At 59.4% G+C, this 42,649-nt stretch carries 37 protein-coding genes and 9 pseudogenes; 15 read left to right on the forward strand and 31 right to left on the reverse strand.

Annotation, left to right across the window (positions count from 1 at the left end; translation table 11 throughout):
• The 4 genes and pseudogenes from I8N66_RS11945 to I8N66_RS11960 form a co-directional block, all read left to right on the forward strand.
• On the forward strand, positions 1-689 hold a 689-nt coding region (locus tag I8N66_RS11945; protein WP_291153929.1), incomplete at its 5' end, for an ATP-binding protein.
• 44 nt (positions 690-733) lie between these two features.
• Positions 734-1,999: an MgtC/SapB family protein gene (locus I8N66_RS11950; RefSeq protein ID WP_060581924.1), complete on the forward strand. Its 1,266-nt coding sequence runs from the start codon at positions 734-736 to the stop codon at positions 1,997-1,999.
• A gap of 321 nt (positions 2,000-2,320) precedes the next feature.
• Positions 2,321-2,746 (forward strand): annotated as a pseudogene (locus I8N66_RS11955) (PduL/EutD family phosphate acyltransferase); the annotation flags it as partial.
• Positions 2,747-2,783: 37 nt separating this feature from the next.
• The gene (locus I8N66_RS11960) at positions 2,784-2,960 is read left to right on the forward strand and encodes a PduL/EutD family phosphate acyltransferase (RefSeq protein ID WP_246812644.1); all 177 of its coding nucleotides are present in this window, start codon (positions 2,784-2,786) and stop codon (positions 2,958-2,960) included.
• A gap of 109 nt (positions 2,961-3,069) precedes the next feature.
• Here I8N66_RS11960 and I8N66_RS11965 read toward each other — a convergent pair whose 3' ends face one another.
• From I8N66_RS11965 to I8N66_RS12005, 9 genes and pseudogenes are all read right to left on the reverse strand, one after another.
• Positions 3,070-3,309 carry a DUF465 domain-containing protein gene (locus I8N66_RS11965; protein WP_023513018.1) on the reverse strand — a complete coding sequence of 80 codons (240 nt, stop codon included), beginning with the start codon at positions 3,307-3,309 and terminating at the stop codon, positions 3,070-3,072.
• A gap of 35 nt (positions 3,310-3,344) precedes the next feature.
• The gene (locus tag I8N66_RS11970) at positions 3,345-3,746 is read right to left on the reverse strand and encodes a hypothetical protein (RefSeq protein ID WP_060581922.1); all 402 of its coding nucleotides are present in this window, start codon (positions 3,744-3,746) and stop codon (positions 3,345-3,347) included.
• Between the two features lie 86 nt (positions 3,747-3,832).
• Positions 3,833-4,036, reverse strand: a pseudogene (locus tag I8N66_RS11975) (MBL fold metallo-hydrolase); the annotation flags it as partial.
• 67 nt (positions 4,037-4,103) lie between these two features.
• A pseudogene (locus I8N66_RS11980) lies at positions 4,104-6,021 on the reverse strand (cation-translocating P-type ATPase).
• A 62-nt stretch (positions 6,022-6,083) separates the two neighbouring features.
• Positions 6,084-6,780 (reverse strand): annotated as a pseudogene (locus tag I8N66_RS11985) (VIT family protein).
• Between the two features lie 301 nt (positions 6,781-7,081).
• On the reverse strand, positions 7,082-7,399 hold the full coding sequence (locus I8N66_RS11990) for a PepSY domain-containing protein (RefSeq protein ID WP_060581920.1): 318 nt from the start codon (positions 7,397-7,399) through the stop codon (positions 7,082-7,084).
• A gap of 141 nt (positions 7,400-7,540) precedes the next feature.
• Positions 7,541-7,888 (reverse strand): annotated as a pseudogene (locus I8N66_RS37535) (ABC transporter ATP-binding protein); the annotation flags it as partial.
• Positions 7,887-8,168 (reverse strand): annotated as a pseudogene (locus tag I8N66_RS12000) (phosphoketolase); the annotation flags it as partial. The pseudogenes I8N66_RS12000 and I8N66_RS37535, both read right to left, overlap by 2 nt.
• 24 nt (positions 8,169-8,192) lie before the next feature.
• Positions 8,193-8,780, reverse strand: a pseudogene (locus I8N66_RS12005) (transposase); the annotation flags it as partial.
• Between the two features lie 62 nt (positions 8,781-8,842).
• Here I8N66_RS12005 and I8N66_RS12010 point away from each other — a divergent pair.
• Positions 8,843-9,538, forward strand: a pseudogene (locus I8N66_RS12010) (IS6 family transposase).
• 115 nt (positions 9,539-9,653) lie between these two features.
• Positions 9,654-9,884, forward strand: coding sequence for a hypothetical protein (locus tag I8N66_RS12015; protein ID WP_060581917.1), 231 nt, complete (start codon positions 9,654-9,656; stop codon positions 9,882-9,884).
• Positions 9,885-10,172: 288 nt separating this feature from the next.
• Here the strand turns inward: I8N66_RS12015 and I8N66_RS12020 are convergent, their stop codons facing one another.
• The 7 genes from I8N66_RS12020 to I8N66_RS12050 form a co-directional block, all read right to left on the reverse strand.
• Entirely contained in the window at positions 10,173-10,817 is a 645-nt protein-coding gene (locus I8N66_RS12020) for a helix-turn-helix domain-containing protein (RefSeq protein ID WP_060581916.1), read from the reverse strand.
• A 68-nt stretch (positions 10,818-10,885) separates the two neighbouring features.
• Entirely contained in the window at positions 10,886-11,224 is a 339-nt protein-coding gene (locus tag I8N66_RS12025; RefSeq protein WP_029742522.1) for a hypothetical protein, read from the reverse strand.
• Between the two features lie 88 nt (positions 11,225-11,312).
• Positions 11,313-11,924, reverse strand: a complete 612-nt coding sequence (fixJ, locus tag I8N66_RS12030; protein WP_029742523.1) for a response regulator FixJ — start codon at positions 11,922-11,924, stop codon at positions 11,313-11,315.
• A complete protein-coding gene (locus I8N66_RS12035; protein ID WP_060582018.1) occupies positions 11,920-13,404 on the reverse strand; it encodes a PAS domain-containing sensor histidine kinase in 1,485 nt (494 codons plus the stop codon). Before I8N66_RS12035 ends, fixJ begins: the two co-directional genes overlap by 5 nt.
• 250 nt (positions 13,405-13,654) lie before the next feature.
• Positions 13,655-14,422, reverse strand: coding sequence for an SDR family oxidoreductase (locus I8N66_RS12040; protein WP_060581915.1), 768 nt, complete (start codon positions 14,420-14,422; stop codon positions 13,655-13,657).
• Between the two features lie 193 nt (positions 14,423-14,615).
• A complete protein-coding gene (locus I8N66_RS12045) occupies positions 14,616-14,879 on the reverse strand; it encodes a hypothetical protein (protein WP_049810946.1) in 264 nt (87 codons plus the stop codon).
• Positions 14,880-15,426: 547 nt separating this feature from the next.
• A complete protein-coding gene (locus I8N66_RS12050; RefSeq protein WP_291153945.1) occupies positions 15,427-15,906 on the reverse strand; it encodes a MarR family winged helix-turn-helix transcriptional regulator in 480 nt (159 codons plus the stop codon).
• A 46-nt stretch (positions 15,907-15,952) separates the two neighbouring features.
• On the opposite strand from I8N66_RS12050, the gene I8N66_RS12055 reads away from it, so the two are divergent.
• From I8N66_RS12055 to I8N66_RS12080, 6 genes and pseudogenes are all read left to right on the forward strand, one after another.
• The gene (locus I8N66_RS12055) at positions 15,953-17,470 is read left to right on the forward strand and encodes an FAD-dependent oxidoreductase (RefSeq protein WP_291153947.1); all 1,518 of its coding nucleotides are present in this window, start codon (positions 15,953-15,955) and stop codon (positions 17,468-17,470) included.
• A complete protein-coding gene (locus I8N66_RS12060; RefSeq protein ID WP_291153949.1) occupies positions 17,467-18,441 on the forward strand; it encodes a zinc-binding alcohol dehydrogenase family protein in 975 nt (324 codons plus the stop codon). The genes I8N66_RS12055 and I8N66_RS12060 overlap by 4 nt, the downstream gene beginning before the upstream one ends.
• The gene (locus tag I8N66_RS12065; RefSeq protein ID WP_291153951.1) at positions 18,438-19,667 is read left to right on the forward strand and encodes an MFS transporter; all 1,230 of its coding nucleotides are present in this window, start codon (positions 18,438-18,440) and stop codon (positions 19,665-19,667) included. The genes I8N66_RS12060 and I8N66_RS12065 overlap by 4 nt, the downstream gene beginning before the upstream one ends.
• Positions 19,668-19,965: 298 nt before the next feature.
• Positions 19,966-20,265 carry a patatin-like phospholipase family protein gene (locus tag I8N66_RS12070; RefSeq protein ID WP_112597219.1) on the forward strand — a complete coding sequence of 100 codons (300 nt, stop codon included), beginning with the start codon at positions 19,966-19,968 and terminating at the stop codon, positions 20,263-20,265.
• A 185-nt stretch (positions 20,266-20,450) separates the two neighbouring features.
• Positions 20,451-21,164: a hypothetical protein gene (locus tag I8N66_RS12075; RefSeq protein ID WP_291153955.1), complete on the forward strand. Its 714-nt coding sequence runs from the start codon at positions 20,451-20,453 to the stop codon at positions 21,162-21,164.
• 247 nt (positions 21,165-21,411) lie between these two features.
• Positions 21,412-21,599: pseudogene (locus tag I8N66_RS12080) on the forward strand (transposase); the annotation flags it as partial.
• A gap of 212 nt (positions 21,600-21,811) precedes the next feature.
• Here I8N66_RS12080 and I8N66_RS12085 read toward each other — a convergent pair.
• A complete protein-coding gene (locus I8N66_RS12085; protein WP_060582017.1) occupies positions 21,812-22,243 on the reverse strand; it encodes a helix-turn-helix domain-containing protein in 432 nt (143 codons plus the stop codon).
• 147 nt (positions 22,244-22,390) lie between these two features.
• Here I8N66_RS12085 and I8N66_RS12090 point away from each other — a divergent pair, with 147 nt between their 5' ends.
• Entirely contained in the window at positions 22,391-24,187 is a 1,797-nt protein-coding gene (locus tag I8N66_RS12090) for a chloride channel protein (protein ID WP_291153958.1), read from the forward strand.
• Between the two features lie 351 nt (positions 24,188-24,538).
• Here I8N66_RS12090 and I8N66_RS12095 read toward each other — a convergent pair whose 3' ends face one another.
• The 8 genes from I8N66_RS12095 to I8N66_RS12130 all read right to left on the reverse strand — a co-directional run bounded on the left by I8N66_RS12095 (position 24,539) and on the right by I8N66_RS12130 (position 33,871).
• Positions 24,539-24,973, reverse strand: coding sequence for a pseudoazurin (locus I8N66_RS12095; protein ID WP_291153960.1), 435 nt, complete (start codon positions 24,971-24,973; stop codon positions 24,539-24,541).
• Positions 24,974-25,041: 68 nt separating this feature from the next.
• Positions 25,042-26,037 (reverse strand): FAD:protein FMN transferase, encoded by a 996-nt coding sequence (locus I8N66_RS12100; protein WP_291153962.1) that lies wholly within the window; start codon positions 26,035-26,037, stop codon positions 25,042-25,044.
• On the reverse strand, positions 26,030-26,596 hold the full coding sequence (locus I8N66_RS12105; RefSeq protein WP_060586046.1) for a nitrous oxide reductase accessory protein NosL: 567 nt from the start codon (positions 26,594-26,596) through the stop codon (positions 26,030-26,032). Before I8N66_RS12105 ends, I8N66_RS12100 begins: the two co-directional genes overlap by 8 nt.
• A complete protein-coding gene (locus I8N66_RS12110) occupies positions 26,593-27,420 on the reverse strand; it encodes an ABC transporter permease (protein ID WP_060586044.1) in 828 nt (275 codons plus the stop codon). Before I8N66_RS12110 ends, I8N66_RS12105 begins: the two co-directional genes overlap by 4 nt.
• Positions 27,417-28,334, reverse strand: a complete 918-nt coding sequence (locus I8N66_RS12115; protein WP_192494042.1) for an ABC transporter ATP-binding protein — start codon at positions 28,332-28,334, stop codon at positions 27,417-27,419. Before I8N66_RS12115 ends, I8N66_RS12110 begins: the two co-directional genes overlap by 4 nt.
• On the reverse strand, positions 28,331-29,686 hold the full coding sequence (locus tag I8N66_RS12120; RefSeq protein ID WP_162732984.1) for a nitrous oxide reductase family maturation protein NosD: 1,356 nt from the start codon (positions 29,684-29,686) through the stop codon (positions 28,331-28,333). The genes I8N66_RS12115 and I8N66_RS12120 overlap by 4 nt, the downstream gene beginning before the upstream one ends.
• A gap of 11 nt (positions 29,687-29,697) precedes the next feature.
• Positions 29,698-31,611, reverse strand: a complete 1,914-nt coding sequence (gene nosZ / locus I8N66_RS12125; RefSeq protein ID WP_060586041.1) for a TAT-dependent nitrous-oxide reductase — start codon at positions 31,609-31,611, stop codon at positions 29,698-29,700.
• A gap of 40 nt (positions 31,612-31,651) precedes the next feature.
• Positions 31,652-33,871 carry a NosR/NirI family protein gene (locus I8N66_RS12130; protein ID WP_291153987.1) on the reverse strand — a complete coding sequence of 740 codons (2,220 nt, stop codon included), beginning with the start codon at positions 33,869-33,871 and terminating at the stop codon, positions 31,652-31,654.
• 185 nt (positions 33,872-34,056) lie between these two features.
• Between I8N66_RS12130 and I8N66_RS12135 the strand changes: the two genes are divergently transcribed.
• A complete protein-coding gene (locus tag I8N66_RS12135) occupies positions 34,057-34,908 on the forward strand; it encodes a ferritin family protein (RefSeq protein ID WP_113135603.1) in 852 nt (283 codons plus the stop codon).
• 387 nt (positions 34,909-35,295) lie between these two features.
• On the opposite strand, the gene I8N66_RS12140 is transcribed toward I8N66_RS12135, so the two are convergent.
• From I8N66_RS12140 to I8N66_RS12165, 6 genes are all read right to left on the reverse strand, one after another.
• The gene (locus I8N66_RS12140; RefSeq protein ID WP_291153971.1) at positions 35,296-35,655 is read right to left on the reverse strand and encodes a DUF2147 domain-containing protein; all 360 of its coding nucleotides are present in this window, start codon (positions 35,653-35,655) and stop codon (positions 35,296-35,298) included.
• Positions 35,656-35,877: 222 nt separating this feature from the next.
• A complete protein-coding gene (locus tag I8N66_RS12145; RefSeq protein ID WP_291153973.1) occupies positions 35,878-36,453 on the reverse strand; it encodes an OmpA family protein in 576 nt (191 codons plus the stop codon).
• Between the two features lie 4 nt (positions 36,454-36,457).
• Entirely contained in the window at positions 36,458-36,871 is a 414-nt protein-coding gene (locus I8N66_RS12150; RefSeq protein ID WP_291153989.1) for a hypothetical protein, read from the reverse strand.
• Between the two features lie 79 nt (positions 36,872-36,950).
• Positions 36,951-37,742 carry a hypothetical protein gene (locus tag I8N66_RS12155; protein ID WP_291153975.1) on the reverse strand — a complete coding sequence of 264 codons (792 nt, stop codon included), beginning with the start codon at positions 37,740-37,742 and terminating at the stop codon, positions 36,951-36,953.
• 104 nt (positions 37,743-37,846) lie between these two features.
• On the reverse strand, positions 37,847-39,085 hold the full coding sequence (locus I8N66_RS12160) for an alpha/beta hydrolase (protein ID WP_291153991.1): 1,239 nt from the start codon (positions 39,083-39,085) through the stop codon (positions 37,847-37,849).
• 230 nt (positions 39,086-39,315) lie between these two features.
• Positions 39,316-40,884, reverse strand: a complete 1,569-nt coding sequence (locus I8N66_RS12165; protein ID WP_291153978.1) for a DUF1254 domain-containing protein — start codon at positions 40,882-40,884, stop codon at positions 39,316-39,318.
• A 456-nt stretch (positions 40,885-41,340) separates the two neighbouring features.
• Here I8N66_RS12165 and I8N66_RS12170 point away from each other — a divergent pair, with 456 nt between their 5' ends.
• Positions 41,341-42,450 (forward strand): AraC family transcriptional regulator, encoded by a 1,110-nt coding sequence (locus I8N66_RS12170; RefSeq protein ID WP_291153980.1) that lies wholly within the window; start codon positions 41,341-41,343, stop codon positions 42,448-42,450.
• The last annotated feature ends 199 nt before the right edge of the window (positions 42,451-42,649 follow it).

The following is a 42,649-nucleotide window of genomic DNA, read 5'->3' on the forward strand; positions in this document are numbered from 1 at the left end:
TCAACCACCTCCTGGACCGATTGACGCGTACCTTGCAGGCCGAGCGCAGTCTCGCGGCCAAATCGGCCCATGAACTGCGGACACCGGTAGCTGCGGCACTGGCGCAGGCGCAGCGCATGATCGCGCAAGCGCCGGACGACGCCACGCGTGAGCGCGCCGAGGATATGCAGATCGCCTTGCGGCGCCTTTCCCGCCTCACCGAGAAACTCATGCAACTGGCGAGAGCCGAGGGCGGACGCCTTCTCGCCGAGGCGCCGGTCGCGATCGGCGCCATCCTGCGGATGGTTGTGAGCGAATTCGACGGGCAGGCCGAGACGGCAGGGCGCATCGACTTGGCACTGCCAGACGCGCCGGTGTTCGCAAGCATCGACGCCGACGCCTTCGCCATCCTGGCCCGGAACCTGATCGAAAACGCCCTCAAGCATGGCGTGCGGGACGAGCCAGTCGCCGTCACCTTGTCGGCAGACGGCTGTCTGCGCGTCACGAACGCCGGCCCGGTCGTGCCTTCCGCAGTGCTTGCGCGGCTGAGCGAGCCCTTCGAGCGCGGTCAGGCTCTGGTGCGAGGGGCCGGCCTCGGGCTCGCCATCGCCCGGACCATCGCTGCCGGAACAAATGGGCGGATAGAACTCCAATCCCCCGCGAGCGGCAGAATTGACGGGTTTGAGGCAAGGTTCTTCATAGACAAATGATCATCGACATCGACGCCAGATGCTGAAAGGCAACTCGGGAGACTATGGACACTGACGCCCTGCTCAGCCGCCTTGCGATATCGCTTTCGATCGGTCTGCTGATCGGCCTGGAGCATGGATGGCGTACCCGCAACGAGGAAGACCATCAGCGAGCGGCAGGTCTACGAACGTTCGCGCTGACCGGTCTCACCGGCGGCATTACCGGCGCCCTGGCCCGGCAGTTCGACTCAGGCCTCGTGATCGGTCTTGTCTTCCTGGGATTCACCGCGGCATTCACCTCCTATCACTGGCTCGAAGCGCGGGCCGAACGAAATTACAGCGCGACATCCGTCGTCGCCGGCATAGCCACGTTCCTGCTGGGAACGCTTGCCGTCGTCGGCGACCTTGCAGCCGGCATCGCGGGGGCTGTTGCCACGGCTGTGCTGCTTGCCCTGCGCGAGCCGTTGCATCGTTGGGTCGCATCGCTGAGCTGGAATGAGATCCGGTCGGGCCTGACGCTTCTGGCAATGACCTTTCTCATGCTGCCGATCCTGCCGAACAGGCCGGTCGATCCCTGGGGCACCGTGAATCCATATGAGATCTGGTTGCTGACCATCCTGATTGCCGCAGTCTCCTTCGCCGGCTACGTCGCTGTCCGCGTGTTCGGGGACCGGCTTGGGGTCCTGATGACGGCGATTGCGGGCGGGCTCGCCTCTTCGACAGCGACGACCTTGACGCTGGCAAGGCTTGCCCGCCGACACCCCGAGTCCAGCACGCTGCTTTCCTGCGGCGTGCTTCTTTCCGGCTTGACCATGATCATCCGCGTCGCAGTCGTGGCGACGGCCTTGAACCAAAGCTTGCTTCCGCACCTCAAATGGCCGTTCCTCATCGGCGGTGGCGTGCTCGCCATCGGCGCCGGGCTCCTGCTGTTGCAGAGTCGCGGCTCCTCCGAACAGCCGGAACTTACGATCACCAACCCCCTGGAATTGGCGCCCGCCCTGAAAATGGGGACGCTCATCACCATGGTCATGGTGGTGTCGCATCTGCTTCAGCAGTCATTCGGGAATGCGGGCGTCCTGGTGACAGCCGCCGCTTCGGGGATCGCCGATGTGGATGCGATTTCGATCTCCATGGCCCGCCTGGCGTCGCATTCGATCGAGCCCGGTCTTGCGGCGGATGCGATCCTGATCGCCGTGGCCATGAATACACTTGTCAAAGCCGTGATGGCGGCATGGGTCGGAGGCTCAAGGATCGGCGGGCGCGTCGGCGCCCTTAGTGTGCTCGGCCTTGCGACCGGCACGGCAGCGTCTCTGTATATTGGCCGTCTGTGAACTGAGGCCCAGCAACCAACAACTTTGCCAGGGCCTGAACGCACTTCGGCGCATCACCCCGCAGACCACGGAACACTGTTCAACGATCAGGGAAACTGAATGAAAATTCTCGTCTTGAACGCCGGCAGCTCCAGTCTCAAATTCGGTGTATTCGATATCGCCTCGATGCGAAGGCGCATCTGCGACGGCCTTGCGTTCATGGGGGTGCAACTCGACTTCGACCGCAATGACGCGCCGGATCTATCCGACCATGCCGCTCCGCAAACTCAGTCCTACGGCTCGCGTGTTCGTGTCATCGTGACGGAAACGGCAGAGCAATTGATGATCGCTCGCGAGACGGCGCATGCGCTTGCCCGTAAAGCGCCGGCCACTGAAACGATCCCGGTGGCCGTTTCCGGTCGTCACGTCCATTTTCGGCCGCAGCCGTCGAAACTTTGTTCGGCAAGGACTACCTTGAGGCGGACAAAGCCGCTCCGCCAACCGGGGCATTGGGCAGCGCAAGAGCGGGTAACACTGGAAGGTCCGAAAGAAAGACTGGAGCGGGTTGCTATTCTCGGACCGTTGTGGGAGCGTCGGCAAGTGGAGGTCTCACGTACCGACAGCTTCGTGCTCGGCATCGACGTGCCGTTGCGCGAAAGCGGCCAGCTTGACGGTACACCTTCTGTGACATTGATCGGCCCGGCCGGCAAGCTCTTGAGTGACGGGCTGATCGTGGCGGCGCGCCACATCCATGCCACCCCGCAGGACGCGGCCAGGCTTGGCCTCGCGGACCGGGAATTGATCGATGTGCGCGTCGGTGCACGGCGCCCGCGGACTGACCTTTACGCAAGTTCTGGCACTCGTCGGCGAGAAGGCATTCACCGAAATGCACATCGAAACCGACGAGGCAAACGCTGCCGGTATCGCCGCCTTCGGTGAGGGGGAGATTGCGGCCGGGCATGCAGCCACACTCGGGCCTTGATGGTCGGTCTGGTCGGCTGTAGGCGATGGTTTCGGGGAAAGTGGTGTCACTGATCTCCCCGAAACCGGGTAATGCAAGCGGGGCAGCAAAACGCGGCCTCGCTGTCCCGTCACGCGTTGCGGAGCGATGCCACGATCTTGTCTTTTAGCATCAGCCGCTGGCGGCGCAGATCGGCCTCGGCTGCTTCAGAAATGGCGTCGAGACGTGTCTCGGACCGATGAATCTTGTCGTTCACCGCGTCATATTCCGTCAAAACATGCGCAAACTCGGGGCTTTTCGCCTTCAGGGCATGAATGGCGTCCATCTGGTCCGGGAATTCGTCGCCAAGAGTGTGAGGTGTATTCGACAAGGTTCTTTCTCCTTTTCTGCAATTTCGCCCCGGCGTCAGGGCTTTTCGACGCGCGCGACCTGATAGGTGACAAACGCGCCTTCCCGCCCGACCGAGATGTATTCGCCAAGTCGGAAGCATTCCTCGCCCAGGCGGAAACCGATCTCGTCGTCCCGATCACCCGGCTCGTAATCGAAATACCACTGCCCGCCGGGCTTGCGCCGCAACAGCCCGATGCGGGCCGTCTTACCGTCCCGGAAATATCGGACGCGACAGGCGTCGCGAGATTTCTTCCATTCGAGCGGATCAAGGAACCCTTCGTGGTTGAGCGGAACCAGAAGATCATAGCCTACTGCCCGATCTCCCTCCGGATGATCTTTGCCGCGAGTGAGAACCAACCGCACGTGGCGGAAACTTGAGGGTAGCTCTTCTGCCTTGACCACAATCCGATCCTTCATTTTCCCCCTGATACGCCATTGGCAAAGGACCTTTCTTGATCTGGCGCAAGTGAGACGAGGCATGTGTTATCCGATGCCGGCGACTATCCGGAATGGTCGAGATGAGCATGCGTCAGGATGACCGCGTCGATCGCCCCCGGATGAACCGGAAGCTTCTCCCAGTTCAGCTCGCGCAGGTTCTTGGGTCCCTCGAACAGTCCGTCGATAAGGATGCGGTGACCGTCGTGTGTAAGGAGATGTTTCGACCCGGTTACGGTTCCGGCCGCGCCGAGCCATGTCAAAGTCAGCATTTGTGTACCTTTGCGGTTTTTTAGGACAGGGAAGGTCTGGCTGCCGACCTATCAGCACTGGGGCCGATCATGGTGTGGTGGGCGAGGTCGCCCGCGATCCGGACGTGCTGCCTGCTCGATCCTGGAGCTCAGATTGACGAGAACGGTGGAAGTTCCCGTCGCCGGTGCGGATTCCGTCCGACAGGAGGCGTAGACCATTCAGCACGACCAGAACGGTACCGCCTTCGTGTCCGATCACCGCGAGCGGAAGCGGCAGGTCGAAGAACAGGCCGCCGGTCACGAGCAGCAGCATCGCGCCGATCGCGACGACGAGATTCTGTCGGATGATGACGCCGTCCGCCGTGCCAGCCGGTGCGCATCGGCCAGCTTCTTCATGTCTTCCGACAACAGGGCGACGTCGGCGGCCTGCAGTGCGACGTCCGACCCCGCCGCTCCCATCGCGATGCCGACATCGGCACGAGCCAATGCGGCGGCATCGTTGACGCCATCGCCAACGAAAGCGACCTTGCCACCACGCGCGAGGTCGCCGACCTGGAGCACCTTGTCCTGCGGCAGCATCTCGGCATGAATCTCGTCGGGCGCAAGGCCAAGTTCCGCACCGATGCGCAAGGCCACCGGCCTGCGGTCGCCGGTCATCATGACGATGCGGTTGATACCACCGGCGCGAAGCGCGGCCAGCGCCGGGGCTGAGCTGGCTCTTGCTTCGTCCGCAACACTGACCGCCCCCAGAACGGTCGCACCGCGCCCGAGATAGACCACGGTTTGAGCGCTGTCGGCGAGTTCCCGGAACGCGACATGATCCACCGAGGCACCCATCTCTCCGACGAGGTGGGCATTGCCGGCCCATATCGGGCCGAAGGTATCGTAGCCGACGATACCGGCGCTCGGATGGGAGGTCACGTCCACGACCGCTGCCGGCTCAACGCCATGAACCAGAGCCTCACGACGGATGGCGGCAGCGATATGATGCTCGGAATGCGCTTCCAGCCCGGCAAAGAGCGAAAGGAAACGGCGATCCTCACCATCCAGGGCGACAATGCGCGTGACCTCCGCACGTCCATTGGTCAGGGTCCCGGTCTTGTCAAAGGCGAAGGTATCGACAGCGGCGAGCGTTTCAAGCGCACCGCCCCCCTTGAACAGCACGCCGCCTCGCGCCGCGGCGGAGAGCGCCGACAGGATCGCTGCCGGGACCGATATCACGATCGCGCAGGGACTGGCGGCGACCAGCAGGGTCGCGGCCTTGTAGAGGGGCTGCTCCCAGTCGCGGCCAAGCCAATAGAAGACCGCAAGGGCCAGAGCGGAGCCCAGCAGGACACCGACGGTATAACGCTGGCCGAACCACGCGCTGAAGCGCTCGGATGGCGCCTTCGCTTCCTGCGCCTCGGTGACGAGCTGGATCATGCGCGCGATCGTGCTGTCGCCGACCGTCCTGGTGACGGTCACGTCAAGGACCCCGTCAAGATTGACGGTCGCCTCGAAGACCTGGTCGCCGGTTCCTTGGAGACCGGCATCGACTCACCGGTGATATTGGCCTCGTCGATCCCGCCGTGGCCATACAGGATCACACCGTCTGTCGGCACGCGTCCGCCCGGACGCAGCACCACCACATCGCCGACGGCAAGCTCCGCAGCGGGAACCTCCACGACGGTGCCATCCTCCCTTTTGCGGAAAGCCGTCTCCGGCCGGAGCGCCATGAGCGCCTCAACAGCCCGGCGTGCGCGTCCCAAAGCCTGATGTTCGAGCGTGGTCGACACGCTGAAGAGCGTCAGCAGCACCGCGCCTTCGAACGGCGCCCCGACGATCGCCGCCGCCACGGCCGCGACGACCATCAGCAGATCGATGTCGAGGATATGATCGCGCCACAACGCCGTCAGGGCGCTCCAGGTGGCGGGAAGCCCGCCGGCTAAATAGACCATCGCCAGACCGGGCGACCTTAGAATGGAAAGCCCTTCCGCCGCCGGCCAGGTCCCGATGACGGCCAGCATCATCCCGAGGACCGCAATTGCCGACATGACGGTCTGGAAATCGAACGACACGCGTTTCATCGTCACACCGCCCGGCCGATCAGGGAGCCGATCAATGCGGTCGAGGCCATCGCGACGGCGCCCCAGAACACCACCCGGATGGTCGGTTTCGAGATGCTGGCGCCGCCCGCCCGTGCCCCGATTGCGCCGAGGATGGCAAGACCGATGAGGCAAGCAAGGGATACGGTCCATGCAGCCGTTCCGGCCGGCGCAAGCAGGGCGACGATCAACGGCAAAGCGGCGCCCGCCGCAAACGTGACCGCCGAGGTCAGCGCGGCTTGAACCGGTCTTGCCATCACATGGCTCGCCAATCCGAGTTCGTCCCGCCCATGGGCTTCGAAGGCATCCTTCGCCATCATCTGTTCGGCGACCTGCCGGGCCAGATCCGGGGCCACGCCGCGCTGCTCGTAGATCGCGGCTAGCTCGGCCAGTTCGGCCTCCGGCTGCGTCCCCAGTTCGTGACGCTCCCGCGCCATGTCGGCCTCCTCGGTATCGGCCTGCGAGCTGACGGACACATATTCGCCCGCGGCCATCGACATCGCCCCGGCCACCAGACCGGCCACGCCGGCAACAAGGATCTCATGTGAGGCGTTGGTCGCCGTCGCGACACCGACGATCAGGCTCGACGTCGAGATCAACCCGTCATTGGCGGCCCAGTCCAGCCGCCCGAAGCCAGCCTATGCGTTGGATTAGATGATTTTCCTTGTGAAGGGCGCGCATCAATGGTGCTCCGGGCAGTGATGTCTGTGCAGCGGGATGATGCTGCATCGACGCAACCTCATTCCGTGATGGAAAACGCAGCGAGATATTCAGTTTAGAATTATTCTAATTAAAGGATCGTTTCAAGATACATCCGGCCTTTGGAACCTCACTCGCCAACTACGCGGTCTACGGCCATTGAGCGATCACCAGATCCCGGCAGGTCTGCGATCAAGACCAAGATCGCTCGCCCGCCGGGCGGCCCGGTGTCACCCACAGATAGACAGCTTCGAGGCCAAGCCCACTCGCAACGCAACCATCGCTAGTCCAATTCCGTCTCCGGCGACGTACCGATGGTGCTGCCATCGCCGAAGCGCTTGACGCTGCCATCGACGACCTCGAGCGTTGCGGGATCGATCTTCACCTTGAGGACGTTTCCGCTGGTGTCAGTGACACGAAGTTCGTAGCAGCCATCGTCGATCTTCATCTTGTCGATGGTCCATCCGAAGTCGCCCGCAAGCTTCCCGAGCGCTTCGAAGGATTGCCTCTTCTGAGGCGGAACGTCGCACACTTCTCCAGCAAACGCGGACGTTGCCGGAAGCGCCGCGAGCAGTGCAAGCACTGCCAATGTCTTTCTCATGATTTATTCTCCTGGGCTGTGTGTTGTTGATGGAGGAAATCATGCACAGAGGGACTGACGGGCTACTGACGATCGGCAGGAATTGTCGTCAGCTTCCGGTCAGCAAACACCGCCACAGTTGCAGCGGCAAGATAATCGTTCTCACGGGCCTGTGTCGAAGCCGCGCCCTTCGCCTGCTTCTTCGTGGGTGAACCGTCGCGGATGTGGTAGATGCGCCTGAGGGTGGGGATGATCTTTTCGTCGTGCGTGACGACGATGATCGCCGTTCCGAATTTGATAGCCATGTCGTTGTGGATCCGGATCACGGCCGGCAAGCATGGGAAGCAGGGCGACATTGTCGGTCACGTCCAAAAAGGGAATGAGGTAAGGCGCCTGGAAGACAAAGCCGATTTTGTCGCGCCTCAACGCGCGCAGATCGCGGATCTTCCATCAATCGTCATAGATCAGCTCGTCGCCGAGAGTCATGCGTCCACCGCTCGGGTCGACAACCGGGGACGGAGAACTGCCGGAACAGCGCCTTCAGCCCCGCCTCGTCCTCGCCGATCTCGGGATAGACCTGCGAATAGGTACCTTCCAGATAGGTATTGGCCACAATGCCCGGCCCGCCGTGGCCGGGGCCGCCGATATAGAGGACATCGGCATCGCGCATCCGGATGATGCGGTTGAGATGGGCATAGATGAAGTTGAGGCTCGGCGTCGTACCCCAGTGGCCGATAAGGCGCGGCTTCACATGCTCCGCCTTCAAAGGCTCGCGGAGCAACGGATGTCGTTTGGCATTTAACTGGGGTCTGCCTCACTTTGTGTGGAGATCGGCCGATTTGATTGGCATCATTCGCGCTCTTAGAAGTTCTGAACCCGCTCGGCCATACATTGCGCACTTGATCGTCTTCAGTCGGTTAATCTGACCCCCGCCTGACCATTGCTCCAGGAGATGGCGTTACAGACGGCGTCTATATCGCCGCGAGGAACCCGGGCAAAACGGGCCGGGAGAATGAGGCCAGAATGAATGGCATCATCGATCCATTCTTCGAGTTTCGCCGAAGTCCGGCCATGAAATATTCCGCGAAATCGCATGGAGAAGCTGCGCAAAACAGCAAACGTCTGTGATCCGTGTTTGAGGGCATCCACTTTCCGTGCTTGATTGGATGGTAAGCGCGCCGCGCGGCTTGATGCAAAGAGTAGCGGTGACAACCGGTGCAATCAAATGACCGCTTTGCGGATCACGCACAGGCGCATTGTCAAGTGTTCTGGCGGCGAGCCCAATCCGAGCCGGCGCCGCATCACCATTATCCACTTCCGGCCTCTCGACGCTGCGCCAGGTCGCCAGGAGGCGTTCAAGATTGGAAAAGCTGCCGGTGTATCCGCGGCTCTTGATGTCATGAAGCGGTGATGTCACGTTATTTGCGGCTTAACGGTTGATGGCTATCGGTCGGTGATGAATTCATCGATCGTCAGCTACAAGAACCACCGTTTCCCGCCGCAGATCATCGCCCGCGCGGTGTGGCTGTATTTCCGGTTCCCGTTGAGCCTGCGGCTGGTCGAGGAAATGCTGCTGGAGCGTGGCATTATCGTGTCCTATGAAACGATCCGGCGATGGGGCCGCAAGTTCGGGCCGGCCTATGCCAAACAACTGCGCAGAAAGAAGCCGTCACGAAAAGATGTCTGACATCTGGACGAAGTGGTCATCTCCATCGCGGGTCGAAAGCATTGGCTATGGCGAGCGGTCGACCAAGACGGGTACGTTCTCGACGAAATCGTTCAGGCTCGTCGTGATACGAAGGCGGCCAAGCGATTGCTGGTGAGGCTGCTGAAGAAGCAATGCCTCACGCCGGAGCGGATCATCACCGACAAACTGCGCTCGTATGGAGCGGCCAAGGGGAGGCGATGCCGAGCGTCGAACACCGATCGCACGAGGGCCTGAACAATCGGGCGGAAAATTCACACCTGCCGCTGCGAAAACGAGAGCGGGTGATGCAGGGTTTCCGATCCGCGGGCGCCTTGCAGCGATTCATATCAGTGTTTTCGGCGGTCAGAAATCTTTTCGTCCCGCAATCACAGAAGCGTTCTGCCCTGTGCACCCAAATTCACCGGATGCGGGCAATGGCCCAGTGGAAGGCCATAACCGGCATCGCCGCCTGACTCGATGGAAAGTGTTTCATCAGGCTTCAGTCAAACAACGTGACATTACCGGCAGATGCCATCGCAAGTCTTAACTGTTACGTACTTCCCTTCCGCACGTAATAAGCAATGATGTTTGCCGGACGTCGCGCCACGCCATCGCGAGCAGTTGCGGGGCGCGATGGACGAACGCATCTGTGAGCTTTTCGAGGCCTACGCATTGGCATCGACGACACTCGACAAGCTCGAGCGAGAGATGACGAGGCGTGAGCACTTGATAGATGAGTATCGTCAGATCTGCCTGGATTTGCAGGCGGACGTGATGACGATGCTCGCGCTGAGAAAGGGTAAGTCGTATCGTCGCTGATGAGCGGTCGTTTGTGTAAGCGACAACTTCGTCGAGAGAGAAACCGAGGAACCGGACGAGCCCGTAAAGGGCTAACAGACGAATCCCTCATCTTCCAGCCTCGTGAGGTGGCGGGTGTAGCCATCTAAGCCGTCCATCCTGTGCAGAGAATCGTCGGATTGGACGGCGACGGCAACCAGCGCCGCGGCTCTTATGCGGTAGCGAGGTCCAAGGATAATGCGGGCGTCACGACCTTGCTAGGCTTGCTACCCAATCGGGGCCCATCGTCGCGGCGATGCGTCATCTTGTCTATTCGCCCATGCGACGGAGCGCCGTGAGGTTCAAGACTTTTACGCAACGCGTGCTCTCGAGCCGGATGATTCCCATAGCGCGCAGCTTCGAAAAGCTCCGTGAAACCGTTTCGATTGTCATACCGAGATAGTCGCCGATATCTGTTCGGGTCATTGGCAGGTCGATCGTGCCGTTTGCGCCTTGACGTTCGAAAAGGTCAACGAGGAAGACGGCCACTTTTTCAAGCGCGTTCTGTTTTCCGACGACCAGAAGATGTTCCTGCGCCCGCACCATGCTCTCCAGCGCCAGCGCCATCAATTCGGGAGTACCATGGCCTGTTTCTTCGATGGCGACGGTGGTCAAACCCGTGGGCACGATGCTTTCAGCAAAGAAGCTACGCATGGCCCTCGCTTCGAAGCCGAAGGTTTCTCCGGCAACGTGAAACGCCACGACCTGCCGGCGTCCGTCGGCGAGGAGACGGAAAATCCGAACCGCGCCGTACTCGATCCGATAGAGCGCACCCGCCAGTTCGCCTTGGGCATAGATTTCGGTTTCTGCGTCGTAGAATGCGACCGGGCGCGGCCGAGCAAACGACCGACCAACAAGGCTGGCAGCGGCATTAAAGCCGAAGGAGGAGGCGATGGAAGCGGTAGAAGCGTGCATGGGACCGACCCTTTGTTGATGGTCAGATCATGACGAAGCATGGCCGCGTGCGAAATTCGTTCGTTCCACTACGCATTACTACGTAGTGCGGCCAAGGCCGCGATGACATCGGGGCCGGAAAGAGGTTTGTGAAGGACAAGAATGTTCTGAGGCCTCGCCCGGTCGATGTCTTCATCTGCAAGCAACAGGACTCTCTTGCCGGCCGCCAGCGCCAAGCATGCTTCGATGTCCGTCACCGGAAGAGATCCGTCAAGCACGAGGATCTCGGCCGCAGAGCTTCGCTCTTTTGCTGCAAGCCATGACTGGAACTGCTCGACCTGGTATCCATGCGCCTGCATTGCGAAGACCAATGAGCGGAGCAAGGCTTCGTCTTTCGCAATGGTGACGACAGGTGGCGGGCTGGACACTGCAGTTCCGTGGGTTCGAGCGATAATTCCTCAAACTTCGCACAGACTGAAAGTCCAGGCTTTGTCCCAGATCAAGATGATGGCGCGATTAGTCTGCGGTTTCCGCTGCGAGAGACATTCTGACAAGTTCCGGGAGACTGCGGGCCTGCATCTTCGCCATGACGTTCGCCCGGTGAACTTCAACGGTGCGCGGGCTGATGTCGAGCGTAAAGGCGATCGCCTTGTTCGGTTGTCCAGCAACGACCGCGGTTAGAACCTGACGCTCGCGGTCGCTGAGGGTGCTGATGCGCGCCCGAATGTCTTCAGCACTCTCGATTGGCGACGATGCATCGCTCAAACGCTCAGAGGCGCGTCGGATCGCTTCAACAATGGTGTGGTCGTCAAAGGGCTTTTCAATGAAGTCTACGGCTCCCGCTTTCATCGCTTCGACCGCCATCGGCACATCCCCATGGCCAGTTATCATGATCGACGGGATGGTTGTCTTGAGGGCGACCAGTCGGCGAATGAGGTCCAATCCGCTAAGGTCCGGCATGCGCATGTCGGTAATGAGCACGGCTTGCCGCAGATTTGGAGCAACGGAGAGGAACGCAGTGGCGGACTCGTGCACTCGAACACCCAGTCCGTTCATCGTCAACAAAAATGCGAGCGATTTCCTGACCGCCTCTTCGTCATCGACAATATGCACGGTGAAATCGTCAATCGGCATTTTCTTCCTCGTTGTATTGCGGCAAGGTAAAGCTGAAGCGCGCGCCGCCCAAACTCCCGCTGAAGACGGTTAGATCGCCACCATGCGCCTCGACGATGCGCTTGGAGATCGACAACCCAATGCCCATGCCACCAGCCTTGGTCGTTGTGAACGGCTTAAACAAGTTGGCGGCAATTTCCTCAGGTATGCCAGCGCCGGAGTCTTCGACCGCAATCATGACCTCTGTAGTGCCCAAGCGCCGAATGGTGACCAAAAGTTCCTTCTTGGGCGTATTTTTCATCGCCTCTACGGCGTTGCGCATAAGGTTTGTCAGCACCTGCTGTATCTGGATTCGGTCGACCAGGACCTGGTCTGCGCCTGATTCGAAATCGAAGACCGTTCGCACGCCTTTCTCACGCGACCCGACCAAAGCAAGCGCGCCGGCTTCTTCGACCAGTTGCCGCAGGTTGTGGGGAGACTTATCCGTCTCTCCCTTGGTGACGAATTCCCGCAAGTGTTTGATGATTTGTCCCGCACGCAGGCTCTGTTCGCCGGCTTCCTTCAGCGCATCCCGTATCTGGATGTCGCGCGGACTTTCGGCTTGCTGAAGCAGCCGCCCGCAACCGTGGACATAATTGGCTATAGCGGAGAGTGGCTGGTTCAATTCGTGGGCGAGCGTCGAGGCCATTTCGCCCATTTCGTTGAGACGGGCGAGGCGAGCCAACTCCGTCTGAACCTCTTGCAGACGAGCGGCCGATTCTTCGCGCTCAGTCAGGTCGCGTATAAAACCTGTGAAAAACCTTCGACCACCGGATCTCATCTCCCCGACGGCAAGTTTCATGGGAAAGGTCGACCCGTCCTTTCGTTGACCGACGACCACACGGTCGGTTCCGATAATACGTTTTTCACCGGTCGAGAGGTACCGCTCGAGATAGCCGTCGTGTTCCTTGCGATAGGGTTGCGGCATCAGCATCCGCAGATTTTGGCCGATCACCTCATCTTCGCGGTAGCCAAACTGTCTGATGGCCGCAGCGTTGAACGATACGATCGTGCCGTCCTGCTCGCTGACGATGGTGGCGTCGAGAACAGTGTCCAGGATCGACCGGAGATGCGCCTCTCTAGTACGCAAGGCTTCGTCAGCGGTTGTTAACTCATGTTGAGCGCGTCGGAGCATTTCTCCCAAGAAGGAAATTGCGACCCCCACGGTGGTGAACACGACCAATTCCGGTATCTGTACCCCGCCAGGAGTAAGTGACCGAAGATAGGCTGCCGAACCGATGGAAGCGATGACAGCAAGGATCCCGGGACCGATGCCCCCGATTGCGGCTGCAAGGAGGACGGGGGGCACGAAAAGAATGTAGATTGCCCGATCATCTAGAACACCCATTAGGAAATAGCGAAGGACAAAGGCAATCAAGACCGCGGTGGCGGCAAATCCGTACGCTTTGACGGGTGACGAATTTCTGTGGAGCACGCAATCCGAAATGGTGCGCATGAAGCCGGCCCGACCAGTGAGCATTATGTCTTCTTCCGCGATTCCCAGTTGCACTCGAACTGACGTTTATCATCCAGACAATGCTGCTGTCACATGGAAAGCCGAACCTCTGCCTTGCCGAAACGGCGATTGGAATGTTGTTTCAGTCCGGATGATGGACCTGATGACGGTCGGGTTGGGGAACCAGTCTTGCGCTTTCGTGACTCAAGTGCCGGTCGGCCAGGGTGTCAAGGTCGGCGGCGCCACGCCCTTAATAGGCGCGAGTAAAACCGCCATCGTGCAGGATGTTCAAGCCTGTCATGTGATCCGAAAACTGCGAAAGCAATCCCTCGACCACGATCGCAACCTCGGCTGGCTCGCCATATTTGCGGAGTGGAACATTGTCCGTCTCGATGGCGAGCTGCGCCTCAAAGGAAATGCCGTTCTTCTGCGCCTTCGTTTCGAGTTTGTCTCGGTACCACGGCGAAAGTGTACCGCCGAGGGACAGGGTGTTGACGTGAATACCTCGGCTTCCAAGCGCGAAGGCGAGCGTTTTGGCTTCGCCGATCCAAGCGGTTCTGATGACGTTGGCCGTTGCGTAGTGGCCCAGGACTTGCGCTGACGAGATGCCGGAGATGATGACGATCTTGGCTCGCCGGCCCCGGGCGGGGTCCGGGTTCATGCGTGCGATCGCGGCTTTCAGCAACCCCAGCGGGCCGATGAAGCTTACCTGAAACAAGTGTCGCCAGACGTCAGGGGCGGGCATTGGATCGTCATCAGCATGCGGTTGCGGTGGCATGAGTACCACCCCATCCAGATTGACATGCTCGCTTTCCATTCTCGCTGCGAAAGCATCGATGGCGCGATCCTCACCTATGTCGGTCGCCCATGCCCGGTGCGTTCCACCAAGATCCCCAGCTAAGGCATCGAGTTTGGCCTGATTGCGCGCCACCAGCATCAAAGAATGATGCGGGGCCATTCGTCGGCAGATTGCTTCACCGATGCCACCGGTTGCTCCGGTTATCAGATAGGTTCCCATTTATCGCTCCCCGGACCGCGCGGAAGTCCCACCATATTGCGACCGGCGCTATGAAGCCGTAGCCTCTGTCGTGATTAACTCGACCCTCGTCGCGCAGCTTTGCGGCCACAGAAATTATTCCGCGCCGTGGTGTCGGGCAATCATGCAAACGGGTGAACACGCGGTCGCGGATGTTGCGGGTCCAGTCCCGGCGCTAGTGGAGAGTTTTGGGCCAGGTCACATCCACGAACCGTCCAATCGACCGAAGGTAAGTGATAATCTCAGACTTGAGGGATGCGCGGTTGCCGTACCGTTGGGCGATCCGTCTCAATTCCTCTTTGGCTTCTTGCTGCTCGTCGACGTCGCCAAGCACATACATGTCGTTGCCCACGGCGTTGATGTCGCAACCCGCCGCAATCACCTCGGCGACAAAACTCGGGATCTCATGGACATTCATGATACGCTTGCTGTCGGTCATGCAGCCTCGCTTGCTGAACGACAAACGAAGGCGAGGGCATCGGGTTCCGCGCCTCCGCGAGATTGATCTTTCCGAGCAAGGCGAGGTTACGTGTTTGATGTCATTTTAGCGCGCTCTCAATAACAACTGAATTGCCTACCGGAGATAGCCCACTGCGGGTTTCGCAGGTGTTTTCGCCATCCTGACTAGGCCTTCGTCCAGTGGCGGGAGTGTGGATTTCCACACCTTACCTTCTTCCGCACCTTCTTCCGCGTTGGCGAAAAGCTAAACCAATGCAGAAAGCACGAATTTCTAAAGGTTGCCGGATGCCTGCGCACGATGTTCCTTACGCAACCGAAGGAAAGGACTCAGCCGGGAAAACCCAGGCGCCCTTCACGCTCGGCAAGGTACTTTAAATCATCGCATCGCGAGCATCACTGTCGGCATCCTGCTTCTCGCGCTCGCCGTTGTCGCGTTGCGTGTTTGCCTAACCGTTGGACGTTGGGTAGCGTTTCCACCAGTCGTGATGAGTGGTGAAGAATTCCGATAGATTAGCGATCCTTGACCTTCATGCCTTCTTATCGTGTCTGAACGCTTCGGCAAATCGGGACATCAGCCGCACCAGATCTTCAACATCCTTCTCATCCCATGTAGCGAAGATCGATCGGCTCATCCGCTCGCGCGCCGCATCGAGTTTGTCGGTCATATGCTTTCCCTCCTTCGTTATGACCGCTTCGCGAATGCGTCGGTCGGCAACGCTTCCCTTGCGAGCGACGAGACCCAGGCTATCGAGCTTACCGACCTGCCGACTAACCGTCGTGTAATCCAACCCTATGCGCTCAGCCAGCTCAACAACGCCGATCGGCCCGAAACGCTCGATGGCTATCAGGAGGCGAAACAGCGCGCGGTCCAGCGTAATCCCTGCTTCACGCACGAGTTCGTCATCGCGCTGGGGGCGGTTCATCGCGCTGACGATCTCGATCAAGGCACCGTGAAGATCGCGCATCATCGCGGAAGTGCGTGTATTTTGCACATTGTTTGTTGACATCGGTTCCTTCTCCATTTATGTGCATAATACACACATGGAGGCAGAGATGACAAATGATTTCGCTGCAGATGTACTCATCTGCGGAGCGGGTGCGGCCGGCCTAACACTCGCCATTGAACTTGCTCGGCGCGGGGTTTCCTTCCGATTGATCGATCGGCTGGGCGCGCCCTTTCACGGGTCGCGCGGCAAGGGAATACAGCCCAGAACCCAGGAAATATTCGAAGACCTCGGCATTCTCGACAAGGCTGTGGCAGCAGGCGGACTTTATCCACGCCAACGGACCTATCGGGACGATGGAAGCTACAGCGACGCTGACATGGGCGAGATCATTCAGCCAACGCCGGCGGAGCCCTACCATTTGGCGCTTATGGTTCCGCAGTTTGTAACCGAACAGATTTTACGCTCGCGCCTGGCCGAACTTGGTGGCCGGGTTGAGTTCGCTCGGGATTTGAAGGGGTTCGAGCTGGATGAGGACGGTGTTACTGCCCGCGTTGCGCATAATGAGCGCGAAGAAATCATTCGGGCACGCTGGCTGATCGGCGCTGACGGCGGCAAGAGCTTCGTGCGACGATCTCTTGGGATCGGTTTTCCCGGGAGCACGCTTGATGCGCGTGCTGTCGTTGCCGACGTCGAGCTTTCCGGGCTTTCCCGTGAGGTCGCTCACCGCTTCGCCAGAGGCGGCGACATAAGTTTGCAGATTTGGATCGGTCCGCTTGCCGGCACAGATCTGTTCCAGATCCAGGGACCTGTCGCGCAAGACGCGCACGTGGATCTCACTCCCGCAGGGCTGACGAAGTTTGTCTCGGAGCGCACAGGTCAAAGCGACGTCGTCGTGCGCGCTGTCCATTGGGCCTCAGACTACGAAATGAACGCTCGCCTGGCTGACAGTTATCGGAGCGACCGGGCATTGCTGGTCGGCGATGCTGCCCATGTCCATCCGCCGACTGGTGGCCAGGGCCTGAACACCAGTGTGCAGGACGCCTACAATCTGGGCTGGAAACTTTCTGCCGTGTTGCGCGGCGCGCCAGTTCGCTTGCTGGACAGCTACGAGGCAGAGAGGAGACCGGTCGCAGCCACCATGCTCGGCCTGGCAAGCCGCCTGCTTGACGCCCAGAAGCAAGGAGAGATGCAACGCGGCAGGGACGTCCGTCAGCTCGATATCGACTATCCTTTTTCCGAACTGTCGCTGAATTGCACGGCAACGCAGCCTTCTGTTCCTGCCGGCACGCGTGCTCCAGATGCACCCCTGCGCGGAGCCGGAGGACAGATCACCCGCGTCTTCGATCTGCTGAAGGGACCTCATTGGACCTTGCTGGCATACGAATTCCCAAGGCAGACGGTCAAGTCACGTGCGGGACTGCACATTCACCGTATCGGGTCCGATGGCGAGTTTTTCGACGCGTGGGAGCATTTCAAGGACGCCTACTCACTGATGCCGGGAGAGTGCGTCCTGGTCCGTCCGGACGGATACGTTGGCGCCGTCTTCGATGCCGATCGAGACGAGGACATAGAAAGCTATTTGGCTGGAGTGAACCTCACCTCTTTGCAGGAGGAACGCCGATGAAGGCGGCAATCGTCGCGGCGATGGGAAGGGAACCCGTTTTGGGTGAGGTCTCCCCACCTGCCCCTCTCTTTGGAGAGAACTGGATCAAAGTCACCGCAGCCGCGATCAGCCATGTCGCCAAGGCGCGTGTTTCGGGTGCCCACTACAGCGCGAACGAGGTGTTTCCCTTCGTCGTAGGAATCGACGGCGTTGGCAAGCTCGATGACGGGCGTCGTGTGTACTTTGGTCTTCCCCGACCGCCGTTTGGGAGCATGGCTGAGTACGTGGTCGCAGCACCTCGCTTTTGTGTTCCCCTTCCAGACGACCTCGACGATTTCACTGCCGCTGCCGTTGCCAATCCGGGAGCGTCATCTTGGGCGGCGCTGACAGAACGGGCCCGTTTGCAGCCGGGTGAAACGGTATTGATCAACGGAGCGACCGGGACAGCCGGACGCCTCGCAGTGCAGATCGCGAAATGGCTTGGCGCCGGCAAGATTGTGGCAACCGGTAGAAATCCGATTGCGCTTGGCGAACTCAAGCAGAGCGGCGCCGTCACGACCATCCAGCTCGCGGCAGAACCGGAAGCGCTCGAACGCCGATTGGTGGACGAATTTGAACAAGGCATCGATATCGTTATCGACTATCTCTGGGGAAAGAGCGCCGTGTGCCTCTTGACCGCCGCTGCAAAGGCTGGCCGCGACCGGCCGCCGGTGCGTTTTGTTCAGGTGGGGTCCGTCTCTAGTGTTGAGATTCCTTTGCCGGGTGCTTTGTTGAGAGCGTCAGCGATCGAGCTAATGGGCTGCGGAATTGGCAGCGTATCCGTGCAAAGGCTCGTTGAAATCACCGGCGAGGTGCTGCGTGCCACGATCCCAGGCAATCTGGACATCAATTTTAGAAAGGTCCCGTTCGCGGATTTCGACAAGGCATGGCCTAAGGACGACAGTACATCGCGTACTGTTTTCGACCTTACTCAGGGGGCGACGTGGGGATGAGCGACACCATATATTCGAAAACCGCTTCCAAGATGCGCCGGAACTGGCAAACCTTGGCACCACTCTTTCTGATCGTTTGCATCTATGCTGCTGGAATGGCGTCGGTCCTGCCTGTCTTGCCGTTCTACCTGCGGGACTTGGGGGCAAGCCCGTTCATCTTCGGCCTTGTCCTTGCGACGGAAGCTTTCATCCAGTTTGTTGCCGCACCCACCCTCGGTCAGCTGTCAGATAGGTTTGGGAGGAAACGCATTCTTCTTGCGAGCCAACTTATGGCAGCCGCGAGTCTCCTTCTCCTCGCGATTGCGCCAAATGTGTTCGTCGTAATTGTAGCGCGCGCTCTCTTTGGACTGACAGGCGGCAATTTCTCCGCTGCCGCAGGTTACGTCGCTGACCACACGACACCTGAGGATCGGAGGCAGGCCCTTAGTATCCTGACCGGTGGCGTAGGTTTGGGCGGTATTAGCGGGGCCGGCTTGTCAGGGTTTCTCTCTGACACTTCGCTGACAACGCCAATCTTCGCAGCCCTTTTCCTCTCGATCGGCGCTGTTGGGCTGACACTGTTTGCGCTCAAGCGAGATCAAGCAGCATCTCCTCAGACCACAAAATATCAACGCGAGAAAATCTCGTTTCGTGTCTTTTCCTCGCCGGTTGTTCGCATCCTTGTTCTTGTGATGTTATGCCATTTTCTTGCCTACGGCATCTATAGCTCGCAAGTGCCGGTCTTCCTCGCGGAGACGTTCATCTGGAATGGGGAGCCTTTCGGCCCCCAGCACCTCAGCATCATCGTCGCGGCTGATGGAGTGATCAATATCTTGGTCCAGCTCGTTGTATTGGGTTGGCTCAGCCGGGGGCTCTCCGAACGCCACCTGATCCTTTTGATATTCGGCCTGGTCTGCACGGGATTTTTGGTGGCCAGCCTGGCGACCACGGTGCCTCTTCTGGCATTGGCGGTCCTTTGCGTGAGCACAGGCGATGCCATGGCCAAGCCAACATATCTTGCGGCCTTGTCCGTTCATGTGCCGGGAAACCGTCAAGGGGTCGTCATGGGATCCGCCCAATCGCTCGGAGCGTTCACGGACATTGCATCGCCTCTGATCGGCGGTCTGATTCTCGGCCAAAAGCTCTACGGCGTGTGGATCGGTCTGGCGATGGGTGTGGCGGCCATAGGCGCCATGTTGGCGGCTGTAAAACTTCCCGCAACAGATCCGGAAACACCGAAATCGTAGGCTGAGCTCGATCTGCCTCAGAAGATCCTTCCTCCGCGCCGCCGGCAAACGGTGGCTGCCCCTCTCCCACGGAGTGACTGGATGAAGCTGTCAATTCGAGCGAATTATAGAATGCCTTTTCACGCCGCACTCGTGTCGATCCTCTTAACGGTTTTAAGCGGATGCACGACACCGGAACGTCCGATGTATAGTTCGTCCGAGGCGATTTGAGAACATCAGGGCTCACGTTGATGATCCGCGGCCAACGGCTTTAGAACATGACCCCTGGAGGCCGGTCGTCGTGAATGGAAGGCCTACTATGCTTGCCATCTCAGGCGGCGGTTCCGGGGGAGCCTTTGCAGTTGGAATCCTGTCCGCATGGAGCGAACTTGGAACCCGTCCAAATTTCGCAGTAATGACGGGCGTGAGCACCGGAGCCTTGATTGCGCCTCTTGCGTTCCTTGGACCTGAGTATGACGAGCAGCTCAGGCGCCTCTATCTGTCGGACAAAACGAGAGGTATCCTTGATATCGAATGGAAAGGCGTTGGTGTGTTCTCTCCCTGTCGTTTGGCATTTAACCGTAAGAATGCGCCCGTTCCGGCAGGTGATCGCACTTAATTTGAGATTTTTCCGTGCGAGTTTTGGCACTTGACGCCTTGCGGCCCGGCCATACCGTTTGTGATATTTGGCATTTTCTGATGAAGCTTGGCCGCAGGCAGCCATGTTTTCCTCGGCGGCCAATCTCACGTTAAGTGCCAACATCGAAGCCAGAATCTCAAATTAAATGCCCAATCTCAATTTAAGTGCCGCGCTATCTTGTTGAAATTATTGCATGCGGTGTCTCACGATTAAATGCAAAACGACAGCGTCTGAAAGAGTTGTCCGCGGAGATCGACGAGCGGTTTCGTCAGTGTAACCTGGTAACTTATCGCCAGATCGCACTGGAAAAGGGATCCGTCTGGGATCTAATCGCCGAGCGCAACCTTCCTGAAATGATGTCAGCTTGGACCCTCTCTCCGGCAATTGCCAAAACATTCAAAGGTGGCGTGCCACCTGAAGGATGGCAGGGCGTCATCGTTGCGCTCAAACCGCCCGCCGGCAGCATCATCCTAAACCTCGACACCTTGTATCGGTCCGACGATTTTTTAATCGCCTTAGATCGCGAGAGGGGCTTCATCACGGGGTGTGCCGATGGAGCCGGGCGCTACGGCGGAACACAATCCAAGGTTGTATTGGAGATCGATAGTCTCAACAGCAGCGATATATACGCGCTTGGTGGCTACTCCGCTGACCGCGACACACTCATCCGTATCATGTTTCATTCGAACCCGACACCCGAGTTGATCGCGTGGTTTGACCATCACAGTAAGACAGCGGGCGTTGCTCCTGGACCTATGTGGCTTGAAGGCGATCCGTTGGTACGGGTCATGAAGCGAATGCAGCCGCATATCGAACGACTGAAGCCGATTAAGGCCGCCGAGATGGCGGCAGGCGGCATTGTCCCGATCAGGACGTAGGAATTTGCGCATCTTGGTTTTTGACTGCATCAGAAAATTATATAGCTACTACAATGCTGTATCTGCTCCCAATTTTATCCTGTTCGGTGCGCCAGTTTTATACAGGAATAACAAGCACTTGCATTTAACCATCTGCCAACGCTAGTGTTAGCGTCATCTGTTGTTTGCCGGCCGCGGAAGAGTAAAAAAGTCGGCCAACCGGAGAGTACAATGATCGGGGACTTTGGAGACCGCAACTCCAGTCCGTGACCTCTTTACACTCTGGCAGCAACTTTGCCGCGGGTGTCGGGAAAATCCAAACTCGCCGAAGCTCTCTGGTATGCCATATCGCGTCGCGACATATTCGAGCGCTTCCTGACCGACGGCCGTGTCGAGCTCGACTCCAACATTGTCGAGCGAGCTATCAGACCCCAGGCCATCACCTACGCCGCCTGAACGGCCCCGGCTTGTCGCTTACACTGCTCCTCATTTGGCGGGAAGAGATCAATCGGGCACTCCGACAATCCCGCACGTTGCAATATATGTCGTAATGCGACATAAATAAAGCGTCGGTTTACTCCCGCTTCTCCGGGTGACGAAGGCGGAATAGTTCAAAGCAGGAACTGGGCCGGGATGAGCAATTGCGCGCACGCAGTTGATAAAGGCTCTCAGAGTGGGCCTTTAATCTGGAGATCGTTAAGCAGCTCTATCAAGCGCGGGGCCATCTCCCGGATCTCGGTCAGATGAATGGCGCTCAATCGCGTAAGGATGTCTTCCGCCTTCGCAGTAAGCGCAAGCGTCTGGCGGCGCCTGTCATGCGGATCGAGCTCACGCGTGACATAGCCGGCCCCCACGAGCCGCTCGACGAGTTCGGAAGCGGTGTGCCGGGCAACGACCAGGCGCTCGGACAAGTCTCCGACCGTCATGGGAGCTTCGCCGCGATGGCCTTTGATGGCCAGCAGGGCCTGATGTTGCTGACTTGGGAGCCCCTCGTGCTGTGCTGCCGACGTCGAAAAATCCGTAAAACGCCGCAGGGCGTAGCGCAGGTTGGCAAGCGCCTCGTAGTCGGCATCGGTGAGTGCGTCTTGTTTCTTGGTCACAGACTTTGGCACCAGGAGTGTTTCACGGGCTATGTGCATAGCGCTCGCGGGACGAGCTGCCAACACCGACTTGATTTATATCGTATTGCGATATATGTGCGCTGCGGGCGATCGCACCCTCTGTTCAGCCGCCACACAGGTTTCCCGATGTCGTCAAAACCTTCCCGTCCGCACCAGCACGATTTCATGGGCGGCCTTGCTCGCCGCGAAGCTGGTGATTTCACCACCGACCGGCGCGTGCTCCTGTTGATCGGAATGGCGATAATCGTCGCAACCGGTGGCGCGTTCGCGGCCTGGTTCCTCGTCAATCTGATTGCTCTCGTCACCAACATCGTCTGGTTTGGGCGGGTGAGCATCGGGGAAGCGCGGATAGCCGACGTGATCTTCTCGCCCTGGATGGCCTTGATCCCGGTGGTTGGAGGGCTCGTCATTGGCCTGATGGCGCGTTTCGGATCGGAGAAGATCCGCGGGCATGGTATCCCCGAAGCGATAGAAGCCATCGTTATCGGCGGCAGTCGCATGTCAGCGAAGGTTGCCGTGTTGAAACCGCTGTCGTCGGCGCTTTCGATCGGCACGGGAGGCCCGTTCGGGGCCGAGGGGCCGATCATCATGACCGGTGGCGCGATTGGTTCGCTTTTTGCCCAGTTTTTCCATTTGAGTGCGGCAGAGCGAAAGACCTTGTTGGTCGCAGGGGCGGCGGCCGGCATGACGACAATCTTCGGCTCACCTGTCGCAGCCGTCATGCTTGCGGTCGAACTCCTCCTGTTTGAATGGAAGCCCCGCAGCTTCATTCCCGTGGCAGTCTCAGCCTGCGTTGCCATCTCCTGGCGACCGCTGCTGTTCGGCACGGGACCGCTTTTTCCAACGCCCTTCCGGGCCGACCTTCCCTGGTGGGGGATTCTGCTTTGCGCCGGAGTGGGGATTGTTGCCGGCCTTCAATCGGGTCTGCTGACGACACTGCTCTACAAGATCGAGGATCTGTTCGAGCGCCTGCCGATCCACTGGATGTGGTGGCCGGCGCTCGGAGGTCTTGCCGTTGGGCTCGGTGGCCTAGTCGAGCCACATGCTCTCGGTGTCGGTTACGACGTGATCGAGGGGCTGCTCGAAAACAGCTGGCCAACATCGACGGTCATCGCCATTCTCTTGGTCAAGGCCACGATCTGGCTCATCGCTCTCTCGTCGGGCACATCGGGCGGTGTGCTGGCGCCGTTGCTGATCCTCGGAGGCGCACTAGGATGGCTGACGGGCTTGATGCTTCCCGGAGATCCGGGATTCTGGGCGCTTCTCGGCATGGCGGCGATGATGGGTGGCACGATGCGCGCGCCGTTGACCGGAACGTTTTTCGCGATCGAGATCACCGGCGATCTCAGCACGCTCATACCCTTGCTGGCCGCCACGATTGCCGCCTACGCCGTGACTGTGCTCCTGCTGAGGCGCTCGATCCTGACGGAGAAGATTGCGCGGAGAGGACAGCACATCAGCCGTGAATACGGTGTCGACCCTTTTGAGTTCGCCCGGGCTCGCGACATTATGGTCAGCACAGTCGACACCTTGCCGGCGACGATGTCGGTGGCGGAGGTGTGTGCGCATTTCGCCGCGGCGGATGAGGCACACCGGACCTATCCGGTCGTTGACGGGGCCGGCGCGCTTGTCGGTATGGTTTCGCGTTCAGATGCGCTTCGGTGGCAGCGAGGTCCGGACATTGGGGCCGACATGCTGGCAGACAAGGTATCGGACACCTCGATCCCGATCGGGCATCCCGACGACACTGTTGGTCACATCGCGGACATCATGATTGCGACCGATGCTGCGAGGATACCCATCACGGATCCGCTATCCGGCACCTTGGTCGGCCTTGTCACCCGCAAGGACCTTCTCCGACTCAGGCAATCCCAGAAATCCGCTGAATTGGAACGGCGGCCCTATCTTGGAAGGATGCGATAGAGGCGTTGATTAGAGTGGTCTGACGGGGCTATTGCACCCTGGTTGCTTGTGGCCAGTGGAAAGCCAGGAGGGCGCGGCGGCCACAGACAGACTCGGCAAACTGAACGGCCGGTGGCAGCCGAACGTGAGGCACCCCATCGAGTTCTGAAATAGTCGATACGCCGGTCGTCATTGTTCAGGTCTCGCGCCGGCAGGCAATGGAGGAAACTCGGCGACTGTTGATCGCCGGGCTTCAAAAGCAAGAGCGAGCCGGTAGGGCGGCGAAGCCATGACGCCAATGCGGCCGATCGTGCGGGAGAAGCCGGCGAGCTTTGCGATCTCGTCGCCCGCCGGTTTTCTCTTGGAGCAAGCCTAGAGTTGCGAAAGCGCCTTGTCGACCCGTTCGCGGGCCTTCTTCGGGAGTTTCGCAGACTTGATCGAATCGAGGTTCGCCGGAGAGTCCCCAACCACGACGACGGCAACCATGCCCATCGAAAAATGCGGCGTGCACTTGATCACATAGGCTCCTGGCACCGTGAACGTCTGTTTCAAAGTGTCGTTGATCTTGCTCTTGAAGGCTTCGGCTCCTTCCGGGATCAAACCCTTCATCGTTTCAGCGTTGTGACCCTTGTCGGTGGGAAGGAAGGTGATCGTGTCACCTGGCTGCACCTTCGTCAGCGCAGGCTCGAATACCATCACCCCGTCAGGGCCCTTGTTCATCATATGAACCTCGAAGTCCGCAGCTGCGGCCGGAACTGCGATCATTGTGAGCAAAGTTGCCGCAGCCAGATTTTTCAGAAGGTGCATGGTCAAGTACTCCGTTGAGATTGGTGTGATTGCGCTATGGAAAATGCGAGCATCCGCGTTGTGCGTCCTCAGGCTCGTGTTTCGAAACGGCGATGGCCGCCGTCCGCCCGGACAAGATCAACCAGTACGCCTGATCTGCGGTCTAACGTGGATCGGATACTGGTCTCATCCATCAAGCTGAATGCCGTCGACAGAGCATCGGCGGTGGTCGCATCATCGGCGATGACGGTCACACGCCTGTACAATGCAGCTGCTCCTCCGGTGCGCGGATCAAGGATATGGCTGAAACGCTGTGCCTCGTCGAAGTGGAAACCCATGCCACTGGAGGTCGCGACAGCCTTGTCGATCACGTCGAGAACGACGTCGGGAAACGCGTCGTCCTGTCGCTCTGCTAGGCCGATCCGCCAGGGCGTTCCATCCAACCTCGAGCCTACAGCGCGATTTTCCCCCATGTTCACGAGACTGCTAGTTACCCCGGCGTCTCGCAGCAAGTCCACGATCCTGTCCGTGACGTAGCCTTGGGCGATGCCATTCAAGGTCAGTGCCATCTTCGGTCGAGTCAGGACGATGCGATCCCGATCGAACCTGATCCCTTCGAAGCCAACGGCGTCGAGCGTGTCCCTGATCTTTTCGGCTGAAGGGCCGGATGGGGCCGCCTCGGGCCGCGTGAAGTGGTCTCGGTATAGCAACCACAGCGGCTGTATAGTGGGATCGAACCCGCCGTCACTCATGTTCCAAAATTCTTGGCAGGAGCCAAGCAGGGCCACAAGGTCTTGCGGGGGAGCGACCAGAGCGCCGACGCGGTTCAACTCGGAAAGCGCTGTATCGTCACGATAGAGGCTGAACACGCGTTCCAGTCTTGTGACCTCGGCGACGACTGTGTCGATCAATCGTTCGGCTCGCGCGCGGTCTTCATGATTGAGGATCAGTGTCGCTGGCGCGCCGAGAGCCTGTCCCTTCCAGGTGACGGTGCTTGATGCTGCCTTTGCGGCAGTCAGGAGGGGCAAACCGGCAGCTGCGGCGAAAATCGCGATGGCGCGGCGTCGAGTATATCCTTTAGCCATGGTTGTGCCCTTCCACACTTTCCTCGGCGTCGGGGCTGGTTGTCGTGGCGTCGACACCGCCTGCACCCAGCACGTAGTCCTGCGGGACCTCGCCGAACGGGACGACGCGCCCGCCGTTCTTGACGGAAAATTGTTGCGCCGCTTCCTCTGTGCCGAACGGCACAGCCTCTTCTGCGCCCATGCCGCCCCGCAAAGAGCTGCCGATGACGTAGAAAGCCTTGCGGGCGTCAATCCAGTTGTTTTCTCCGGGCTTCTCCCAGCTTGGCGCCTTGCTCATATCGGAGACGTAAATCGCCGCGATGTCCTTCGGCTCCTCCGGCAGCATGGTGAACGCCAAAGCGTCGCGAGCGGACGAAAACCAGATGGGTTCGGGAACTTGCGCATCCAAAATGATCTGCCCCTTGGGTCCTGGGTGTTCGAGCACGTTCATTCCGCAGTATCTGCCTGTCGCTTCGGACGTCAGCGCGTACGGTGCGGGCGGAGGAGCCTTTTGCTCTTCCTTGCAGCTTGCGAGCAGAAAGGCCGACAGGAGTGCCGCGGCCACCAAAGCGCGTCTCATAGCTCCCTCCTCGAAAATACTGCCGCGGCGAGCGCTAGCGGCACGATGGTCCACGCAGCCAGTGCGCCGACCATCATCGCGGCATTAAGCCCGGAATGCTCGGCGACACCGCCCAGACCCGAAAAGGCGCTCGCCTCTCCCGAACCGAGGTTGAGCATCCGGTAAGCGTCGGTTGGATTGAATAGCAAAACCGCATCCAGCAGGCCTGACGGGATAGCATGCCCTCCCGCCGCGACCAGTGCGCCGAGCAACGCCATGTCGTAAATCAGGACAAAAAGCAGCCAGATGCCGATAGCTATCCCGCCCGCCGTGCTCCGCTCGCTGACGATCGCACTGGCGAGGTATCCGATCGCGACGAATACCGCCCCTAGGAGCACCGACGATCCGAGCATGTTGAGGAAGGCCCACCAACTGCCCGTGTCGATGTTGCCTCCCGTGATAGCGAGCGCCAGGGCGGCGGCACCATAGCCGCAGAGCGTCGCAAACGAGAGGATGGCAATGTGGCCGAGGAACTTGCCGAGAATGACCTGATTGCGTCCAATCGGATAGCTTAGAAGCAGCAGCATGGTGCCGCGCTCCATCTCGCCTACGATCGCGTCGTGCGAGAGCAGGAGCGCGATCAACGGCACGAGAAAGATGGTCAGGCTGGAAAGACTGACGATGACAACGTCGAGTTGGTTGACCCCGACATTCCCGGTCGGCGCGCTCCCCAGTGCGGTGAGGGTGAGCGCCAATGCTGCAAGGAGAAGGGTAGCTCCGAGCACCCATCGATTGCGCAAGCCTTCCCGGATCTCCTTGCGGGCCATAATAAGAATGTTCTTCATTCGGCCGCCTTCCGCCCGCCAAGAAAATGGGCATAGAGGTCGTCCAATGTCGGCTCGACGAGTTGCAGCCCGGCAACCTCCGCAGGGTTGGCTGTGACCTCCCGAAGGAGTGCGACTTTTTCGTCCATTGCCACCTCGGTCTCGACGGTATCGACGCCCGTGATCCTCCATCCACCTCCTGCATTCCAGTCAGCGGTCGATTTGCCGTTGGCAAGCCTGACACTCACGCGCGTGGGTAGCTGAGCCAAACCGCGCAATGTGTCCAGCGATCCATCAGCGACCTTGACGCCTTCGTTGACGATCACCACGCGATCGGCACGGCCTTCGAGTTCGGTCAATGCGTGTGACGAAAGAAGGATTGTGGTTCCAGCGGAGCGCAATCCGTCCAGGATGTCGTAGAATCGCCGACGAAGAGCCGGATCGAGACCGCTCGTAGGTTCGTCCAGAAGCAGGACCCGCGGGTGGCCAAGCAGTGCCTGCGCCAGTCCCAGTCTCTGCCGCATCCCCTTTGAATAGGTCCGAACCGGACGGTCGGCGGCATCCGGAGCCAGACCAACCTGCTCCAGAAGCTCAGGCACCGAGGAGACCTCGACGCGCTTGAGGCGGGCGTAGAAGGCCAGCGTTTCGCGCCCCGTCAGGGCCATGTGGAAGGAAACGCTTTCCGGCAGGTAGCCAAGCCGCCTGCGGACCTCGAAGTCGCCCTTGGCCGGATCCTCGCCGAGAACGAGCACGCTGCCCGTCGAGGGGCGAATGAGCCCAAGCATGAGTTTGATCAGTGTCGTCTTGCCAGCCCCGTTGTGGCCGACAAGCGCGACCGTTTCCCCTTCTGTGAGCTCGAACGTAACATCCCTGACGGCTTCGACGCTGCCATAGCGCTTGGCGACCCCGGATACTGCCACCGTCGTGACATTCATTGCGCCGGCCTCCCTTGGGTGGGGGGTGCCATCAGGGGATGGCTGTCTACGACGCCGCCCGGTAGAAGGGCCGGGAATTGAGCCTGAGCCCAGCGGATGACCTGGACTGCGGGGCTGGTGGCCAGCACCTTGGCCTGGGGAGCGGTCCACATCACCTTGTCCATGACATCGTTTGGACGATAGGCGTTGTCACCGAGCCCGTCGCCATCGAGATCAAACGCCGGATTGTCGCTCCAGTAATTGCCGTGGCCGTCCACCGACCAATCGAGATACCGAGTTCCCACGTATTTGACCTGATTGCGGTTGTTGATGAAGGCGTTTCCGCTTATCGAATTACCCTCCGAGCCGGCCGTAAAGTGAATGCCGATCGAACAGCCGTCAAACCTGTTGCCCTTCAGCCGGTTCTTGTTGGCGTTGTAGATGAAAACGCACTTCTCGGGACCCAAGCGCTCGCCCGAAAGGTTGGCGTTGGGGCTCGTTGGACTGTCATCGGAAGGCATTTTGTCAGCGGGGTCGCGATTTCCGGCGGTTGTCCATCGGCTCTGGGGCTGCATCCGCCCAATGACGGTGTTCCCCTCTATTTGCGATCCGTTGGCGAAATTCAGCACGAGGCCATGATCGCGGTCGCCGTCAGACACGTTGCCGACGACTTTCAGCTTGTTGGAGAACATCAGCGCGTAGCCGACGGCGTTTCCTATAGACGTGTTGCCGCGGATCTCGCTGTTGTTGGTGTACATGTAATGGATCGCGAAACGCACGTCGTGGAATTTATTGCCACTGAACACATTGCGTTTGCTTGCGATCGTGAAGATGCCGTCGCGGCCGAAGCTGACGTCGTTATCGATGATCTTGGCGCCCGGCGCGTTCCAAACCGCGATCCCGTTGCCCAACTCGCTCATGTGGCCCTTCTTCAGGCCGATGACCGTGTTTTTGCGGACCAAGGAATCGGCGGCCCCGTGGACGTAGATCCCGTAGAGGTTCCCGGTAACGCTGTTGCGTTCGATAAGCGCGCCTGTTGCGTTCTCGGTGGCAAACACGCCTGAGTCCATGCCTTCGAGGTTCGTGCCCGAACCGCTGATTTCAAGACCACGGAGTGTTACGCCGGCCGCGTCGATGGTGACGACGGTGCCTTTTCCGTCGCCCATGATCGCAGCGCCGGGTTCGCCTTCCAGCGTCACGGACTTGGTGATTTTCACGGGACCCTTGTACTTGCCTGGACGCAATATGATGCGGTCCCCCGGTGATGCCGCCTCGATGATCGATGCCAGGTCATCGACGGGCGTGACCGTCCGCTCCGCGGCCTCGGCGGGGGTGGCGATGGCGACCCAGAAGGCCACCATCGCTGTGATCATCACGCGCCTCATCATACCGACTTCGGTTCGACCATCATGCGTCCCTTCATTTCCATGTGCATCGCATGGCAGAACCATGTGCAATAGTACCAGTAGACCCCGGGCTTGGAGGCCTTGAAGGTCACTGACGCCGTCGCCTGCGGCCCGATCTCCATGTTGATACCGTAATTGACGATGCAGAAGCCGTGAGTCAGGTCCTCGACCTCGTCGATGTTGGTGACGTAAACGGTCACCTCGTCGCCCTCCTTGACGGTGAAGGACTCAAGCCCGAACGCGGGAGCCGCCGACGTCATATAGACGCGCACCTTGTCGCCATCGCGCTTCACCTCGGAGTCCACCATGAGGTCGATATTGTCTTTTTTGGCTTGAGCGACGGCGTCTGCGAAGAAGGGGTCCTCACGGTTCCACACGTGAACCGGGTTGATCTTGGACGCGTGCACGATTGTTGCGTCGTGGGGCTCGGCGAAGGTCGGGTTGTCGTGGACGAGCACCATTTCATCCCCTGAGATGTCGATCAGCTGATCGCTCTCCGGCTTCAGCGGGCCGGCGTTGAGGTAGCGATCTTTCGAGAACTTGTTAAGCGAGATGAGCCACTTGCCGTCGGCCTCCTTGGTCTGGCCCATCGAGGAGTGGTTGTGCCCGGGCTGATAATGGACATCCAGCTTCTGGCGGATCGGATTGACCTTCTCGCCCTTAAACGCCCGTATGGCATCCTCGATGTTCCACTTGCACACCTGGCTGTCGAGGAAGAGCGTCGTATAGGCGTTTCCCCTCCCGTCGTAGGCCGTGTGCAACGGACCAAGCCCAAGTTCTGTTTCGGCGACGACGGTGTCGCGCGGCTGGATCTTGTCGTCGAAGAGGTCGTCGAACTTGCGCACGTCGAATACCGTGACCGTCGGTGACAGCTTGCCATTGGCGACGAAGTGGATGCCATCCGGGGCCGTATTTATACCGTGAGGACTGTTGGGCACCGGAATGTAGCGGGTGTACTTCGAGCCGTGGGAGCCATCGATGACGGGAACGCCGCCGATCTCCTTGTAGTCGCCCTTGGCGACCGCTTCTTCGATGCGTTTGAGATTGAACACGACGACCCAGTCCATGTCCTTGCTCATCATCTCTTCGAGAGTTACTCCCTCCTCCGAGTTGTAGCAGGTCGAATAGCAGTACTTGCCCTGGTAGTCCGCGTCGACGTTGTCGAGGTTGCCGTCGACCATGACCTGCCATGCGACTTTCATTGTCTCGCCGTCGACCGCGGTGAAAATGGATTGGTACTGCTTTGGATCGTCCAGGACCTTGCCGTCATTGGGGATCGGCACACCGTCTTCGCCGTTGCAGAACACGTAGCCTGTCTTGGGGAACTTCTGGACGCGCAGCCCGTGCACGGTATGTTGGTTTGGAAGCTCGATGATCTTGTCGCACTTCATGACGTCGAGACGGATACGGCAGACGCGTGTGTTGGATTTGTCGTTGGCAAAGAGGTAACGGCCGTCGTAGGTGCCGTCCGTGAACGACGGGTGTGGGTGGTGAAGGTCGCCGTTCTGGTAGACGCCGCCGCGATCTTTGAGAAACTCGACCGTCTCCGGTCGCATGTTTTCCGTGAGGACCTTCAGGCTCTCATTCGTTTGCCCCCATCCCGTCGCGCTGCAGCGGTTGAACACCGGAATGCGCATGATTTCTCGCATCGAGGGAACGCCGACGATGCGGACTTCACCCGACTGGCCACTTGAGAAGAAGGTGTAGTATTCGTCGAGCTCGCCGGGGCGGACCTCCCACTTCGCCGGCTCCTGGGCCATGGCCGGAGACGCCCCGCCTGCAAGGCCCAGCGCACCGGTGGCCGTAGCCGCTCCTGCGGCCGCGGCCACGGCGGTGGTACCCAGTAGTTGGCGTCGGTTGAAAAGGGGCAGGTTTTTATCTTCATTCGACATGGTATTGCCTCCTGAGATGCGGCTCACATTTGCCGCGTGCCTATTTCGAGTTGGTGACGGGCTCTCCGTTATGCGTGACAAGCGTCTTCGGCGGTGTCTTTTCGCCTCTCGATCCGGGCGTTGACAGCGCCATGAATTTTTCGCGCTTGAGCCGCACCTGGATCATGTGCGGACAGCGCTGGTCGTCATGGTAGAGTTCCTGGCAGTGCATGCAGTAGATGCACTCGTTGACGTTGATCGGGCCTTCCGGATGAATTGCCTGTACCGGGCACTCTTTCGCGCAACGCTGGCAGGGAGAGCCGCATTCTGGCCATCGCTTCAACCACTCGAAGGTGCGGATGCGCCCAGGGATGGCAAGTGCCGCCCCCAGCGGGCAGAGGTAACGGCAGTAAAATCGCTCGATGAAGAGGCTAGCCGCAAGAAGCGCCAAGGCGAAGACCACGAACGGCCAGTCACGGATGAATTTGAGGATAATCGCGGTCTTGAACGGCTCGACCTCGGAGAGCATTTCCGCATAGGCCATCGAATAGAACGACATGCCGAAAAGCCCGAGGAAGACAATGTATTTGATAGGCCAAAGGCGCTCGTGCAGTCCCCAGGGGATGGTGACCTGCGGCACCTTCAGGCGCTTGGCGACGATGCTCAGCAGTTCCTGCAAAGCGCCGAACGGGCAGAGCCAGCCACAGAACGGGCCGCGCCCCCAAAACAGGAGGCCGGCTGCGACGGCGGCCCAAAGAATGAAAATCAACGGTGCAGCCAGGAAGAACTCCCAGCTGAAATTGGTGACCAGCGCGTTCGTGAACGTGAGGACGTTGACGACCGACAGCTGCGCATTGGCATACCAACCGAGCCAGACGAGCGTAAATACCAGATATCCGGTACGAAGCCAGCCGAAAAATTTCGGCCTTTTGACGAGCCAGTCTTGGAAGAAGAAGATGGCGGTCAGGACAAGGAGAGCTGCGACTGTGACTGCGATTGAGATGCTGTTCATCTCCCACATGCGTTGCCACAACGGTATTTCGTCAGGCGTCAACTTCGGATCGCTAGCCTGGGAGGGCGCCACCTGCGGTGTCTGGGCCGGCGTCGTCGGTACCTCGGCCTTGGTGACGGTGTAGTAACTGGGGGGAAGCGAGTATCCGATCGTAAACGGGATAACCGATTTGTCTCGAGCACCCGTGCTGCTACGCTGCACGAGCAGTTCCAGTTCCCACGGCTCAGTCGCGTCAAAGGCGAATTCCAGCGGCACTTCGAACAAAGCGATCTCCCGCAGGCGGGGAGCGTCCGACGGCACGAGCGCTGCGATCCTGGTATGGTCGCGATCGCGAAACCGCAGCCCTTGTCCGTCCTGCAGCAACTCGATGCGGTCGAAAATGCCGCCTCGGACGTAGCCGGAACCTTTGAAGGAGTATGCTCCGTCTCCCGCCACAAGGATTGCGGACTGTCCCGGCTTGAGTTTGCCGGCGAGGCGCTGATATGCGACGTCGCCCAGGAGCGTCTTGCCAATCGCGGGCACGCTCACCGGCGCGATGTACAGATCGATGAAACGGTTTTCGGGGTTTGCGGACTCCGGATGGGAAGCCGCTTCCGCATGCCCGGCCTCTTGAAAGGCCTTCGAAACCTCCCCAATCGTCAACCGAAGGCTCCGGACGGAGCCGTCGCCAAGGAGGGTTTGCCAGTCGCTCGCCTGATCCTTGGAAAGGTCGAGTGTTTTGACGTCCGGGGCCTGCTGGACGCCGACTGACTGGCCTCCACCCAAGCGGTTGCTCCTGATGAGGCTGACGGCCGAGCGAATGACGCTGTCGCCCATGACGAGAACCGTGACGGTCGCCCCGCTGACGATGTCGACTTCCGGCGGGCGCTCTGCTCCGGATGCGACCCTTCCAAGGTCTTTGCCGATGATCGAGTTCAAGGACGCGACGACTTTGGCCTGAGGAATTCCCACAAGCACGATCGGCTCGTGGTGTTCGAGGAGCTTGAAGCCCTTGATAATGCCGGATTGATCGATGCCAACCGCGATGCGGATAGGCTTGCCGGAATAGCCGACCGAACTGGTAAAATCGGAATTGAGATAAACGTACCCGAGCAGGTCATCACCCCGATAGACCGGCGCGATGGGTGGTTCACCCACGGTGTCTCCGAAGCGGTCGGCCCCTTCAAAAAGCTCACCCGGCTGGACTCTTTCAAGAAAAGTGGGAAGCTGTCCTGCCAATGCTGCGGTTCCGAACAAAAGTCCGACGAACGCCACTGCAAGCACGAGCATGTTTGCAAACAATGACAACCGAACTCTTTGTGAAAAGTTCATTGCGCTGCCCGTAGGATTTCTTTGCGTCCCAAGATCAGAATGTATCCTAACCTTGATCAAAGACAACTCCTCGTTGGAAAAACTTACGATTCTCTGACAGTGGATATTCGGGCAAGGGGAAGACCTGACAGGAGTGAGCTGGTATGTCGTCAAACACCTCTGATCCTTGGAAACTGGCATCATTGGACGAGCTGTTGGCGCTTGCTGGTGCGATGGAACAGGAAGCGATAGACGGATACGTCGCCCTCGGTCTCAGGATGAAGGCCATGGGACGTCCCGAGCTTGCGGCAGTGTTCGACGCGCTGGTCGCCGAGGAGCGGGCGCACTTGAGAAAAGTGGGCGAATGGGAGAACGCGCTTGGACACAAAACGCGCTCGGTCTCCACACATCCTCCCGAGCATTTGTTCGACGACGAGGCAGCGGGGAAAGTGGCTCCCGAGATGCTGAGCGCCTACCGCGCGTTCTCGATTGCCGTTCGCAACGAGGAACGCGCGTTCGTGTTCTGGTCTTACGTCTCGGCCCATGCCCGGTCGCAAGACATTAGAGACGCGGCCGAACGAATGGCCCGGGAGGAACTCGGTCACGTTGCCACGTTGAGACGCGAGCGGCGGCGTGCATTTCATCAGGAACGAAGCCAGGTACTCTCGGTCGACAAAGGCGATTTGCCGCTCCTCGAGCGGAAGTTGTCGAACCTCCTTAAATCGATGGCAGAACTATCGACGGTGGGCGGACGCGACGACCTACTGGCTCGTTCAAATGAAGCCGACCTGAGGTCAAAAACGATGCTGGAACACCCGTTTTTGACCACTTCGCGTCCGGAGAGGGCGACACAAAAGGCAGTCGAAAGTGCGCTGCCGCTCGGTGAATTCCTGGCAGAGTGCTACCTCGACATCGGAGATCGCGCGGCCAATGAGGAGGATGCTGATAGGGCCCGCGAGTTCGCCTCCCAGGTCATTCACTGTCTTCGGGCGCTTCGCCGCCTACCCTCGACATGATCGCAAGCCACTGTCCTAGTCCATCTCAGCATCTAGTCATGGCGGAGACGACGCGGTCAATTCCTTCGGGGCGCCGAACTGCATCAGAATGAACGTCGAGCCGATCGTGCTCCAGATTACCGCATACGGTATCGTGTTTGTTTCCGATTTGTGCGCCCAGGATCGCATAATGTATCGTCTGGAAGGGGAGGGCGCCGGCGTATCGCGAGACTTGCGAACCCGAGACACGCCGCTTCCTTTGCGTCCGTTGGTCCTTTGTCGAAAGTTCTCTCGGCCGACCCAACCCCGCCTAAGCCATGTTACATTGCGGCCCGCTCCTGGATTTGCTGTCCCTCGCTCCAAGGAGATTGTGTACGCGCGCGCTCAACCTCGCTGTTCCACCTGAACTTAGAGTCTCTTGAAGATTTCGTCCTTACAGATCAGGCCCCCCATGACGCATCCGCTCACCTTGATGCCACTGCCGGCGATCTCGGCCTTGCCGGTATATTCCTTGCCGCCATTGGTGAAGTCGATCAGCTTTCCGGAGTACTGTCCGTTGCCTGTGGGCTTGAAAGTGGCGAACTGTTTGCCTTTGAATGCGCCGCTCGTATAGGTCATGCACAAGTTTGCTCCGCAAGCTGCCACCTTTGCCGTTGCGCCGGTCTTCGGGGTTCTAAAATCTCCTTCGATCGGGTCGGCATGGGCTGCACCGGTCGTCAGCATCATCATGGCCGACGCCATCGCCATTTTGCGAATAGTAATTCTCATGACACGTCTCCTTGTCTTCAACCATCAGTGGCCGCTGGTTCATTCACGAAGGACCGCATCCCGTCCGTGCGAAGCTTGACTGGGATATCCGGTCCGCTGGGAGGAGATGAAATCCTCGGCACGTCATGCAAGTCTAGCGTAGTGGTCCGCGGTGCCTGCGCATCTTTGGTGAGCGCGCAGGCCGGTCGCGGGGCACGCGTCGTCTGCCGACCGGAGGCTTTGTTACGGCGTCGTGAAGACACCCAAATTGACAAGCTGGACGCGTCTGTTGCTCGCTGAATCGCCCTTGGAGCCATCGATCGGGAAGTATTCGCCGACACCAATGGCATAGAGCCGTTCAGGGGCGACCGCGAATGTCGTTGAGAGAATTTCCGTGATGGCCACGGCCCGTCTTTCGCTGAGTTCCAGATTATGCTTGTCACTGCCTGTTGAGCTCGAGTGCCCGACAATCAGGAACTTGTAGGCCCAGAGATTCGGATGATGAAGCGCATCGGCGAGCAGGCCCAGAGTCCTGTAGGACTCCGGCTTGATCATCACCGAATCGTTCTCGAAGTCGATCTCGACGACCATTTGCGGGAGCTTGGCGATCTTTCCCCAGTTCGGAAGCGACGCCATCGCCACTCCGCCGCCCTCTATGGCTTCCTGACGCAGAATTGCGATGTCAACCAACGGAGCCGCGCCAACGAGCTTGCCAAGCCCTGAGACGATTCGTTGTTGGGAGACCTCTTGAGCGGCCGCAAGACCCAGTGGGCTCGATGCGGCGAGCAAGAGTGTGAGAAGTAGGGAACGAAGTCTCATTTGCTTATCTCCAGCCGGCGTCGGTTATCGTCTGATTGCACGCATTGCCTACGCGCTTTTCGGCTTTGATGAGGCATGCAAGGCGGTAGCCGTCACCTTTTACGCTTGAACAGAGTTGCGCGATATCGTGTTTGCAGACATTCGCGTATGCGGCCTGGGCCTGCTCCCGCTGGCTGATCGAGGTGAGCACAGTCGTGATCGATCCGACGCAGACCGGTGAGATTTTGGCTGCGTTTTTCTGGAGGCAATCGGCGATCCGTCCGTTGCCGAGATTGAGGCCGTGGCAGAGCTTTTTGATGTCGCCGCCGCAATCCTGCGCCAGCTTCGTGACGGCGTCCGCGTAGCTAAGTGTTTCTGCGCGTGTCGAGTGTGCTAACGCGAGCCCGATGAACAGTGCCGCTGCTATAGTATTTCTTATCTTCAAGGTTTCGTCTCCTTCAGACCTGTGGTTGCTCGATTTGTTTGGAAAGGGGATCGATGGGTTTCAACGGCTCCGCTTAGAACCGCACTGAGAGCCCCAGCATCGGACCCTGCTGAGTGACGTCGAACACGAAACCGTCATTGCTGTAGTCCACGCCCAATGCGCGGTAGCCGGCAATCGCCGATATCGAATTGTTGAACCGATAACCAATTGCCGCCGCCACGTCCCAATCGAGGTCAGCGCCACCAGCACCGACAAGACCCCAGCCCGTCAGGTGGAGTTCGGGTGTGAGAGAATAGGTGCCGCGGAAACCCGCCAGACCGTCCACCCAGGCTGCCTGATCGCTACTGCTGCGCCCATCGAGAATGCCGCCATGGAACGAAAGCTCGCTTTCGACGGACCATACGCGCAGGCCGGCGACCACGTCTAACCGCGCTGTATCGTTATCGATGACGGAGTATCCCGCGCCGAGCAGCCCGGCAAAGGTCTCCGATGTGAGTTCGACGTCTGTCGCAAGCACACCTCTCGGCGTGCCCGACTGCCCCGAAATCTTGGTATACATGGCATCGGCGAAGATGCCGTAGGGGCCGTTGCGCGCTTCGCCGATCGCCATCGCACCGAACTCAAGGTGGTCGAAGATGTCACGGAAGCTGGCATTGACATCGACTGCGGGCAGCCCGAACTGCTCAAGGTCACCCGACAAACCGGCCGCCCAGAAATATGGGGCAAAGGAAAATGTCCATCCGCCTTCGGTGGTCTTCTGCTGCACTTCCGGCGTCATCGGGGAATAGATGTCGGTGGCCTGCGCCGTACCCGCAACAAGGCAAGTTCCGATTGCCGCTACAGTACGAACGATGCGAATCCTCATGATGTCTCCCTGTAATGCTCGCTGTGGCGAGCAATCGCTGTTGTAGGCATTCCGTTCAGCCAATGGCGGCCCGCGGCTTGGTCCTGTGTACTCGGAGCGATTGGCTATCGGCTGCAGGTTCCTGATCTCGGCTCCCTGCAGGCATTGCCGGCGGTGTTCGAATTGGCGTTGCCGGATGGTCCGACGAGCGCCTCCACGTGATGAACATAATTTTGCCGTGTGTTTTGATCGACAATCGCCGCCGGGGCGGCAACGACCAGGCCCGCAGCTGTGCCGACCGAGTGCGCGGCCCCAGCAGTGGCCGCCACAATATGGTCGCCAAGCCCCAACCGGCTGTCGGTCAAGGTTTGACCGCTCGACAGCCGGCGGCCGATGAGTTGTACGATTTCAGGCGACTCTGCGAACTTTGTATGGTGGAGGCTGTCACCTTCCTTGAGTTGGGTCAGATCGACGACGGTGATTTCATTCACCGCCAGTTCTTCCTTGTAGGGCGATTGTTCCGGGTCTATTGCGCCCAAGCGCGAGACGTTTCCCCACACGCGGCGCGAAACGGCGAGCGCACGATCGTCACGAGAGACGAACAGCGTAAAGCGCGGCCGTTGCTGGCCCATATCGGCGATCTGCGAACGGAATACATCGACGTCTACGTCAGGCGCCGCCAACATGACATTCTTGAACTTGGCCGGCAGCCCATCGTTGCGGATCGCCATTTGCCGCAACGATTCCAGTGCCAGCCAGTTGCCCATGGAATGGGCGAGAACAGACACTTCCTTGACCTGAGGGTCGGCCGCCAGGTACTGGAACAGCCGCTCGACCGCGTTGCGTGTATAGTTGGTGCTTTCGCGATCGTAACCATAGGCCAGCAGGCTTCCGCGCGACGGCCATGTGGCGAGCACCGGCACGCTACGTGCGCCGGAATCGTGCACGATCTGCGCAAAACGGAAGACGGCGTCCTCGAAGTGGTTATTAAAGCCGTGAATGAAAACTAGAACACTGCCGTCCGGGCTTTTGCGCACATGGCTGTTCAACCACTTTTCAGCCGTTTCGCGGTCGATTTCGTCAGCCTTGAGCGCTGCAAAATCGGTTGCTGGATCTGGCGGAAGCTTGCGCGGCCAGGCAACCTCGCCTGCCTTGCGCGCGGAGTCAGGCGGTATTGAAACGGTGATGTCAGCGAATGTCGGGTTGAGTGCACGTTCGCCGCTGAACATCTCTCCGGGGTTTTCCGAGCGACCTCGAGTCGTGGTGACCAGCATCTCCACTTGGGTGGCCGACGGACTGGCTCCCACAGGTTCAAGCACGCCGGTCGGGCGGCTCGCACAAGCCGCGAGCAGCGTCAAACCCAAGAGGACGCATGTCGAAAGCGACCAGGAGAATGCGCCGGCTTTGGCGTTCCGGTCGTGAGCAGACTGAAATTGCACCAACGATCCCCTCAATGGCCGCATCAAGGAGTTCGCCGACCGACCGCTACTCCTCTTCATGTAAATCCTACCTACAAGGGAAGCAGGCGACGAACTTATCATTTGACGCCACGCCCGGTCTAAGCGACTTATCTCTCGGGTCCCGACTGCAGATGTTAATCGATCGGTTCGAACTCGCCCGGTCGCCAGGTCTTATCGAACCAGGGCTCGAGTGGTCCATAAAGCCGCAGAAGCGTGTACCATCCCTTGCCGGCGACGGTTTGAATCCAGTTTGCCTCCTTGCCTTCGGGTGCCTTCGGACCGAAATAGAGCTCGACCGAGCCGTCGGCATTCTCGATCAGCTTGTCCCGCTTGTTGTTTTTGCTGGGGAAGGTCTGGCCGGTTTGGAGTTCCGAGCGCGTCTGCGGATCGTAGACCACGACGGACCAGAAATCCTTGGCCGGTGGATTGGCGGGAATGCGAAGCTTGTAGGTCTTGGCGCCATCGAGATAGTCGCCGTTCTGGTCGGTCGCAGCATATGCATACTGGGAACCAGCGCCGATCATTTTCTCCACCATGGCAGGGGTGTTGACCGTCGCCTGGTAGAAGAACAGGGTTCTGGCGTCGAGATAACGGCCACCCTTGCCGCCGTCCCGAAGCCATTCATAGCTTCCCCCAACGAAGGCCGCGCCCCATGCGCTGTTCGGGTAGAGATGGAAACCGTCAAAACGGGGTCGGAAAATCAGCGCGCGGGCGGTTGCGTTGCCGACAGCGACGGCTTCGGTCAACAGTTTCTTCATCCGCGCATCCGGGGCGAAGGGCTTGCCCTTTTCAATGCCGATCGAGGCAAACAGACCCAGCAACTCGGGATCGAGCATAGACGTCGGTTCCCGATTGATGACCGTGTGGAGCTCTTCGTAGAACGCGTAATTGTTGGCATGAATGGTATTCCAGGATTTACGCGATCCGCTGATGAACTCCATTTCCGGCGGGTTATCACGCTTGCTGAGCGGATAGACCTTGAGCCCGCTCTTGAAGGAAGCGACTGCCGCGTCGGGCTTTCCATCGACCAGAAAGCCACGCAGGATCAGCCAATTCACATAGCTGGTCGACTTCGAGACGAAGTACTTCTCGCCGTCGACCTTCGCCTCCATGCCGCCGACCGGCGGATTGAGATCTCCCTGGTAGTCGGGCGGCAGGATCAGATACTTGCCGCCCTTGCCGCGGTCGGGGCCCGGCCCGCCCATGTCGGTCACGAAGCGAAAATAGGCATCGTTGACCGTGCCGGGACCAGACCCGGCGGGGATTTCGACAACCGTCGGCCCGTCCTTCCCCAGATCGAGAACGACGCTGCCATAGACAGTATCGGTATTGCCGGTGAGGAACAGCGGCGCCGAGTCCATCAGCTGGTCAAGAAGGATTGCCTTATATGATGTGTCCGCGCCCAACTCCAGATGCCCGAGCCGAATGCCTTCGACGGATGTGGCGGGGATGCCGTTGAGAAACGTCTCGACGCCGCGCATGAGGTCGAGATTGTCATAGAGCCTATCGACCGTTGCTTCATCTGGCATCCCGTCGAAGAACTTCAGCGTACCGAACCGGGTTTCCACCGTGTCAGGCGTCATGATCTTTTCGGGGATTTTGTGGTTGTAGCCCGGGGTTTTTACCTCTCCGGCCGCAGTCAGCGTCGTTGCAAGCAAACCGGCCGCGGCCAACACCGCAGGACGAAGCATTTCAGATAACATGTTTGCCCTCTCCTGGACTTTCTAATCTGATACGACCACCTGCGTTGCAGGAAAGCCTCTCGACGATCCGACAACCAAACCGAAGCGTTCGTTCGTCGTGGGAGACTAGCTGTGCCTCCCCTTGCCAATCTTACCATTTCCCGCCAAATCGCAGACGCATCCCCCGGAACGCACAGTTGCAACAACCTACCACTTATGATTGCTTTGCAAAGCGCGAATATTTGACCGTCCGCTCCGAGCCAATGAGGCTGGCGTGAAAGGATAAGACCCGGTTTCATTTCCGTAGCATCTTCAGGACGAGGTCTCGGATGCTTGGCTTCGGATGCGCTCCGCGTCTGTGGCTTGGGGGCACCCGGTAAGCTGGCCGCAAATTGAATGGAGACTGATCCATGCAGGCGTATGTCCCGTCTACATCGAATTGCAGATATTGCTTGCCAATTCTACCGAAGGTCGAATATGTGGAGACTATCCATTTCACGCCAGTCCCGTATTCAGGAAGCATTTCAGATCGCCGCGATTCCCGTGATCTCGAGCCACGTCTTGCAAGGCCTACCCGCATTCATTCGAAGCGAACTCGGGGAGCGAGCGTTGCTGCGAGCCAATCGCGCCGCGGGCTTCGACGTGGAATTGGTCGAGGACCGCAATGTCTACATTCCCCAGCAATCTGTGGTCGGCTTCGTCGAAGCCATGGCGCGGGCAGTGGGCGATACAAACCTCGGTCTCCTGCTCGTGCCGAATATGGATGTGTCCGCGTATGGCAGCTTCGGTCGCTTCATAACCGAGGCCGACACGCTCGGCGAAGCGATCAAACGAAGTATCGTGGCGCTGCAGTATCACAGCAGTTTTGACAATCTGACTGTCACCACCACGAAGGAGGAACTGCGCTTTGGCTATAAATTCGCTTTGGCTGGGTCTCGGGGGTATGAGTCGGTCGCATGTGCCGCTGCTGGCGAACTGCTAAGCTTCTTTAAGGCATATCTGCCTGACCACTGGCACCCACTTCGCGTCGAACTTGACATCCCGACTCCAGGCCATACCTCGCTTTTTGAGGACGTGTTCAAATGCCCGGTGATATTCAATGCGCCAGCAGTGGCGGTCGTCGTTGAGCGGTATAGGTTGATGGCTGCGTCGCGACGAACATCTCGGTCGATTGTGACCCTCGAGGATGTGGCTCGCGATCGTCCTGGAGGTGCACCTCGGACTTTGTTGGAAATTGCTGCTGCACAGATTCGCGCCCAACTGCTGGCGGGTGATGTGTCGATCGAGGAGGCAGCGCGAACAATGAACACGAGCGTTCGGACGCTGCAGCGTGAACTTCGAGTGGTAGGCGCCGACTTCCGAAGCCTGACGAGCGCGGTGAGAATGCAACGTGCGACAGAAATGTTGCGCGATGGAACCGTGTCGATCACCAACATTTCCGAGGATCTGGGCTATTCCTCTCCCGCCGGCTTCACCCGTGCTTTTCGGAAGGCGACCGGATTTGGGCCTCGCGAGTTTCGCGTCAAAGAGAAGCTATCTGCTGCCGATCCCGAGGGCGCCCCCCCAGAACGAACGGGCGAGCTGTAGTCGAAACTCGCGATGCCCCACACATGGGTTTTTTCAAGCTGGCGAGGCGGTGCCCGGCGCAGTCGTCTTATCCGGAGACTGCCGCGCCGCGAGCGTCGCTGCGGCTGTCTCCTTGTCGTCTCCGCTGACTTGAACCATCGGTTGAGCAAAAACGAATCCGATGACAACGAAGGCCAGCAAGACCATCGCGTAAGCCTTT

The organism is Ensifer sp. SSB1, from assembly GCF_016652895.1.
Taxonomy (GTDB): domain Bacteria; phylum Pseudomonadota; class Alphaproteobacteria; order Rhizobiales; family Rhizobiaceae; genus Ensifer.

What these genes read in the sequence shown, in the direction of transcription:
- I8N66_RS11950 (WP_060581924.1), top strand. Translation starts at nt 734, where the DNA reads ATGGACACTGACGCCCTGCTCAGCCGCCTTGCGATATCGCTTTCGATC.
- I8N66_RS11960 (WP_246812644.1), top strand. Translation starts at nt 2,784, where the DNA reads ATGTGCGCGTCGGTGCACGGCGCCCGCGGACTGACCTTTACGCAAGTT.
- I8N66_RS11970 (WP_060581922.1), bottom strand. Translation starts at nt 3,746, where the DNA reads ATGAAGGATCGGATTGTGGTCAAGGCAGAAGAGCTACCCTCAAGTTTC.
- I8N66_RS11990 (WP_060581920.1), bottom strand. Translation starts at nt 7,399, where the DNA reads ATGAGAAAGACATTGGCAGTGCTTGCACTGCTCGCGGCGCTTCCGGCA.
- I8N66_RS12020 (WP_060581916.1), bottom strand. Translation starts at nt 10,817, where the DNA reads ATGCACGCTTCTACCGCTTCCATCGCCTCCTCCTTCGGCTTTAATGCC.
- I8N66_RS12035 (WP_060582018.1), bottom strand. Translation starts at nt 13,404, where the DNA reads ATGCGCACCATTTCGGATTGCGTGCTCCACAGAAATTCGTCACCCGTC.
- I8N66_RS12040 (WP_060581915.1), bottom strand. Translation starts at nt 14,422, where the DNA reads ATGGGAACCTATCTGATAACCGGAGCAACCGGTGGCATCGGTGAAGCA.
- I8N66_RS12045 (WP_049810946.1), bottom strand. Translation starts at nt 14,879, where the DNA reads ATGACCGACAGCAAGCGTATCATGAATGTCCATGAGATCCCGAGTTTT.
- I8N66_RS12050 (WP_291153945.1), bottom strand. Translation starts at nt 15,906, where the DNA reads ATGTCAACAAACAATGTGCAAAATACACGCACTTCCGCGATGATGCGC.
- I8N66_RS12055 (WP_291153947.1), top strand. Translation starts at nt 15,953, where the DNA reads ATGACAAATGATTTCGCTGCAGATGTACTCATCTGCGGAGCGGGTGCG.
- I8N66_RS12060 (WP_291153949.1), top strand. Translation starts at nt 17,467, where the DNA reads ATGAAGGCGGCAATCGTCGCGGCGATGGGAAGGGAACCCGTTTTGGGT.
- I8N66_RS12065 (WP_291153951.1), top strand. Translation starts at nt 18,438, where the DNA reads ATGAGCGACACCATATATTCGAAAACCGCTTCCAAGATGCGCCGGAAC.
- I8N66_RS12070 (WP_112597219.1), top strand. Translation starts at nt 19,966, where the DNA reads ATGCTTGCCATCTCAGGCGGCGGTTCCGGGGGAGCCTTTGCAGTTGGA.
- I8N66_RS12090 (WP_291153958.1), top strand. Translation starts at nt 22,391, where the DNA reads ATGTCGTCAAAACCTTCCCGTCCGCACCAGCACGATTTCATGGGCGGC.
- I8N66_RS12095 (WP_291153960.1), bottom strand. Translation starts at nt 24,973, where the DNA reads ATGCACCTTCTGAAAAATCTGGCTGCGGCAACTTTGCTCACAATGATC.
- I8N66_RS12100 (WP_291153962.1), bottom strand. Translation starts at nt 26,037, where the DNA reads ATGGCTAAAGGATATACTCGACGCCGCGCCATCGCGATTTTCGCCGCA.
- I8N66_RS12105 (WP_060586046.1), bottom strand. Translation starts at nt 26,596, where the DNA reads ATGAGACGCGCTTTGGTGGCCGCGGCACTCCTGTCGGCCTTTCTGCTC.
- I8N66_RS12110 (WP_060586044.1), bottom strand. Translation starts at nt 27,420, where the DNA reads ATGAAGAACATTCTTATTATGGCCCGCAAGGAGATCCGGGAAGGCTTG.
- I8N66_RS12115 (WP_192494042.1), bottom strand. Translation starts at nt 28,334, where the DNA reads ATGAATGTCACGACGGTGGCAGTATCCGGGGTCGCCAAGCGCTATGGC.
- I8N66_RS12120 (WP_162732984.1), bottom strand. Translation starts at nt 29,686, where the DNA reads ATGATCACAGCGATGGTGGCCTTCTGGGTCGCCATCGCCACCCCCGCC.
- nosZ (WP_060586041.1), bottom strand. Translation starts at nt 31,611, where the DNA reads ATGTCGAATGAAGATAAAAACCTGCCCCTTTTCAACCGACGCCAACTA.
- I8N66_RS12130 (WP_291153987.1), bottom strand. Translation starts at nt 33,871, where the DNA reads ATGCTCGTGCTTGCAGTGGCGTTCGTCGGACTTTTGTTCGGAACCGCA.
- I8N66_RS12135 (WP_113135603.1), top strand. Translation starts at nt 34,057, where the DNA reads ATGTCGTCAAACACCTCTGATCCTTGGAAACTGGCATCATTGGACGAG.
- I8N66_RS12140 (WP_291153971.1), bottom strand. Translation starts at nt 35,655, where the DNA reads ATGAGAATTACTATTCGCAAAATGGCGATGGCGTCGGCCATGATGATG.
- I8N66_RS12145 (WP_291153973.1), bottom strand. Translation starts at nt 36,453, where the DNA reads ATGAGACTTCGTTCCCTACTTCTCACACTCTTGCTCGCCGCATCGAGC.
- I8N66_RS12155 (WP_291153975.1), bottom strand. Translation starts at nt 37,742, where the DNA reads ATGAGGATTCGCATCGTTCGTACTGTAGCGGCAATCGGAACTTGCCTT.
- I8N66_RS12165 (WP_291153978.1), bottom strand. Translation starts at nt 40,884, where the DNA reads ATGTTATCTGAAATGCTTCGTCCTGCGGTGTTGGCCGCGGCCGGTTTG.
- I8N66_RS12170 (WP_291153980.1), top strand. Translation starts at nt 41,341, where the DNA reads ATGTGGAGACTATCCATTTCACGCCAGTCCCGTATTCAGGAAGCATTT.